Here is a 41,305-nt window from a genome sequence, read left to right as displayed (position 1 = left end):
ACTATATAAATATTAATATATAAAACTAGTTAACTATGAAAATAGTTAACTAGTTCTTCTGTTCATGCGGGTTTCAGAGAATTTACTATTTAGAATATATAGTTATTACCCTCTTTAAAATAGGAAAATCCACATCTAAAATTAGTATAAACAGACTTATATCCCACCGTAAATTATTCCTAGTATTATTACCAATACTGTTATAAGGATAAACCCATATTTTGAAAACATAAAAAATTTATTTCCTAACTTTCTCTTAGCACCTCTATTTATTTCTTCTAACACCTGTTCTTTGTTGTACATAAAGTAAAATACTATAAATACTAACAGTGCAGCTAATGGTGATATTACTATAGTAATTACATCTGCAAAGTTGCTAAACAAATTCATATTTAAATTTAAAGGTATTGATAATACAAATGACACTACAGCTATTAAAATAGTAGCTGTTTTTCTGCTTAATTTTGTTTGTGCCATAAAAGATTCTACTGGCCCTTCTAGCATATTTATTGAAGAACTAATTGCTGCAAATAATACACTTAAAAAGAATAGTATCATAAGTATTTGTCCACCAGGGATAGCTTTAAATATAGTTGGTATTGTTATAAATAATAGAGGTGGACCTGCTGCTGGATCTAAGCCAAAGGCAAATACTGCTGGCATAATAACAAAGGATGCTAATAATGCCGCAATAGTATCAAGTACAGCAGTACTCACTGCAGACCTTGGAATGTCTAAATCCTTCTCTATGTAACTACCATATACCACCATTCCGCATCCATTTAAAGATACTGTGAAGAAGGCTTGACCAAGTGCCATTACCCATGTATTTATTTTAAATAGGTATGACCATTGTGGTGTTAATAGGTACTTCACCCCATCTATAGCTCCAGGTAAAGTTAATGATCTAATAGCTAACAATATAAAAATTCCAAAAAGCATAGGCATTATAATTTTATTTATTTTTTCAATTCCCTTAGATATACCCATACATACAATTATCAAGGCTAGTACTATTGCTAGTAAATTCCATGGTATAGTTTGGGTGCTTCCTGCAAAACTTTCAAAGTACTTAGGTATATCAATATTTTTTATATTTCCACTAAGGCTAAGTCCTAAATACTTAATTATCCAACCTACTACCACATTATAAAACATAAACACTCCTGCAAGTCCTATGGCTGGTATAAATCCAAAGAGAGTTCCTCCCTTTAAACCTTTATTCTTAAACCCTTTTTTAATTCCTGTTAAAGCTCCTCCCTCGGCACCTCTTCCAAAGGCAAACTCTGTGATTAACCCTGTTGATCCTAGTATAAGTACAAAAATAAAGTATGGTATTAGAAATACAGCTCCCCCATTTTGCCCTAACCTGTAAGGAAACATCCATATATTTCCAAGTCCTACTGCTGCGCCAATACAAGATATCACAAATCCTGCTCTACTTGTAAAGTTCTCTCTGTTTTTCATGTTCTAATCTCCTTCCTAAAATAAATAAAACCACATAGATTGATTCCATGTGGTTTAAATAAGAAGGCATCAAATATAAAAACCACATAGATATATCTATGTGGTCTAATCACTAAACATTTGAGTATAGCAAATCTTCCTAACCATCATAGACACAAACCAAATTTGTTAAACTGGCTTGCATCTATAATTGTTTATAAATACAAACCCTATCTATAATAGCTAAGATAATATGCCATATTAACTTTTGTTGATTTAAAGTTAATTTCTCTACTCATTTTAATTCTCCTAAGTGTTATATTTTATTAAATACTACCATCATTATATATGTATGTCAACAAATTTTCTTAATACTTTTATTATATAATAATAGTAAATCATAATTTTTATTTTATTAAAAACCTAATTAACTTCTGCATCATATGGCGTATTTCTCCACTTGCATACATTAGATACTAAACCTATAGCTAAAATATTAATTAAAAGTTGGCTTCCACCATAACTAATAAATGGCATGCTTACTGAAACTGTAGGTGCTAATGTCAAGCTAACAGAAATACTTAGTAAAAACTGCACTATAAATAATGCACAAAATCCACTTACTAGTAATTTACCATAGGTTTCTTTAGTACTTTTTCCTATTATACCCATTCTTATTATGAATGCTAAAATTAAAGAAATTAGTATTATTCCAGCAATCCATCCAAAAGAATAAACTATATAGGTAAATATAAAGTCTGTATGAATTTCTGGCAACATATTTGGTATAAAATTTGCTCCCTGTCCAAACAATCCCGCCGATTCCCTTAATTTAACTAGTTGATTATAAATCCATCCCATTCCATCTACATCTAATGAAGGATTAAAAAGCACATGAAATCTTTTTATTCTGTAAGGTTCACTAACCATACAAGATAAAAAGATAACCCCCATAGCTCCAAAGGAAGTTATAATATGTTTTAATTTCACACCTGATATAATCATCAAAGTAATAGCTGATATGGCATATATAATAATGCTAACTGAAGCATTTCCAATAATAAAAAATATTATTGGTACAAAAGCAATAAAAATCCCTTTTAATATACTTTTAATCTCATTCCAATTCCACTTATCAAGCATTCCAGCTAAAGCAATGATTAGAAAAAAAGGTGCTATATTAAAAGCATTAAAACTAATTGGCCCAATAACTATCCAGCCCATTTCTCCATTTATATAGCCTGTATTTATAAAGATTTGGGATATTAACAGAATTATTACTCCACTATAAACATATTTAGAGTACTTTTTTAATTTTCTATAATCAATTTTAAGTAAAACTGCTGTTAATATAATTCCTCCTGATGCATAAATTATAGTCTTACCTAAAAAATTAGCATATGAACTGTGTGTCAATGCATTATTCTTCTGAATGAAGCCTAAAGTAAATATGCTAACTAATATAAATATAGCGGTTATACCTAAAAGCATCCAATCAGGAGATGCTTTATGAACCATATTCAAATCCCTTCCTATAACTTCGTATGAACCCATTTGCATAATAGCTTTATCTATAGCTTCCTCCTCCGTTATTCCAACATCTCTGTACTCTTGTATAATCTCTTCTATGTGATCTATAAGTTCCTCTTTTATATTTTTATGAACTCTTTTATTTTTAACTAATCCACATACTTCTTCTATATACTTTTCTACCTTCGGATGGTTTACTGTAGACATAAATCTCCCTCCCCTAATACTTCATTAACTGTAGAACTAAACAATTTCCATTCTGCTTCTTTTTCTTTGAGAATTTTGTTACCATTTTCCGTTATCTTGTAATATTTTCTCTTACGCTTTCCTTCGCCTTCATCCCAGTAAGCTTCTATAAAATTTTCATTTTCTAAACTATGAAGAATAGGATATAGCGTTCCCTCTTTAAAAGAGAAAATACCCTTAGACCTTTCTTCTATCTCCTTAATCATTTCATATCCGTACATATTTTTTCGATTAAGTAGACTTAATATAAGTATTGTCGTGCTTCCTTTCAAAAGTTCTTTATTTATTTTCATAATTCCACCCCTTACCTCGGTTTACTATACATAGTATATCTATGTATAATTATATATGTATATATTTACATTGTAAAGTATTATCTATTCTAATATTTTATGAATTTTGCTTTTTCCTTAATATATGTTATCATGGTATAAGTATATTTAAGGAGGTTGATGCATATGTGGGCTTTGTATAAGCTCTGTGTGTAATTAATAGTGCTTAGATTCATTTATGAATTTTACTGTGACAATTTTATATACTGAGCTTAATAAATCAACAGAAAATTATTAAAAATAAGTGAGGGATTTATTATGAAAAGTACAACATTTAAAGTATATGAAAGAAGCTCAAAGGAGAATTTAAAGAAGCTTAGAAATTTGGGAGAAGTACCTTGCGTAATCTATGGTGAATTTTTAGAAGAACCCATCTCTGCTAAGATGAATAAAACTGAACTGTTAAAAATGTTAAAAGGCAGTTTTAGTGGTTCTATCATACCTATTGATTTAGAGGGAAAAACTCTAAACTGTGTAGTTAAAGATATTCAAAAAAACAACCTACACGAAATTATACATTTTGATTTACAATATGTAAAACCAAATGAAGTAATTAAACTAACTATTCCTATAAATTATATAGGTCAAGAAAATTTGGAATCTAAAAGACTAGTTTTAGAAACCTTTAGACCATATCTTGATTTTCAAGGAAATGTAGAAAAGATTCCAGAATATATTGAAGTGAATGTAGCTAATATGCAATTTAATGATAAACTACTAGCTAAAGATATTAATATTCCAAGTGAAGTAACACTTCTTACTCCTGAGGACACTATCTTAGCTGTAGTAAATGGCTAATGTAAAATGAAATTTAAATTTAAAAAAGTGCTGATCTTATAAAAGACTAGCACTTTTTTCTTATATTTATTTAAATTACGTCTTAAAAAGATAACTGTTTAAATCCCTTTCCATGAGCTTCATTCACGTTCATTATGGATATAACTGCATTACCATCAATATCTAGTATAGCTTTCTTAGCCTTTTCCACTTGTTTAGAACTCATTATAGAGTATATAACTTTCTTTTTCTCTCCTGTAAAAGCACCTTCTCCATGAAGAAAGGTAACACCTCTTCCTAAAAGTTCCAAGATAGAATTTTTTATTTCCTCTGGATTATTACTTATCACTATAATTAATTTTCTCTCATTAGTCATAGTAATAGCTTTATCTAGAATATAGGCTCTTATAAATAGAGATATTAACGTATAGATAGTTATAGTTAGATCATTTAAAATTAACCCTGTAAAAACAATGACTCCATTTAATATAAATGTCATAGAAGCTAAATTAACACCATACTTTTTCTTTAAAGCAATAGCTATTATATCCGTTCCACCTTCTGAAGCCTTATTTAAAAATATTATGGCCATACCAAAACCACATAAAACTCCTCCACTTATACATGATATTAATAAATCATCTACTTTAATAAATCTAGTTATATCTTCAGTTAATATTAAAAATATAGACATTGATATCATACCAATAAAACTTAAAAACCCAAATTCCTTATTAATTACCTTAATTCCAAAACAAAATATAGGTATATTGATAAACAATGTAAAATACCCTGAAGGAATATCTGTTACATATTGTAAAAGTAATGCTATCCCAGCTACTCCCCCACTTAAAAACTTATGTGGAACTATAAACATATTTACACTTAAAGAATAAATTAAACTTCCTAAAAGAATTAATGATACTTGACCTAGTTTTTCTTTGATATTACTATCAGAGATAAATTGTTTAGTTACATATATACTACTCATTGTAATCTCCTTGTCTTAGCTAATATTATTAATGACCTTAAGATTAATCACTCCCCTGCATTTCATGTATATAAACTTATGTTTTTATACATGAAAAAAGACATCCTATACGGGATGTCTAGTATAACAATTAAAAGATTTACAAAAGTAGTTTCTCTTATGAAAAGCACTAAATACATCTTTCATGTTAGACACCTCCCAGTTTCCCCGTGGGTTTTTTGGTCTATATCCTATGGCAGGTCTCCTGACTTCATATCAACATATATTCTAACCTTCCCATTAACTAAGTTAACAGTGGCTTATCTAGAATACACTCCTTGTTACAGTGACGGGTTCGTGTTGGATTTTCACCAACTTCCCTTTTAATTTAAAGAATAAACTTTAAAACCATAAAATATATTTAATTTTATAGACTCATTATATCATTGTTTATAGTAAATTTAAAGCCAAATCAACGATGTTATACATGAACCATATTTATTATTAAGCTTTATTTGCTTCACCTGCTTTAAATATAGCTATTTTAGTACATAGTGGGCCTATTAACTCATATATAACAGTTCCTGCTAATATTATAGTTCTAATCTGCGTACCATAAGCTGGTAATTCATTTTGAACTATAAGTGCTAGTCCAATAGCTACTCCTGCCTGTGGTACTAAAGTTAATCCTAAATATTTTTGAACTATAGGCTCTGACTTAGCTATCTTAGCTCCTAAATAAGCTCCTAAAACTTTACCAATAACTCTAGCTATTACATAGCCAGCTCCAATTATACCTACAGTCTTCAAAACTGACATATCTAGTTCTAATCCTGATATGGTAAAGAACGCTATAAATATTGGATTAGTAAACTCATCTAATACAGTAAGTAATTTAGTTTTACCATCGGTAATGTTACTGATGGTTCCACCCATAACCATACAAGTTAATAATCCAGACAAATGTAATTTGTTAGCTAGGCCTATAGCTAATAAAATTACACCTATAGCCATGCTCATAGTTTGCTCTCTACTGTTAGATAACCTATTAATAAATGCTAACACAAATCCTAGTATTATTCCTAAAACAGCAGATCCTATAATCTCTATAAAAGGATTCATTATTGACATCACTGTCAAAGCTCCTGTCCCATTTGTTAAAGCTTTTGCAATAGATAAAGCTATTCCAAAGGCTATAACTGCAATGGCATCATCTATAGCAACTACTGGTATAAGAGTATTTACTAAGGGTCCCTTAGCTCTATATTGCTTTAGAACCATAATTGTAGCTGCAGGTGCTGTTGCTGAAGCTATTGCGCCTAAAGATAAACTAAAAGCTAATGGTTGCTTAAATACTGTTATCATAACTAAAGTTACAACTACTACTGCCATAAGTGCTTCAAATAAAGCTATAATTATAATTCCAGAACCAATTTTCTTTAAATCCTTAAAATTAAGAGAACTACCTATACTATAAGCAATAAACCCTAAGGCAGCCTCTGAAATAACTGTTAATCCATGGATAGCTTCAGTAGGTACAATCTTTAAAACAAAAGGTCCTATTATTATCCCTGCTAATAAGTATCCTGTTACCTTTGGTAGTTTAATATAACTTACTAGTAATCCTAAAAATATACCTGCAAGTATTACTATCCCTAGTACATATAACCAATTCATCTTTAACTTCAGTCCCTCCTAATTTTGTTGAAAACTACCTCCAAATACCCTATTAACTGGAATTGTAAATGCTATTCCATTACCTGGGCCATTTAATCCTCCAGTTACTTTGTTAATAATCTCTAGTGCTTGTTCTATTCTTTCTTTCTTTAAAACGGTAAATACTGTTTTATTAGATGACCTTCCTTTGTTTAATAATAATTGAAGTGAAGAAAACATACTTGCATCTTCACAACTAGATAAAATGTTAGCCATCCCTACAGTATCAATAATTGTAGACCCACTTATACCTATGTTAGTGAATTCAACCATTATTTCCTCCAAATCTCTTGGGTCATTTAATACAAATATAAGAACTTCCATTTATATCCCTCCTCTTCCTTATATATCTATTATATATTTTTTGTTTATTAAAATCAAATTTACATAAATTTGATTTAATTAAACTAAATTTAATAAAATACATAAAATATTTATATTTCATGTTCACACACAAACTTACTACAACATATTATAAATTATATTGTATCAATAAAGTGGAGTGTATTAATATGAGAATGGCTAATGATAAATTTAGTATTAACGACATAATTATGAATCACGGTATGCCTGAACCAACAGCCTATGCAGTAATTGAAGGTGGACCTTTAGCTCCTGAAATGAGCGGTAAAGCAATGTTTTGTTCTTTAACTGATGGAATACTTCTTAAAGTATGTGTTACTGGTATTCCAAGATACAACTCTGAAGGAAAACCTTCACTTTTCCATGGATTTCATATCCATGAGTTTGAAAGTTGTAATATAGGTGATCCAAGTGATCCTTTTAAAACTACTGGTGGACATTGGAATCCAACAAATGAACCTCACCCTTATCACCATGGAGATCTCCCACCATTAATGTCATCAAATGGTATTGCTGCAATGAATGTATATTTAAGCAGATTTTCTATAAAAGATATTATTGGAAAAGCTATCATAATCCATGAAAATGCTGATGACTTTACTAGTCAACCTGCCGGTAATTCTGGAAAACGATTAGCTTGCGGAATAATAATGCCTACTTAGATACTGTTTATACTTATTAATTGTTAATACAAATTATATGTATCAAGCTTATAAATTTTATACTAAAGTAAAGAACTATATCAAAACATATCTTGATATAGTTCTTTACTGCTTTATTTTACTACTTTACAATATTTCTTTTTAAAAATTCTTTTTTACTATTTACTATGTCATCTAAGGTTATAAAATTTATACTATCTCTACTAAATTCTTCATCACATATTCTAATACTCTGAGTTCTTATAAGATTATCTAAATACTGTTTTATCATTAATCCATTTTTTATTACTAAATTTGGATTACCATATATATCTATTATAGTTTTATTAATTTCCTCTTCTGCATCCTTCGATAAAGAATATCCCTTTTTACTTAATATACTTAATGCTATATTACATAGTCCCATATAATCATAATCTTCAAAATCAAACCAAGTTGGAAATCTGTAGTTAAAGGCTGGATTAGATAATACTAGTTTTTTCATTCCTTCTTTTTCTCCTGAAAGGATTAATATAACCTTATTATTTTTATCTAAGAATTTAATGAAATCCGATACTATTTTATTATATTGCTGTTCCTCTAGGAGAAGGTCTACCCTATTTAGAAATAGCATTTTCCCTGAAAATTTACTAAATATATCTTCAATTTTTATTCCCTTATTAATCATTGCCATGAATTCATATTTATCCATTTCTACAATGTTTTTAGCTTTAACTATTCCCATACTATAATACATTTCTGAGAGAATATTAGCTACAGTTTTCTTCCCTGTTCCATTTTCCCCTGTAAATATTATATTCATATATCTATTGATATCTGATCCTAATCCTAATTTTTTTCTTCTTTCTCTAACCTTTAAAAGCTTATATTGATTTTTTAAAAATTCCTTTGCATCTTCATTACCAACTAATAGCTCTAATTTACTATCTAAATTAAAGATGTTATCATCGTCAATAACATTTATATTTTCTACATCCTTAGCAGTTATAAGATTCATCTCATAAACGCTGATATCCTCTTCTACAATTCTTATGCTTTGATTTCTAATTAGTTTTTCTACGTAATTTCTAACCATCCTGCCATTTCCTGATTGTGCATCTGAGTTATTGTAGATTTCAACAAAGCTTTTCTTTAAAGCTATATATCCATTCTTAGATAACTTAAATCCCTTTGCTTCAACAAGTTTTACAGCCATTTCAAAAAGTTCATTGGGATTATAATCTGCAAAATTAGTCCATAATGGAAATCTTGACCTTAAACCTATGTTTACATCAAAGAATTCTTCCATTTCTTCTTCATATCCAGCTAATATCACTATTACTTCCTTAGAATAATCTTCAATTAACTTTAACAGAGTTTCTATGGCTTCAATTCCTAATGAGTCATTGGCAAGGGTATATGCTTCATCAATAAATAATACTCCTCCTAAAGCTTCTTTAAACTTCTCTTCTGTTTTCTTTGGGGTTTCCCCTGGAACTTCTGATACAAAACTTGATCTATCAGTTTCTACTAGTTGACCTACCTTTAATAATCCCATACTATTTAGCATTTCAGCTACTAATCTTGCTATGCTTGTTTTACCTGTGCCTGGATTACCTGTAAATACCATATTTAAATTTTGCTCTATCTTAGTATTTACTCCAACAGATTTCCTTTTTTCCTGAGCAACTATAAGCTTATATTGACTTCTTAATAGTTTTTTAACGTCATCAAGTCCTATTATTTCATTTAATTTTTCTTCTAAATCAAACTTTGCATTTGCTCTAAAGTTAAAGTTATCTCTATCTAATAAATCAATTTCCTTATCACTATTAGTTAGATATTTTTTAGAAGCATCAATTATTGCATTTTCCACTATATTTCTTACAAACCTAGCATTACCTAAATCATTTTTGCCTATAATTTGGTTTCTTGTAAATAAATCTATTAACCCTGCTTTTACATTTTTGGCTATTCTATACCCCTTAGATTTAGCTATGTTAACTGCTATTTCATACATTTCTACTGGGTTGTAATCTTTAAAGTGTATAGTATTTGAAAATCTAGATTTTAGACCTTGATTTATAGTTAGAAATCTTTCCATATCCTTTTCATAACCAGCTAATATGACTATTAAATTATCTCTATTATCCTCAATGCCCTTAAGTAATGCATCTACTATTTCCTTACCAACCTTATCTTCTTCACTTTCACATAAGGAATATGCTTCATCTATAAATAGTACTCCTCCTAAGGCAGAATTAATTACATCATTTGTTCTCTTAGATGTATCATTAATGTTCTCTGTAACAAAATCTGCTTTACTCACCTCTACAAATACACCTTTAGTTAATATACCTAAGGCGTTTAAATATTCAAAGGTAACCCTAGCTGCATTAGTCTTTCCTGTGCCTGCATTTCCTGTGAATATCATATTCATAGATATCTTTGAAGTTTTTAGTCCAAGTCTTTTTCTTATTTTTTGTACTTTCCAATTATTTTCAACATTTATTATAAAATTCTTCAGTTCTTCTATACCTATTATAGAATCCAATTTATATTTTACTTCTTCAAGGGTAGGTACTAGATAGTTTTCTAACTTGTATATTTCATCATCTGATTTGCAATATATCTCATTCTTATCTACATATATTAAAATCTGACTTTCACTATAAAGTCCTTCCTTTTGTATTAGGTTCATAATTGGTTTATAAATTTTATAGGATATATATTCACTGATTCCAAAATTGCTATCTTCTATGAAGTTTTCTTGTAGAAAACTACAAATTCCAAAGTTATCTTCCTCTTCATCTTTATTTTCTATTCCAAGAACTATATTTCCTTGCATATGCTTTTGTATACCATCTATTGACCTTAACACTTCTCTTCTAATTACTTTATTTTGTTCCTCTTCTGTAAGGCTTTCAGTATATAACACCTCTTCCCTATTATCTAAAATTCCATCTTCTATTACATTATCATCACTATTATAAATAAATATGAAAAACTTATTATGACAGATGAATTCTCCTATATTGTCTTTATCCTTACTCTTTGCTTCAATAAGAAACTTATTTTTCATAATATAGTTATCTTTTAACTTTAAACAAGTATTAGGATATATTTCTGATAATACCTTTAAAATATTTTCTGAAGCTTTTTCAGTATTTTTAAACATTATAACCTGTGAACTACTATTTAGTTTTTCATATAAGTCACTTAAAAAAGCATTATATCCTAAATTAAAATTGTAAGAGGCTAAATCTATTTCATCTATATGATAATCTTCAGTTATTCCTTCCTCGTTAAGTTTTTCAAATAATAGCCTTACACTAGCTTTTTTAAAAGTTCCTCGTTTACCGGCTAAAAGTAATATGCCCTTCTTATCTTCTTCAAACTTTTCTTTAAAATAATTGCACAATTTATGAATGAATTCTCCTTGCCCTATTATTTCATTATTCATTTTTTTTACTATATTTAAAAAACCATTACTTAAACTTTTGTCTTTCATATATAACTTCACCCTTTCTTTTGTTTATGTAATTATCTTTGTATTATAATTTCCTTACTAATTATATAGTTCGTCTAAATCTTTTAGTAATTGAATTTTACCTCTTGATATTAATAAATATCCTTTTTTCTCTAGTTCCTTAAGCTTTCTGCTTATTACTTCTCTTGAAGAATCCAATTCAAAAGCAAGTTCTCCATGGGTTGTATAAATTATTTTAGTATTGTTACTAAGTAATAATTTAACCAATCTCCTTTCTAAGGATTCATGAATTCTAGCCTCTTTATTTTCTATAACTCCTCTAAATTTTGCATATAAATCTTTATAGATAACATGCATAAATCTATAATCTCTTAGTAAATATTTTTTTACTATATCTGATGGTAAGATAGCAATTAAAGAATCTTGCATGGCTATGCCTTCTATATTTAGTGATTGACAATTTACAAAACAACTTAACGCTTCATGACATAGCTCACCACGCTCTACATTATATAGATTAGTTTCATTTCCCTCTTCTGTTACTTTTTGAACCTTTATAATTCCACTTATAACAAATAACATACCTATGCAGTTTCCACTATCTGTTTTTAAATACTCCTCACTTAATAAACTTTTAAAAATTACATTTTTTCTTATAATTTCATGGCTGTCATCTATTTCTTTTAATACAGGATAAGCATCATACAAAGCTTCAAGTCTTTTATTAAATACATCTAAACTATTTAACATATTATCCTCCTAAAAAAATTGCTTGTGTGACTATATCACATATTTTCTTTTAATTATACAGTTATAATATGCTTACTACAACATTTATAAAACAGGAGGATGTAAATTTATGGAAAAGAAAATTGTTAAAAGAAAGGCTTATGTGGATACTAGCTACTGTGTAGCCTGTGGTGCTTGTGAAAAAGTCTGTCCCCTTGAAGCCATTGCTATTAACAAGGGTATTTTTTCAAAGGTTGATTATGATAAGTGTGTTGGATGTGGAAAATGTGTTAAAGCTTGCCCTGCATCTACTATAGAAATTAAACAACAAGGAGGTAACTAATGAAAAAGAGGAAAAAGCATCTTTATGAATATCTTTGGATATTATCATCCCTATATTTAATTTTAGGGTTATTTAATATACTCTTTGCTTGGCTAGGATTAATTTGTTTCATCGTACCTTTATTAATTTCAATAGTTAAAGGAAATAAAGGCTATTGCAATAAATACTGCGGTAGAGGACAACTATTAGATTTATTAGGTAATAAATTAAAATTATCAAGAAATAAGCCTATGCCTAAATTTTTAAAATCTAAATATTTTAGATACGGATTTTTAATTTTCTTTTTAACTATGTTCATTAATATGGTATTTAACACATATTTAGTTTTCCAAGGGACAAATACTCTAAAAGAAGTTCTTACTATACTTTGGACCTTTAAATTACCTTGGAACTTCACAGATTTATCCTATGTTTCTCCTTGGATAGCTCAATTTAGTTTTGGCTTCTATAGCTTAATGTTAACTTCAACTCTCCTAGGTATAGTTACCATGGCTCTCTATAAACCACGTTCTTGGTGTGTTTATTGTCCAATGGGTACCATGACTCAAGGAATTTGTATAATTAAAGATATGAAAAAATAGAGGGCTAGCCCTCTATTTTTATTATATTTAGAATCTAAAATCACGTTTTCCTTCATTAAGTTCTTTTAGGTGTTCCTCTACAATACCCTTAACTTTAGGATTAGGAATTTTCATAGCTTCATTTTTTATGACTTCTTCGCCTTTAGCTTTTGTATCTTCAGATGCATAATCCTCTAGATACTCTTTTAAAGTCATTAGGGCGTTAGGTAAACAACAGTTAGAAATTTGGCCTGATTTTACTAACTGCATAAATCTGTCTCCAGTTCTACCTTCACGATAACACGCAGTACAGAAACTAGGGATATATCCCATACCAAGTAACCAATTTACAATTTCATCTAGAGTTCTTGTATCACTGATATCAAATTGTGCTGAATTTTCTTCTTCTTTTTCCTTCTGAGCATATCCTCCAACACTTGTACATGAAGCTCCACTAATTTGAGAAACTCCAAGGTGAAGCACTCTTTCTCTAGATTTTTGAGATTCCCTTGTAGATACAATAATTCCTGTATAAGGTACTGAAATACGTAAGATTGCAACAATCTTTGCAAATATATCATCAGAAATTCCATTAGTAAAATCTTCTGGATTTACTTCATCAGCAGGACAAATTCTAGGTACACTGATAGTATGTGGTCCTACTCCCATGGCTGCTTCTAAATGCTCTGCATGCATAAGTAATCCAACAAAATCATACTTATACATGTTTAATCCAAATAAAACTCCTATACCAACGTCATCTATACCACCCTCCATAGCTCTATCCATAGCTTCAGTGTGATAATTATAATCATGCTTTGGTCCTGTTGGATGTAATTCTTCATATAATTTTTTATTATAGGTTTCTTGGAATAATATATATGTTCCTATTCCAGCCTCTTTTAATTTTCTATAATTCTCAACAGTGGTAGCAGCAATATTTACATTTACTCTTCTTATAGCACCATTTTTATGTTTTATGCTATATATAGTCTTTATACTTTCTAATACATATTCTATAGGAGAATTTATAGGATCTTCACCTGTTTCTAGTGCAAGTCTTTTATGTCCAAGATCCTGTAATGCAATTACTTCCTTTTTAATCTCTTCTTGAGTAAGTTTCTTTCTAGCTATATGTTTGTTTCCATGGTGATACGGACAGTATATACATCCATTAACACAGTAATTAGAAAGGTATAATGGAGCAAACATAACTATACGATTACCATAAAATTTATTCTTTATCTCCATAGCTAGCTCTTCTATCTTTTTATTTTCTTCTTCTAAATCACATTCTAATAGTACTGCTGCTTCTTGGTGGTTTAAACCTTTACATTCTCTAGCCTTCTCTATAATACTATTTATTAACTCTTTATTATTTTTATTTTTCTTAGCATATTCAAGGGTTGATAATATTTCTCCATCTTCAATAAATTCAGTTGCTACCTTAGATTTTACATTATACATACATCTACTCTTCTTTCTTAATAAGATTTTAAGTGCTTTATTCTAATATATACCTAATCGTTCTGATTTTATATATTTACTCTACTTCTTTGAATAGATCGTTTTTACAGTAATACCATCAAGCATACCCAACTTACCAGATAATGAACTAATAATATCATTAGTTGCATCTATAATTACGCTGATAACACACACCTCCTTGTCGCGATATGGTACCCCCATTCTCCCAACAATATATTGTCCATAGTCATGTAAAGTATTATTTAATTTTTCTGTAGCTGTAGTATCCTCTACTATAATTCCAATCAATGCGATTCTTGTTTCCAAAGCTTAAGCTCCTCTCAAAAAAATACTCTCTGCGTCCCAATAGAGAGCAGAGATAGTATATCGCTATCCTATGACACCGCCTTATCATTTGGGCTAACCCTCATGTAATTCAGAACGATTTAAATCTATTACTCTTCCTCCTTGGATACTTCCTTAGAGTAAGACTACATTTTTATTTTAACACCTATTACAAATATTATCAATTATTACTTATACATTGAAAAACACTTTAACTTTGTATACAATTAATTGGGACAACCATATAAAATATGAGAAATAGATTAACAAAAGACTAGAAAGGATATTAATTATGGAAAATTTGATTTTATCAATTAATGTAGTTTTACCACTGTTTCTTACCATGGCTTTAGGATATGTATTAAAGCGATTGAAAATGTTTGATGACAATACTCTAAAGGTTATGAATAGTATCACCTTTAAGGCTTTTTTGCCTCTATTGTTATTTTATAATATATATAAAACAGATTTAAAAGGAGCTATAAATCCCAAACTTATTTGCTTTGCACTTATAAGTGTTACCCTTACCTTTATAGTACTATGCATTCTCATTCCCCTTATTGAAAAGGATAATAAAAAACGTGGTGTTTTAATACAAGGTATATTTCGTAGCAACTTTATAATATTTGGTCTACCTGTAGCATGTTCCCTATTTAGTGAGGACAAAGTTGGTGTTGTAGCTATACTAATAGCCACTGTTGTTCCTTTTTTTAATATGTTAGCAGTGATATCCTTAGAAATTTTTAGATGCGGAAAGCTAGATATTAAAAATACTCTAAAAGGAATTATTACTAATCCTTTAATTATAACATCAGCAATTGGACTATTCTTTCTTATCTTTGGAATAAAACTTCCAACAGCTATTGAAAAATCCATAAGTGATATATCACGAATTGCTACACCTCTTTCCCTTATTTTACTTGGTGGTTCCTTTTCTTTCACCGATGTAAAAGCTCACTTGAAACAAACTATTATAGGTGTAACTGGTAGACTTATTGTAGTTCCTAGTATTCTTATGCCTATAAGTATATGGTTAGGTTTTAGAGATATAGAACTTATAGCGTTAATGCTTATCTTTGCATCCCCTACTGCTATTTCTTCCTTCACTATGGCTCAAAAAATGGATGGTGATAGTGAATTAGCTGCCCAAATAGTAGTATTTACTTCAGCCTTTTGTATACTTACAGTATTCCTGTGGATATTCACATTAAAACAGTTTAGCTTAATTTAGAGGATAGAAGTAAATACTTCTATCCTCATACAGTTCTTTCAATTCTTAATTATATTTTAATGATGGTCACATCCATCATGATTACAAGTATGATTCATAGTGAATTCTGACAACTCACCATTTTTAAGCTTCTCTAAGTTTGTATTTATAGTTCCTTCTGCTGCTCTATATACCTTTATTCCTTGGGAGTTTAACTTAACTATAGCCCCTTGACCAATACCACCTACAACCACAGCATCTACTACTTCTCCTGATAATGCTTTCATTGGTTGACACATACCATGCTGATGACCTAAATCACCATTTCCTATAGTCTTAACCTCATTAGTTTCTAAATTACATACTACAAACATTGGAGCTGTTCCAAAGTGTCCATATGGTACACTCTCCATACCTTCATTAGATTTAACTGGAAAACAAACCTTCATTACTCTTCCTCCTTTAATCTCTCTTTACAGCATTTCTTTACCACCTTACAATTTTTTTCACATTGTAAAGCATGAAAGCTCTCTAAACTTACATTAAACTTATCATCTATTGAGCATATGTCATCAGTAATTAATACATTAATAAATTCTATAGCTTTTTCTAAAACTTTCTTATTTAAGTCATAGATTACATGATATCCTCTTTTGTAACCTACAATTAAATCTACTTCCTTAAGAATTTTAATGTGTTGTGATACTGCAGCTTCAGAAATTTGTAAATGCTTAGCTATTGCCTTTGCACAAATATTCTTCTTAGATAATAATATTAGTATTTTTATCCTTGTCTCATCACCAATAGCTTTAAAAACTTTTACACTTTCTATCATATATACTCCTTTTATAATATAATTTAATTAAGTATTAACTTAATTAAATTATATTACTCTTAAGTGATTATATCAACTACAAATTAAAATATTCTATACAATAATTAAAGTTATTTTCTTTTAGCCCCTTTATATGCTCCAATACCATCTCTAACATTAATCACATTAAACCCTTCTTTAGTTAATCTCCTACAAGCAAGTGAGCTTCTCGAACCTGTTTGACACATAAGGTAATATTCATTTTCTTTTTTAAAATATCTATCTGGATTGTTTAAAAGATTTCCCATTGGAATATTTCTAGCTGTTTTTAAACTTCCATTTCTATATTCATATATTTCTCTAACATCAATTAAATTAATCTTACCTAACAAACTATCTATATCATTAATACTTATTACTTTTCCATTATCCCTTTTTAAAAAGTTAAACATTGTAACGCCTCCCTATATATGATAACTCAAAATCTGCTTTTTATTATATATATATTTTACCCTTTTTAATATTTTATTTATGTGAGTTAATCACTTATTGTTTATTATTAATAGTCAGATGGGTTTTGCAGTCACTAAATTTAGATTTAACTAATTTTCATATAAAATGCAATAAAAAAATAAGAACTATAAAACTGAAAGTTTATAGCTCTTATTTTTTAACAGCCTAATGTTATATAATGTCCTCTTTCTATTTTAGCGCTTCACATATAATTGATTCATGAAAATCAGTATTCAATATATCCATGAAGACTTCATCAAACTCATTATTTCCATATATAATAGAGTTTCTTCTTCTTCCTATCTCTTTAAAGCCAATCTTCTTGCATAAGTTAATAGCCCTTTCATTAAAAGAAAAAGTCTCTATCATTATGTTTCTAAGATTTATCACATTAAAAGCAAAATCCAATATTAGCTTTGTTGCTTCTGTTCCTATACCTTTATTTCTATGATTCGAATCCCCAATAAACATTCCAAGAACAGCATTTTTGTGTATGTGGCTTATTCTCATAAGCCTTATGATCCCTATAGCCTCGTCGTTTTCAGAGTCAACTATATAGAATGCATATCCTCTCTCATTCATACCATTTAAATACTCTCTTTGAGCATCAACTGTTATCATATCTGATATATCTCCAGTTCTTATGGAAACTCTCAAGTCATTACTCCATTGAGCTACCTTATCTGCTAGTATATCATCCACTGGAGAAAGATAACATTTATCTCCAACTAATTTCTTTAAAAATTTCATCATATCTCACTTTCTTTTATGCATGCTAAATCTATTGTATTTTACGGAAACTCCTTCTCATATATATTCGAATGAGTAAGTTCGACTAACTAAATAATAGATTTAGAGTGATGTTGCTAAAGCAACCTTTCGCTTTGCTCTCGAAGAAACTCCTTCTCACATGCACTGTTTTAAAGGAAACTCCTTCTCATATATATTCGAATGAGTAAGTTCCACTTACCAAATATAAAATTTGGAGTGATGTTGCTAAAGCAACCTTTCGCTTCGCTCTCGAAGAAACTCCTTCTCACATGCACTGTTTTAAAGGAAACTCCTTCTCACATGCGTTCGAATGAGTAAGTTCCACTGACCAAATATAAAATTTGGAGTGTCACTTATATTTCGTAGATTTCTCCGTATTTTTTATTTAGGTACTCTAAGAAATATTTAGGATTTAACTCTTCTCCTGTTACTTTTACAATAAGCTCTGATGGAGTATAAAGAGATCCAAACTGATGTATGTTTTCTCTTAACCAATCTTTTATCACTGCAAAATTACCATTTTTAACCTCTTCATCATAGGTAGGTATATCTTGTCTCATTTTATTTAAGAATTGAGCTCCATATACATTACCAAGAGCATAGCTTGGGAAATATCCAATTAAACCTGCACCCCAATGAGTATCTTGAAGAATTCCTTCTGAATCATTTTTAGGTTCTACTCCTAAATAATCCTTGTATTTTTCATTCCAAGCAGCTGGTAACTCTTCTACTGTGATTTCATTATTCATGAAAGCTCTTTCTAACTCATATCTAATTATAATATGAATACTGTAAGTTAATTCATCTGCTTCTGTTCTAATTAAAGAAGGTTCTACCTTATTTATTGCTTTATAGAAATCCTCTAAATTAACTCCTTCAAATTGAGGGAATCTCTTTTGAGCCTCTGGATAAAAATAAGACCAAAATTCCTTACTTCTTCCTAAAATATTTTCATAGTATCTAGATTGTGATTCATGTACACCCATAGAAGTTCCACCTGAAACACCTGTATATTCTAAATCATCTGCTGAGTTTTGCTCATAAATACCATGTCCACCTTCATGAATATTGCTAAAGAAAGCACTTCTAAAATCATGTTCATCATAATTAGTTGTTATTCTAACATCTTTATTTCCGAAGTTAGTTGTAAATGGGTGAACAGTAGTATCTAGTCTTCCTGCCTCAAAATCATATCCTAATTTTTCTAAAACAAATTTACCAAATTCATCTTGATCTTTAGTAGGAAATTGCTTTTTAAAGAAGGACTCGTCTATACTTACCTTAGAGGCTTTAATCTTCTCTAAAAGCTCTACTATACCATCCCTAAGCTCTTTAAATACTTTATCTACCCTATCTACAGTCAATCCTCTTTCATAATCATCTAAGCATTTATTATATATGTTTCCTTCATATCCTATATATTCAGCAAATTCCTTATTAAACTCTATTATCTTTGCTAGATATGGCTTAAAGCCTTCATAATCATTGTTTGCCTTAGCTTGTTTCCAAAATGCTTCTGATGTTGAGCATAACATTTGATACTCTTTATTTCTTTCAGGTGGTATCTTTATAAGTTCATCATAGTTTCTTTTTAAATTTTCTATAATCTTTTTATCCTTGAAAGATAATTTGTCCATTTTATCTGAGAAGTACTCTATCCATTCCCCTATTTTTGAAGAAGTCATAAGTTTTATACACTCTGAATATAGATATCCCACTACTTCAATTCTTCCATCTATAGCTTTAGATGGTATTCCTGTTTGCATATCCCAATGTATTAAGCTTTCTGCATGAATTAAATAAGTTACGTTTTTAATATGCTCCTTTACTTCATTTAATTTTTCATTAATGTTCTCCATTCTCCCCACTCCTTATAACTTGTATTACATAATTTTCGTTGTACTAATTATATCTTTATTTTCAATATAATTCCATAGTTATTTATTAAATTTATATATATTATTGCTTTATGCTACTTATTTAATTAAATAACTTTATTCAATTTATACACCTAATTTTTAATCACATTAATTTCCTTCTAAAATTATTTATAATCTAATAATAATTTTGTCACACAGATGTCACAATATACCCTTATTATAAATATCAACAGGAGATAATAAATATTTCGTAAGTAATTCCCCCAAGATTATATAAGAGATAATTAATTTCCTAATATTTAAAGCAAATAAGTTAACCCCTGGAATAAGTATCTCCACTTTTAATATTACTTTTTAGTAATATTAAAAGTGGAACCCCTAAGTATTAAGTAAAAAGTACTTCATAAATAATCCCCCGATTATAAGTGAAGCTAAAAATTAACCCCTCAAATAAGAAAACCCTGTGTAAATCACAGGATTTTCTTATTTACATTGATTTTGTAAATTTTCTTGATTATAATGAATATAATGTAAAGCAATGGTTTTAATTTATCACTCATTACTTTATGTTTCTAATTAATCTTGTTAATAATAAGATTAATTCATATATAATATGTGAAATTAAAACATATACTAATTTAAAGATTGAAAGGAGAATAAATTATGAAAAAAGGTATGAAGGTTTTCCTTCCTATAATAATTATTATGATTATTATTGCTGTATTTTTAGTTGGAAATTACAATAATCTTGTATCTCTTAAACAAGGAGTTAGTGCAGCGGAATCAAATATTGATACTCAGCTTCAAAGAAGATCAGATTTAATCCCTAACCTAGTTAATACAGTAAAAGGATATGCAACTCAAGAAAAGGAAATATTTACGGAAATAGCTGATGCTAGAGCTAAACTTGCAGGAGCTACAAATATCTCTGACCAAGCAGCTGCAGATACTGAACTATCTAATGCTCTTTCTAGATTGTTAGTAGTAGTTGAAAATTATCCTGACTTAAAATCAAATCAAAATTTCTTAGATTTATCAGTGCAATTAGAAGGAACAGAAAATAGAATTGCAATAGCTAGACAAGATTATAACAATGTAGTAACAAATTATAATACTAAAATCTTAAGATTTCCTACCAACATAATTGCTTCATTATTTGGATTTGACGAGAAACCATTTTATAAAGCAAGTGCAGGTGCTGCAGAAGTCCCTTCTGTAGACTTTTCTAAATAAAGATGAAGAGTACAATTAAATTTTTAAAGCACTGTCTTTCTTTGCTTGTTGTTATTCTGTTATCTTTTTCTTTTAGTGCATTAGCAGAAGATACTTATCCTAGCCCAACTATATATAAATATTTAAATGATTATGTTGGTATTATAGATAGTGAGGATGCCAATAAAATTGTTTCTCTAGGTAAGGAGCTTGAGGATAAAACAGGTGCTCAAGCTGTAGTTGTTGTAATGAACACCCTAAACAATACTCCAATTGAAGATTATAGCAATAGTCTCTTTAGAACCTGGGGAATAGGTGAGAAAGGCAAAGACAATGGTCTTTTAATTCTTGTAGCCATAGATGACAGGCAATGGAGAGTAGAGGTAGGAAGAGGTCTTGAAGGTGCTATACCTGATGCACTTTCAAGTAGAGTTATGACTTCCATTGCAAAACCAAGTTTTAAAAATGGAAACTATAGTGAAGGAATTCTAAATAGTTATAGTGTTTTATGTGATTATGCTAGTGAAGAATACGGTGTCACCTTAGATAAGTCTTTGAATGTTACAATGCCTAGTGAAGAAGATTATGAGGATAATGATGGTTTTAATATATTTATATTTATAGCTATCATCGTCATTGTATTTATAGATTCCATCTTCAATAGGGGTAGATTACTACGAATGTTGTTTTGGACTAGTAGAGGTGGAAGAGGTCCTAGAGGTGGCGGTGGCTTTGGTGGCTTCGGCGGTGGCGGTGGTTCTTCCGGTGGAGGCGGCTTTGGTGGCTTCGGTGGAGGTTCCTCCGGTGGTGGTGGGTCATCTGGTAGCTGGTAGTTATAAAAAAAGAGAACAAATTCATTTTTGCAATGAATTTGTTCTCTTTTTTATTAAAGTTATCATTTAATTTAAGCTACTAAAGTAATAACCTTTGTAAATACTAGCACAGCAAGTAGTACTCCTACTGCTACTCTGTATATAGCAAATACCCTCATAGGCTTTTTCTTTAAGAAAGTAACAAATTTGTCCATAACTATTATTGATACAACAAAGGCAACAATAAACCCAACTATTAATGCAACCCATAAGGTTGGAGTCATAATAGAATAGTTAAATTCAAATAAATCTTTAGCTGATGATCCTACCATTGCAGGTACTGCTAAGAAAAATGAGAATTCTGCTGCTACTGGAGTTGAGAGACCTGCAACCCAACCTCCCATTATGGTAGATGCACTTCTTGACATTCCTGGCCATACAGCAAGAACTTGGAATACTCCTACCTTTAATGCTTGCATAGGTGTTATATCATCTATGTTTTTAACAGCTTTGTTTTTTCTCTTTCTAAAGAAGTTTTCCACTATAAGCAATAAGAATCCTCCCACTAATAATCCAACAATTACTGATTGAAGATTAAATAAGCTTTTAATTTGCTTATAAAAAACAACTCCCACTATTCCCATTGGAATGCATCCAATTAATACATTAATTCCAAATTTAAATCCAGTTTGACCCTTCTTACCCAATGTGAATATGCATTTAAAAAATTCTATTACACTATCACTAATCTTCTTCCAATATAATACCACTACTGCAAGTATAGCCCCTAGTTGAATAACTACCTGAAACATATCAGCAAACTCACCACGGAAGTTAATAGCATTACCAACTAATATCATATGTCCTGTAGATGATACTGGAATAAACTCAGTTAATCCTTCTACTATTGCAATAATTATTGCTTTTATTATAATTATCAAATCTAAACCCACTAATTTTCACTCCTTGCTACTTGTACCAATTTTGACATACATATAGTTTACCTTACATGTATAAATAGAACAAGAGGATAACCTTACATATATCTTTCAATGATGTAAGGTTATCCTCTCTAATACCTATAAACCTTGTATTTACATAGGTCTTGTAATTTTAAATTTTATGTTAATTAAATATAATGTATACTAAATTTCAACTTCTTTATCATATTCTTTAAACCTTATCCATCCTCTTTTAGATATGTATTTTAAATAAGTTACTAATCTATATAGCTCTCCATCTACATTTTCTTTATAAGTTTCTGCCATGAGTTTTGCAATATCATAGACAGTTCTTTTTCCATCTATGTATTTCCATACTGTAGAACATCTTTCATCTAGTTCTAATTTAGTCTCAGGAGTTCTTTTAACCATCCAAGCTAGAAACTTTTTAACTGGATCAGTAACTTTTATATGTATAATTACTTTGCCATCTTTTTCTTCCCAATTTTCTTGTTTAATTTCAGGTACATAAAGGGCAAAATTATGCTTTGTATCTTGAGCTTGTTTTTCTATTTCTTCTTGTTTTTTATTATTTTTCATGCAAAATTCCTCCTAGCTTATTTACAACTAATAAATATAAGATATTCTATGATTCCAATGATTATCCTTTATTATGTACAATTAAGTTATTATAGCATATTAAAATCGCTTGTCCACAGATAGACTTTACCTGTGGCAAAGCGATTTCAAAATTATTATAAATATCTTATTTGAAAATAAGTATCTTCTTTAAAAGTTATAACTATTTAACAGCCTTATCCTTTTTACAAGAGAACATATAAATCCATAATCCTAGTAATAAGAACATTACACAAGCAAAAAGGTTGCTTTGAGTTATTCCAGTTAAGAAATTCTTACCAAATGCTATATCCACATTAGCAGCTACTAGTCCAGCTACTACTATACCCATTAATGCATCTCCAGCAACTAAACCTGATGCAAGAAGAGTTCCTTTTTCAACAACTTCCCCTCTTCTATCCTTATCCTTAGCGAATTTTCTTTCAACAATTTCTCTAATTATTCCACCAACTAAGATAGCAGCATTTAAAGTTATTGGAAGGTATATACCAAGAGCAACTGGTAATATTGCTATTCCAGCTAATTCACAGAATAATGCAATTGCAGCTCCTACTATTATTAATGTCCATGGTAATTGGGCTGTCATAATACCTTCAACAATCATTTTCATAAGTGAAGCTTGTGGTGCAGATACAGCTTCACTACCTATTCCATAAGCAGTGTTTAACATATTAATTACAAGTGCAGAGAATACACCAGCAATTGCAAGTGCTATAAACATTCCTAATTGAACTTTTTTAGGTGTACCACCAATGATAAATGTAGTTTTTAAACTTTGTGCTGCTCCTCCAGCTACTGCTATAGCAACACAAACAACTCCACCTATTAATATACATCTTGACATTTGATCTTGACCTACTCCACCAGTCAACTTAACTATAGTAGTTACAAATAACATTGTAGCTATAGTCATTCCTGAAACCGGATTGTTAGATGCTCCTATTATACCAACCATTCTAGCAGAAACAACAGCAAAGAAGAAGCTGAATAAAACTGCCATGATTCCACCTACGAATCCACCATTAATCATTGGTAATAACCAAGTTAATGCAAATCCAAAGGCTGCTGCCATAATAACCCAAGTAAGTGGTGCTTCCATGTCAATTCTACTAACCTTATCATTTTTACCAACACCGATTCCACCCATAGCTTGTTTGAAGCTTGTTATTATTGTTGGCATAGATTTAGCAAGTGAAACAAAACCACCCATTGCAACTGCACCAGCACCAATATATTTAATGTAATTAGACCATATTTCATTAGCACTCATCTCAGCTATAATTTTTGTAGCAGGATATAGTGGTTCTACAAGTCCAGTTCCTAAGAATTTAATTAACGGTATAAGTGCAAACCAAGCTATAACAGAACCACCAAACATAAGTAAAGATGCTCTAGTACCAACTATAAATCCAACACCAAGAAGTGATGCTAAGGTGTCAAATCCCATCATTGTACCTTGATAGCTTTTAATAACATAAGTAGCTTGTTCTCCCCAAAGTGCAAATCCACCTGAGAAAAGTTTGTATCCAGCCCCTACTCCAAGACCAGTCATAACTGTTTTGAATCCTTGTCCACCTTCACTACCAGTTACAAGAACTTCAGCTGCAGCCATACTTTCTGGATAAACTAAGTTTCCGTGTTCTTCTACGATTAAGTATCTTCTAAGTGGTGTAATAAAGAATACTCCCATAACTCCACCAATTATTGTAACAATAACAACAGTTAAAATACTTAAATTTAACCCCCATAATATTAATGCTGGTAAGATAAATATAACTCCACCGGCGATAGACTCTCCCATAGCAGCTAAAGATGCTACTACATTAGCTTCTAGGATGTTATTTCTCCTAAACATTCCCTTTAATACTCCAGTTGCAATAATAGCACCAGGAATACCAGCTGATATTGTCATACCAACCTTCAGACCAAGATACGTATTAGCTGCGGCAAAAACACATGCCAAAATAATACCTAAAATAATTGAGTAACCTGTTGTTTCAGGCATTGCCATTGATGTTGGGACAAAAGGAACATACTCTTCACCTTTGCAACCACCATAAGCATTTTGAGATAATTTTCTTTTTTCTTGGCTCATTAACTTTTCCTCCTTTTTGTTCTTAAACAAGGCACCCTAAAGAAGTCTCTAATTTATATGTTTTAAAGTTAAATTTATCATGAAACTATATCTTCATCTTGTATCAATAATCTTAATAAAGATATAAACACATCAATTAGTACTTCTTAGGATGCCCAATTTTTTATCTTAAATATCTAAAGTAAAATTAACTCTAGGTATTTATTTAGCATTTATTTAATATTTTCTAATAGTGCTTTTATGAAGTTCCATACTCTTTCAACAGATGATATACTCATATGTTCATTTGGAGTGTGTACATCAAATAGATTTGGTCCAAAGCTTATCATATCCACATCTGGCATTTTTTCTTTTAAAAGCCCACATTCAAGTCCTGCATGTATAGCATCTATTTTTGGTTCTTCACCAGCAACATTTTTATATGTCTCTATACATAAATCTCTTATTGGTGAGTTTGGTTCATATTGCCATTCAGGATAATCTGAATCATTAATAACTTCAGCACCAACTAATTTTGCTACTACATCTATTCTATCTGTAATTGCATTTTTCAATGTTTTTACAGAACTTCTTACAGCAGAAATGAACGTAACTTTTTCTTCACTAAACTCTATTACTCCTAAGTTAAGACTACTTTCAACTAAGCCTTTAATATCCTCACTCATAGTTTGAATTCCATTTGGAGCTACTACTAAATAAGAAACTATTTTTTCAGTTACTTCCTTAGTTAATTGTTTGCTAGTTTCTGATTTTTCAACTATTACAGTTACATCTGGATCTTGTATTCTTAACTCAGTTTTAAATATTTCTAATGATTTTGTAGCTATCTGTTTAACTTTTTCTACATCCTTAGCTGCTACTGTAATTGTAGCTTCTGCTTCACGAGGAATTGCATTGTTTTTAGCTCCTCCACTTATATGAGAAATATTAAAATCTACCTCTTTTGATATGGCATTTAATAATCTTCCCATAAGTTTATTAGCATTTCCTCTTTGTTTTATTATTTCCATACCAGAGTGTCCGCCTTTTAAGCCTTTAACTTCTAGTTTTAAAGCCTCATTAGAAACATCTTCCCATTGATTATTTATATTTACATAGTTAGTAACTCCACCAGCACAGCTTACAAGGAATATTCCTTCTTCTTCCGAGTCAATGTTCAATAATATTTTTCCATCAAGTTTTTTAGGATCTACTGCTATAGCCCCATACATACCTGTCTCTTCACCTGTAGTAACAAATAATTCTATAGCAGGATGTTTTAACTCTTTTGAATCTAAAATAGCTAATCCATAAGCTACAGCTATTCCATTATCTGCTCCTAGTGTTGTTCCATTAGCATAAAGATAATCTCCATCGATTCTAAGCTCTAATGGATCCTTTTCAAAATCATGTACCTTATCCTTATTCTTTTCACAAACCATGTCCATATGACCTTGGATTGTTACTACTGGTGCATTTTCATATCCTTGTGTAGCAGGTTTTTTAATGATTACATTTAACTCATCATCTTGTATTACTACAAATCCTCTTTCCTTACCAAAGTTAGCCAAATAATCACTGATAACCTTTTCATTACCTGAACCATGAGGTATCTTAGTTAATTCTTCAAAATAACCAAGAACTTTTTCTGGATTTATTCCATTTAATATAGACATAAAAATCCCTCCACTATTTGTATTTGTTATGTAATATGAATCCAATAATATATCTCATTATTCGACATATTGTATTGTTTAAATTATTATTTTAAAGTAATTTTATACTTATAAATCTACAAAGTCAACATATATAAACATAAATATCTATAAAAAATTTATATAAATTCTATTTGAATTTTCTATTTTTATATAACTTAAAAAGTTCCTATAAAAATTATCACCTTATACTAATATAACATATTAGTATAAGGCATCATATTTAATTCTATTGCAATAAAATTGTGTAATTACAACATTTAATTTTATAATAGTTTTAGAAATATTATGGTAGTGCTACATAATATGCAGCATTCATTATTTATTAAAATACTCCCCTTTGTTATTTATTAAAATATAATCCTATATAATACTTATGCTTTTTATAACAATTTATGAATAATTGTATGCAAATGTGATTTAAATAATTTTTAATAAAATCAGCATGTAAAAGTTTTACATGAATCTTATCTCCCATGTTAAATTTAAAATAATATATCATTTTAATTAAAATTCCCCTAAATTTTATTCGACTTTTTATGACAACTTTTTCTAATCTCATAATTATTATATCTTTTATGAATTAATTTCATACATTTTAACCTAAGAAAAGCAACATACTATTTACATTTTAATAGTATATTGCTTTTTCTTTTATATTCTAATATTTTAATGTGTCGTTGTTCTATGATTACTTAGATCAATGGCTAATGAATTATATTTATAAATAGTGTAATAATTGCAGAGTTTACGAAATCTATAAATAAGCATCCTACAATTGGTACTACAAAATATGGGGTAGGTGCAAATCCAAATTTATTTGAAAGTGCATCCATATTAGCTACAGCATTAGGTGTAGCTCCCATTCCAAATCCGCAGTTTGCAGATGCAAAAACTGCTGCTTCATAATCTCTACCCATAATTCTAAAGGTTATAAAATATGTAAATACACTTATAAGAATTGTTTGTGCTATTAACATAACAACCATAGGAATTGCTAAATCTAGAAGTTCCCATAACTTTAATCCCATAAGAGCCATAGATAAAAAGAAGGATAAGCTGATACCTCCAAGATTTTCAATTTCTTTTTCCACTAACTCAATATTTGTGGCATCACAAATATTTCTTATAATTGCAGCTACAAGCATAGCCCCAATATAAGATGGAAAAGTTAAACCAATTCCCTGAATAAAATTAGATATTATAGATCCTATTCCCATTGCTATAAAGATCCAAGATGCACCTGACATTAATCTTTTATGACATAGTATATCTTGATTGTCTTCATTAAAATCTCCTAGTGGCATACAGGTATTATCATCATCCTCCTTCATAGGAGTGTTAAGCTTATGACGTATAATTAATGTTCTAGCAACCAATCCTCCAATTATACTTCCCATAACCAGTCCAAAAGTCGCAGAAGCAAAGGACACAGTTGTGGCACCTGCAATTCCCATTTCTTCTAGAATAGGTCCAAATGACCCCGCTGTACCATGTCCCCCTATCATAGGAATAGAGCCTGTACAAATCCCTAATAAGGGTTCTAAATTAAACAAAGTTGCTAAAGCAACTCCAACTGTATTTTGTAGAATTACTAAAAGTACTGATATAATTAAGAATGTTACTACTTTTATACCACCTTTTTTTAATATTCTAATACTAGCCGTAAACCCAACACTAGTGAAAAATGCAGTCATAAAAATATTTTGTAGAGTTGTATCTAAATTAATAGTTATAAATCCTGTCAGTCTAAATATAAGCATAAGTATTGCAAAAATAAGACCTCCTACAACTGGTGCTGGTATGCAATACTTTTCTAATATAGATATTTTTTCTTTTAAATATCTTCCAAAATAAAAAACCATAGAAGCTAATGCCATTGTTTGAAATATGTCTAATGTCAATTCCATAAATTTATCTTTCCTCTCATCATATGTGTATCTTAGTGCGTAAGTATTAAATTTTTAAATCATTGAGTTATCTCCATATTATGAAACACCTTCTTCATATCGTAATGTCCATAATACCAAAAATACTCGTTTATACTTGCACTATCATCCAAATGTAAAATGTTATTAATAATAACTTGTTCCTTCCCCTCCCTATTTCCCTTAATTAAAGAAAATTTATTTTCTTTATCCTTTCTTATAAATACAAATTCACTATCATCATTAATATAATTAGGATAAAAATCCCATCCTACAGATGAGTTAGTCAATTTAGTAATTTCATTATTTTCTAAGTTTACTTCATATATATGTTGATTGTTGGAATTTTCCCATTGCTGAAGATTTTCACTATAAGTTGAGGCTGAATATACTATCTTTCTACCATCACTAGAATAACTTGGAGTCATAGCTACTTCTCCATCCTTAGTGATTTTTTTAAAACTTTCATCTTCTAAATTTAAGATTCCTAAAGTTTTATCTACATTCATAAACCTATATGCACCATTTATAATAGCCACTAAGTTATCATCTATTGGTGATGCAGACATCATATCCTCATAAGTTAAAACTATAATCTCTTCATTAAGTACTTCTCTACACTTGTTACTTTCATCATTATAAACTCCTATAGGCACTCCATCTGCTGTCATTGATGCAGAATTAGGTCTACACCATACAATTAAATTAACTCCATTAATAGAGATGGTAGCCATCTTTGGATCCAACCCTAAATCATGATTTTGGGAACTTATAGGTATATATGGTATCACTACTTTTTCTTTTTTAGTTGCTAAATCTAACTTAACTATTCCTAGAGGAAAAGGATAATTATCCGAATTACCTTTTTTCATAATATTCTTTGTTGCAAATAAAGAGTTATCTTTTCCTAATAAAATTTGTGTATAAAACTCTTTTCCTCCAGTGAAAATTTCTTTAGTTTTATCTTTAACTCCAAATATATATACTCCACCTGTGGACTTAGAATAAATTAAATTTCCATCTTTATCCCATTGATATGCAGTAATACTATCATCTACATTAGTAGTATTTTCTACTTTTTTATAAAAATCTATTTTTGTTACATACAAGTTATTCTTAATATCCCTATAGGCTACATAACCATTTCCACTTATAATTGGCTCTCTATAAGCTCCTTCGTTAAGCATTATTTTCTCTGAAGGGTTATTTATATTCACTGCCCAAATACCATCATCTTTTATAACTACTGCTACCTCAATTTTATTATCTTCTTTTCCATGTGCTAAAGCATAACTTCTATCCTTAGCAAAAGCTATATCATATAATATAAAATTGAAAATAAGTAATACAAAAATAACTCTAAGTAAGTTTTTCATGGATGAACTCCCCTTTTAAATTTCGTACTCTTATTATTATTTTTATTATAAAAATATATACATGTTTTAAAAGTAAAGTCATAGTCCTAAAGAGAGTCTTTAAAAGTTCACTGAGCTATATAGGATTATTGCCCAGTTATATTTTCATTTCACCTACAGCAATTTTAGAGTTTTTATATTTCTTTTTATTAATTGTATATTTTCCATATTGGATGGCTTCCTTAGGGCAATAACTTATACATGCTAAACATTGACAGCAGTTATCTCCCCATTTAGGAACTTTATCAACTTTAATGCATTTAGTATTGCATACCTGTTCACAAAGCTTACATCCTATACAATCATCTGTAACATGAAACTTTTTAGTATTTATAGCTAACTTATTGAATATAGGATTAGCTATAGCTGTCATAACCTTAGGCATTGGTCCTGTTTCAACTTTAAATACATCCCTAACTTTATCACCTATAAGATTATTTACTTCTCCAATGGTCTCCAAAGCCTTAGACATCTTACTATTCACAATATCATCTTCATCTGCTCTTCCAAGGATAATATAATTATTAGGCATAACAATTGAAAATCCACTATTTAACTTTAAACCCTTAGCACCTAGCTTTTTCTCTAGTATTTTCATGTTATTTCCTATGTTCTCACCACAGGTTACTACTGCTGTTAAATAATTGTTCTTATAGTTATTTAATTTTATCTTACTAATGAATTTAACTACTGGTGCTGGCGGTGCCCAAGCATAGATAGGATAAACAAATATTATCTTTTCTCCTGGTTTTAAGTCATATTCATAAAAATCTTTATCTTGTTTCATTTCCTTTGAAATTGCAATTAATTCTTCTCCTTGGTTACTGGATAAATTTTTTGCTACGTATAAAGAATTTCCTGTGCCTGAAAAATAAAATATCATGAATAAACCCTCCATATATATTTTTTTGCTATTGTTTTAATATACCATATAGATATATATTTATGAAATAGTCTTTTTAAAAATATTAAACTAGCATCTTTATATTTTTAATGCTAGTTTAATATTAGTTTAGAATTTAGTTTTTATCAGGTCTAGAGACATTTAAATTCCTATCTATCCACATATTCAAAACTACAGTTATCACTTTCTATATCAAAGACTAAATTATCCTCTATATAAAACTTATAGTTAGCTGAGCAAGCTGCATTTTCATGAATAGTTCTGCACATATTACCACTTGAGGGTGCTAATAACTTTTGTGGATTTCCATCAGTAACTTTTATCTGTAGTTCATACTTACCTCTTTTTAACATTAGTGACTTGCAATTATATTTAAGAATCTTAACTCCATTATAGGTGGATAATCTATATTCTCTTCCTTTATAATATACAACGCATATACATCCTTTAAAATTTATTCCCATAAAAGGTATATCTGCTATAGCTGCCATTATAGATATTTTTTCATTTTCAAAATCATTACACTGGGTCCATAAATAAGTTTTTGGGAAAGAGTTGCCTCTATCTGTTTCAATATATCCAACTCCATCATTAAAACTTACGTCTTCACCATTAATAATTAAATTTCCCCTTAATTTATGATATAAACTAATAATGCCATGGCTACATTCCATGAAAGGTATAAAGCTAAAAGGTCCCATGATGTCATATTTTACAGGAGTCAATAAGTCATATTCTATTTTTCCATCTATAGTTAATCCCTCATCTTTAATGTGGATTTCAATGCCTTTAGATGAAAAAATACTATCTCCAATTTTTATTCTTAACTTATCTTTATAAACTATAAATTTAGAAAAACTATAATTTATATTATATGAATTTCTATTAGTTATCACTTGTATAAAGGCTGATCTATTTCCTTTACTATCTATATTTATGCCAGGTATAAAGGATATAGTATCCTCACCCTTTTGATGTTTAAAATACCAGCCCTCAAAAAAATTCTTTTTCCTTGTATAACATTTAATTTTATTCATGGGATAATCCCCCAATAGCTGGACTTTCTATCCAATTACCCTTGTAATCAAATCTAGAGCCATGACATGGACAATCCCATGATAACTCATCAGGATTCCATTGAAGCTCACAGCCTAAATGAGGACATTTTGTAGTTACAGTAAATATATTACCATTATTATCTTTGTATACCCCAACTTTCTCTCCATTATATTCTACAATTCCACCATGACCAGTTTCTACCTTCTCTACCTGCTCACTTGGAATGTGAATTTTTTGTGCTATAAAATTCTTTGTAGTTTCTATTACATCCTGGGTTAGGTTTTTACTGGATGCTGACATATCAAATCTTGTAGGAGAAAATATCTCTGCAAAATCATTTTTATTTCCGGATATCATATCAGATAAAATCATAGCTGCCACCATAGAAGATGTCATTCCCCACTTTTTATAACCCGTTGCCACATATACATTAGGAGTTTCAGTGGAATATTGACCAATGTAAGGTATTTCATCTATAGGAATACAATCTTGAGCAGACCAATGATATTTTTCCTTAGCATTAGGATATAACTCCTTTGCTACCTGTCTTAATTCTTCATATTTACCACCAGCTTCATTCTTACCAGTTCTATGAGAACCTCCACCAAGCAATAATAAGTCCTTATAATTTCTAAAAGAATATCCCCATTTATCAATACCAATGTACATTCCATTGACATCTTGAGCATTCTCTAAAGCTATAACATAGGATCTTTCTTGATGCATTCTAATGAAATAATATCCAGGTGTATTCATAATTGGATAGTGAGTAGCTACTACTATTACATTAGCAGCAACCATCCCTTTATCTGTAACAACTAGCTCCTCTTTAATTTCTAAAGCTTTAGTATTTTCGTAAATGGTTAAGTCTTCAGTAATAACTTCTAAAAACTTAAGAGGATTAAATTGACCTTGGTTATAAAATTTCAAAGCTGCCTTAACCTTAAAAGGAAGCTCTGTATTTTCTAAAAGTTTAGCTTTTATTCTTAACTTAGTTGCCGCTTCTAATTCTTTTTTTAAAGCTTCAACATTGTCCATGGTATATAGATAAGCATCCTTCTCTTCAAAATCACACTTAATTCTCTCATTCTCTATTATCTCTTTATATTTTTTTATAGCTAACTCATTGGCACTTGCATATTGTCTTGCCTTCTCTTCTCCAAATTCCTTAATTAACTTATCATAAATTAAGGAGTGCTGAGAAGTTATCTTGGCAGTAGTATTTTTTGTATTTCCACTACAAATCTTTTCAGCCTCAATTATAACTACATCTATTCCTTTTTTCTTTAGCATATAGGCAGTTAATATTCCTGTTATACCGGCTCCTATAACTACTACATCTGCCTCTATATTTCCATTTAAGGATTCCCTCTTTTTAAAATTACAGCTTTCACTCCATACAGATTTCATAAAATCACCTCATAAATAGTATTCCATTTTAGTGATTTTATACACAATTAATTATTAATAAAGGTGATATATCCACACAATAATAACATTTTGTTGATATATCGCCTTATATTATCTTTTTCCTAATATATATTCTAATGAATCTATATTAAAATTTAAAACAAGTTTCTCTGGGAAATCTATCTCCTTAAGTAACTCATAGCAGGATGAAAATTCTCCTACATCATAATAAATATGAGCGTCACTGCCCATTATTATTTTAACTCCATGTTTTCTACATAAGTTTAGAAGAGTTATTTGATTTTCTCTAGCATTTCTTCTAAAGCTCTTTGGAGATATGGATGTATTATTCATTTCAAAAACCATATTTTTTTTCTTTAGCCGCTAATACTACTTTTTCATAATCTAAAGGAAATCTACTATCATCAGGATGACCAATGATTTTAACATAAGGATTATCCATAACCTTTATTAAAGCATTAGTATTTTCTTCAATGGTTCCTGGTGCTACACAAGGTGGATGCATACTAGCTATGACATAGTCAAGTTCCAGTTCCAGCTCCTCTTGTACATCTATTCTACCTTCATAATCCATTATGTTAGCCTCTATTCCTTTTAGAATTCTAACTCCCATAATTTCATCCTTAATCACCTTTAAATTATTAAAATAATATTCATGAGCTGTACCTGGCATAGATATAGCATGATCTGAAACTCCAAGGACCTTTAGCCCCTTATCTCTAGCTTCCTCAATATTTTCCTTTAAAGTACTATAAGCATGCCCACTAGAAATAGTATGGGTATGTAAATCCATTAAAGCCTTCATTATATCCCTCCATTACTTTATTTTTCTTTAGTCCTATCACTATCCTCTATATTACCCCAAAACTGCATAATAAAAAAGGGATAGTATGAACTTCCCTTTCATAATCAATATGTAGATATTTTACAATATAAATTTAACTACACCTTCATCAACTATAACCTTAACAATTGGTACCCCAGTAGAAATAACACTATATTCAGTTCCATCATCTGATACAACATTATAGTGTAGATAAATCTGCATACTTTCAGTGTTGTTTGGAACTATAGAATATTCTATTTTTTCAACATTAATACCTTTTATACTTTTACCTTGGAATTGCTCAAAAAAGTAATCTCTTGATGATATGAACTTTTCCTTTTTCTCATCACTTAAAGAACCTAATAAGGGTTCGCTACCAAAATTTAATTGATAGAATTCCCTAGACTCAAAAGCTTTATCCCCATTTTTCCAAAAATCATTTAAAAACTCATATGTTTGTTTTATAAGCTCATTTTTCCCATGTGTATTTTCATCATATAAAACTGCATTTTCCACTTGTGAATCCTTAAGTTGATTGAATGCTTTAACATCACTAGAATTTGTATCATTTTCATCCTTAGTTTTATTAGTTTCAGTGGCAACTTCCTCCTTAGAAGCTTGGCTACTCTCAGGAGATTTATCATTATCTGCTACTACACTTTCTTCTGCCTTATCCTTAGAATTTGTCTCTTTTTCTTTTCCTCCGCACCCTACTAATGTAACTAAACTACATATTATAAGAGTGGATACTAAAAATTTTTTCATTTTTTCACTACTTTCTTATTAATTAATAATTTATTTAAATATCGTATGCATATAAAACTTATGATATCTATTTTTCATGTTCTATTCTAAGAGAATATAATACTATTATTTTACTTCATTAATCTGAATATCTGAAAAATTTTTAACGTCATTAATAAACTGGTATGTAACTACTTCTGTCATATATAGATCATTAGTATATTGTTTGTTTAACTCTTTAAAATTGTATTGTTCTTTTTTACCATCATTATAATTTATCTCAATTAATGGTTGTCCTATTATAGATAAGCACTCTTTATTTCTATCTATCTCAATTAATTGTATATCACTATATGGTATGATGTACTTTTCTTCTCTTCCCCCTTTTTCATCTTCTCTATCAATACTCTCATACAATATTATAAGCTTATCTTCATAAACTTTAATTTTACCAGGTAAAAGCTTAAATTTCCCCTTTGAGGTATGTAAAGCTGGTATAAGTGCCCCTAAAAAAAGTGCACACTGCCCACCTGCCCTCAACAAAGACTTCCCCTCTATAAGCATACTAATAGATAATATAATAGTAACTACTATCCCAAACTTTAAGAAAAATCTTTTTAACTTTCCTTTTTTAAAAGTAACATATATTTTCCTTCTAAAGTTATACATTTTTTCAACTGTTTCTTCCATAAATATACCTTAATTATCCTTTCTTTATTTCAAAATAATATATCCTATTATCTTAAATACTTATTAAACAAAATTCTAATTTACTATACTATAAATAATTATCTGCCTTGTCCCTGATAATTATATGTTTTTATATTTTACTCTTCCTGTTTATTTATAACTTGTACCTTAATCCCAGTCTTTTCTTCTAATGTTCTTATTAAATCCTCACTGTTTTCATAATAAAGATAAAATCTTCTTTTATCATCTTTATGATTTTCAATATATAGAATCTGATTCTCTTCATAGTTTGAATATACTGTAAGCTTCATATCCCCATATATCTCCAACCGCTCATGGTAAGTATTCACTACAAGCCTTTTAATGCCCCTATACTGAATTCTATCTAGTGTATATTGATTTGTTGATGAATTATTAGGTACAAATCCATATTCTAAACCACCATCACTAAGTATTAATGTTTCATTTAAATAATAGTTAATACTATCAGCACAAGTATTTTTTAATGATCTAAAATATATAAAAACTGGCATACCTATGAACATAATTACAATACCAACTGATGCACTACAAATATTATATAATGTATTAGCTTTAATTTCCTCTATATTCTTTCCATCGAAAATAAAATCTGTTGCAGTCCATGGAAGAGACGGTAGTATGATTAATGCTGCAATTACAATAACTATTAATATATATCTTACCCATTTTCTTTTATCCCACTTTGGATGATTTCTTATTTGCTTTCTTTTAATCCTTTTTTTTTCTGAATAATTTACTTTATACTCCTTTGTCATTTAAATTCCCCTCAATATTTTAAATATTTATGAGCTATATTATATTTCATAATTTAATAATAACTACTTATCAATCTGCTCTATTATAACTTTCATCTACCTCATCTATAACTTGTACCTTAATTCCACTCTTTTCTTCCAACGTCTTTATGAAGTCTTCACTATTTTCATAATAAAAATCTATTACTGTAGTATTATTAGGATATTTTTTTGTATGATCTACTACATCATTTTCATAATCAGAATATACTATCAATCCCATATCTCCATATATCTTTAGCTTTTGAGAATATTTATTTAATACTATCTTTTTTATATTCTCATATTTTATTATCTCTATATAGTACTCTTTTATAGATGCTCTATCGCTCCCTCTATATCCACTATTAATTTCCTTATAAGTAAGTATTAGTATTTCATCAGTAATCCATCCTATATTATCGCTACAAGAATTCTTTAATGAACGGAAATATAGAAAAACTGGCATAAATATGAAAACAACAGCAAACATTAAAAACAGACATAAATTATTAAATAAAGTATCAGTTCCTATTTCTTCAATATTCCTTCCATCGAAAATAAAATCTGTTGCAATCCATGGAAGCAATGGCATTATAATTAATGATGCAATTACAATAACTATTAATATATACCTTACCCATTTTCTTTTTTTCCATTTTGGATGCTTCTTTATACGATCTTGTATTAGCTTTTTTCTCTTTCTATTATCTACTCTATATTCTTTTACCATTTTTAACCTACCTCTATAATCTAAATATTATAGCCTAGAATTACTAAATCCTAAATCACTTATCTTTTGAGTTACTTTTTTATCTAAAGAATCTGCATAGTTTTCTATATTCCTACATGCACTCTTTGATGTTGATATAGTACTTTTTAAATCTGAGTAATCAACTATCAATACTCCCACTTATGTTTCCCCCATTATTATAATAACTACTTATCAATCTACTCTAGTATATCTTTCATCTACCTCATCTATAACTTGTACCTTAATTCCAGTCTTTTCTTCTAGTGTTTTTATGAAATCTTCACTATTTTCATAATAAAGATTAATCGTTGTTTTTTTATTTTGATACTTTTTTATATAATCTATTACATCATTTTCATAATCAGAATAAACTATCAATCTCATATCTCCATATATATCTAGTGTTTCATAATATTTATTTAATACTAGTTTTCTTATATGCTTATATTTTATTATATCTATATAATACTCTTTACTAGATGATATATCTTGCCCTCTATACCCCTTATTTAATTCTTCATTATTAAGTATCAATATTTCATCTGTAAGATATCCTATATGCCCTCTGCATTGATTTTTTAATGAACGGAAATATAGAAAAACTGGCATCCCTATGAAGAAAGCAATTGATGAAAATGACATCTCACTTCCCATTAATAAAGTTTTGATCCCAACCTCATCTATACTTTTTCCATCATAAACATGTTCTGTCATGATCCAACCACGAGCGGGAATAATTATTAACTACAAAATTAAAGTAACTACTAATCCATATCTTACCCATTTTCTTTTTTTCCACTTCGGATGCTTCTTTATACGGTCTTGTATTATTTTTTTCATTTTTATATTATCTACTCTATATTCTTTTACCATTTTTACCCCACCTCTATAAACTAAATATTATAATATAGTATCTACCATGTATAATTTCCTACAAGCTTGGTGGTCTTAAGTTTATTACTCTCATAGTTCTTCCAAGTATCAATATTTTTCTTCTAATCTGCCTTTTTATATAAATTCATTAATTTTCCTACTTCACTAACTGTTTAACAATACTATCACTTACAACTAATGTACTGCCTAAAACATAAAGTTTAGTTATATTAGACTTATCTAAGAAAGCCTTCTGAGTTGTAACATCTCCATTTACTAGTAATATCGGAGAAGCTGTTTTACTTGCTAATGCACCACCTACCAAAGCATCTGGGAAGTTTAGTCCATATGAAACTAAAGCTGTAGTTTGAGTATCTTCTGTAGAGTAATTAGCAATTTTTAAAGATGTTTCAAATCTATTTTTTCACCTAGTCTTACAAAATTTCCATAAGATTTTAACTGTTTTTCTATAGCTTTTTAACGTCAATATCAAAATCTATAATGATGAATTTTTTATTTTTAGTTTCTATACCCAATTGTTGCCCCTCTTGCACCAACAAATTTTATGGTATAAGTTCCATTTCCTTCTCTATATACATTTATTTTAACTACATTACATGCCGCAATCTCACTTCCACCAGCCTTTTCAAAATAAGGAAATAGTCCTTCATAACTATTAAATGCTTTCTCTGGCACACCTGTTATGGTACCTACTGTAGGCCTCATAAGAATTTCTTTAATACCATTCCAACTAAATTTATTAAGAGCATTGATAGTATTAGCCTTATTTACATTTCCATTTATATAGTTATCTGCTACAACAAAAAAATCATTGATATATGGAAAATTTCCAATATAATTAGCTGCTTTTGGGTATATTATTGATCTTGCTTTATTGGTAATAGCTTCATCATATTTTGATGACTCTACTAATTTTGATAAGATACTATCAGATATAGCGCTAGTCCCTCCCATTACATACACTTTATTTATTTTAGTGCTATCTAAATATCCTCTCTGTTTACTTACATCTCTACCAACAAGTACAACCGGCGAATTATTTTTAGCAGCTAGTACACTTCCTGTAAGCGCATCTGGAAAATTTAATCCATTAGCAATTACAGCTGTAGTTGTATCCTGGTTAAAGTATTTAGCTATTTTTAAAGAAGTTTCGTATCTATCTTTCCCACCTAGTCTTACTACCTTACCCACTCCTTTTAAAGAATTTTCAATAGATGACGATACTGCTACTGTACCTCCTGCAATATAAATATTCTTTGGTGATATAGATTTTATCTTGGCTAATATATCACTTCTTAAAGTTCCATCCACTAAGAATATTGGCATTCCTTTAGTTCCTGCTATTCCTGAAGACGATAAACTATCTGCAAAAGATTTCGAATTTGCAACTATAATATCAGTACCCTTTGGTATATTTAAATCACTTACTATTTTTAAATTAGTTTCAAATCTATTTGCTCCTCCAAGCCTTTTAAAATTGGTATATCCTTGGGCTTTTAATGAAGTTATAATGCTATCAGGTATTACGCTAGTACCCCCTAATAAGTAAATTGTTCCTGATTTATTTAACTTATTTTTTATATAACTTATTACCTGAGTATTATCTGCATTTTTCATGCTAGCTAAAAGTATTGGAGCATTCTTCTGTACGGCCAGTGTAGACCCACTTAAAGCATCTGGAAAATTAAAAGCATTTGCTAAAACTACAGCATCAACTTTTCCAGTTGAAATAGTATCAGCTATTTTAAACGCAGTTTGAAATCTATTATCTCCCCCTAGTCTTGAACTAGTATAAGTCTTAGAAATTCCCGTTGCTGCAAATACCTCTGTTGGATTTCCAACTATTTTATTTACTCCTACCCCATACACACCACTAACTAAGCAAGTTGTTATAATTGCCATTGTAGCCATTTTAAAATACTTTTTCTTTACCATAAACTTTTCCCCCTTTATTTACATATTTTAGTCGCTTGCATAACCCTCAAACCCGTTAGGGTTCAAGGATTTACAAGCTATATCAAAAAGGATTTCCCCCACCTCACGGCGAATATATTATTATCTAACCCAAAATATACCCAAGGAGGAGTCCTTTATGATTCAATTAAAAAATCAACTTTTACTCTCTGACATTTATGAAGAGGTCGCAGACTATTTTCAGGAAGATAAACCTAAATTTATAAAAATATTTGAGAAGCACATTAATATGAAATTACTGATACCTCAAACTTTTTATAATGCCTACTATTCTTCAACTGGCCATCCTAGAGAGTATTCTTTATCCTCAATGCTAACCGCATTAATAGTTCAAA

General features: G+C 29.5%; 39 protein-coding genes, 3 pseudogenes and 1 riboswitch. Of the genes and pseudogenes, 8 read left to right on the top strand and 34 right to left on the bottom strand.

Translation table 11 applies throughout. The features are described 5' to 3' along the window. Nucleotides 1-156: 156 nt before the first annotated feature. From IO99_RS12545 to IO99_RS12535, 3 genes are all read right to left on the bottom strand, one after another. A complete protein-coding gene (locus tag IO99_RS12545; RefSeq protein ID WP_035133942.1) occupies nucleotides 157-1,467 on the bottom strand; it encodes a sodium-dependent transporter in 1,311 nt (436 codons plus the stop codon). Between the two features lie 402 nt (nucleotides 1,468-1,869). After that, the gene (locus tag IO99_RS12540) at nucleotides 1,870-3,183 is read right to left on the bottom strand and encodes an FtsW/RodA/SpoVE family cell cycle protein (RefSeq protein WP_035133939.1); all 1,314 of its coding nucleotides are present in this window, start codon (nucleotides 3,181-3,183) and stop codon (nucleotides 1,870-1,872) included. Next, on the bottom strand, nucleotides 3,171-3,515 hold the full coding sequence (locus IO99_RS12535; protein ID WP_035133937.1) for a PadR family transcriptional regulator: 345 nt from the start codon (nucleotides 3,513-3,515) through the stop codon (nucleotides 3,171-3,173). The genes IO99_RS12540 and IO99_RS12535 overlap by 13 nt, the downstream gene beginning before the upstream one ends. 297 nt (nucleotides 3,516-3,812) lie before the next feature. On the opposite strand from IO99_RS12535, the gene IO99_RS12530 reads away from it, so the two are divergent. Next, entirely contained in the window at nucleotides 3,813-4,352 is a 540-nt protein-coding gene (locus IO99_RS12530; RefSeq protein ID WP_035133935.1) for a 50S ribosomal protein L25, read from the top strand. Nucleotides 4,353-4,434: 82 nt separating this feature from the next. Here the strand turns inward: IO99_RS12530 and IO99_RS12525 are convergent, their stop codons facing one another. The 3 genes from IO99_RS12525 to IO99_RS12515 all read right to left on the bottom strand — a co-directional run bounded on the left by IO99_RS12525 (nucleotide 4,435) and on the right by IO99_RS12515 (nucleotide 7,341). Further along, nucleotides 4,435-5,322, bottom strand: coding sequence for a YitT family protein (locus IO99_RS12525; RefSeq protein WP_198028586.1), 888 nt, complete (start codon nucleotides 5,320-5,322; stop codon nucleotides 4,435-4,437). Nucleotides 5,323-5,539: 217 nt separating this feature from the next. Continuing rightward, a riboswitch (cobalamin riboswitch) is annotated at nucleotides 5,540-5,729 on the bottom strand. 76 nt (nucleotides 5,730-5,805) lie between these two features. Further along, entirely contained in the window at nucleotides 5,806-6,978 is a 1,173-nt protein-coding gene (locus tag IO99_RS12520) for a cation:proton antiporter (RefSeq protein ID WP_035133933.1), read from the bottom strand. An 18-nt stretch (nucleotides 6,979-6,996) separates the two neighbouring features. Then, nucleotides 6,997-7,341 (bottom strand): hypothetical protein, encoded by a 345-nt coding sequence (locus tag IO99_RS12515; RefSeq protein ID WP_035133931.1) that lies wholly within the window; start codon nucleotides 7,339-7,341, stop codon nucleotides 6,997-6,999. Between the two features lie 188 nt (nucleotides 7,342-7,529). Here IO99_RS12515 and IO99_RS12510 point away from each other — a divergent pair, with 188 nt between their 5' ends. Beyond that, nucleotides 7,530-8,042: a superoxide dismutase family protein gene (locus IO99_RS12510; RefSeq protein WP_242844126.1), complete on the top strand. Its 513-nt coding sequence runs from the start codon at nucleotides 7,530-7,532 to the stop codon at nucleotides 8,040-8,042. Nucleotides 8,043-8,163: 121 nt separating this feature from the next. Here IO99_RS12510 and IO99_RS12505 read toward each other — a convergent pair whose 3' ends face one another. Both IO99_RS12505 and IO99_RS12500 read right to left on the bottom strand, forming a co-directional pair. After that, on the bottom strand, nucleotides 8,164-11,532 hold the full coding sequence (locus IO99_RS12505; protein WP_035133930.1) for an AAA family ATPase: 3,369 nt from the start codon (nucleotides 11,530-11,532) through the stop codon (nucleotides 8,164-8,166). Between the two features lie 57 nt (nucleotides 11,533-11,589). After that, complete coding sequence (locus IO99_RS12500; RefSeq protein ID WP_035133928.1) at nucleotides 11,590-12,261, bottom strand: Crp/Fnr family transcriptional regulator; 672 nt, start codon at nucleotides 12,259-12,261, stop codon at nucleotides 11,590-11,592. A gap of 109 nt (nucleotides 12,262-12,370) precedes the next feature. On the opposite strand from IO99_RS12500, the gene IO99_RS12495 reads away from it, so the two are divergent. After that, a complete protein-coding gene (locus IO99_RS12495) occupies nucleotides 12,371-12,583 on the top strand; it encodes a DUF362 domain-containing protein (RefSeq protein WP_035133926.1) in 213 nt (70 codons plus the stop codon). Next, nucleotides 12,583-13,164 carry a 4Fe-4S binding protein gene (locus IO99_RS12490; RefSeq protein WP_035133924.1) on the top strand — a complete coding sequence of 194 codons (582 nt, stop codon included), beginning with the start codon at nucleotides 12,583-12,585 and terminating at the stop codon, nucleotides 13,162-13,164. Before IO99_RS12495 ends, IO99_RS12490 begins: the two co-directional genes overlap by 1 nt. 27 nt (nucleotides 13,165-13,191) lie before the next feature. Here the strand turns inward: IO99_RS12490 and hydG are convergent, their stop codons facing one another. Continuing rightward, entirely contained in the window at nucleotides 13,192-14,610 is a 1,419-nt protein-coding gene (gene hydG, locus IO99_RS12485) for a [FeFe] hydrogenase H-cluster radical SAM maturase HydG (protein WP_035133923.1), read from the bottom strand. 81 nt (nucleotides 14,611-14,691) lie between these two features. Then, nucleotides 14,692-14,937 (bottom strand): TM1266 family iron-only hydrogenase system putative regulator, encoded by a 246-nt coding sequence (locus IO99_RS12480; RefSeq protein ID WP_035133921.1) that lies wholly within the window; start codon nucleotides 14,935-14,937, stop codon nucleotides 14,692-14,694. Nucleotides 14,938-15,247: 310 nt separating this feature from the next. On the opposite strand from IO99_RS12480, the gene IO99_RS12475 reads away from it, so the two are divergent. Then, nucleotides 15,248-16,186 (top strand): AEC family transporter, encoded by a 939-nt coding sequence (locus tag IO99_RS12475; protein WP_035133919.1) that lies wholly within the window; start codon nucleotides 15,248-15,250, stop codon nucleotides 16,184-16,186. Nucleotides 16,187-16,242: 56 nt separating this feature from the next. Here IO99_RS12475 and IO99_RS19845 read toward each other — a convergent pair. The 4 genes and pseudogenes from IO99_RS19845 to IO99_RS12450 form a co-directional block, all read right to left on the bottom strand. Next, nucleotides 16,243-17,000 (bottom strand): annotated as a pseudogene (locus tag IO99_RS19845) (metalloregulator ArsR/SmtB family transcription factor). A gap of 110 nt (nucleotides 17,001-17,110) precedes the next feature. Next, entirely contained in the window at nucleotides 17,111-17,431 is a 321-nt protein-coding gene (locus tag IO99_RS12460; RefSeq protein ID WP_035133913.1) for a rhodanese-like domain-containing protein, read from the bottom strand. Nucleotides 17,432-17,681: 250 nt separating this feature from the next. Then, the gene (locus IO99_RS12455; protein WP_084178171.1) at nucleotides 17,682-18,245 is read right to left on the bottom strand and encodes a GNAT family N-acetyltransferase; all 564 of its coding nucleotides are present in this window, start codon (nucleotides 18,243-18,245) and stop codon (nucleotides 17,682-17,684) included. Nucleotides 18,246-18,616: 371 nt separating this feature from the next. Further along, on the bottom strand, nucleotides 18,617-20,122 hold the full coding sequence (locus IO99_RS12450; protein ID WP_198028585.1) for a carboxypeptidase M32: 1,506 nt from the start codon (nucleotides 20,120-20,122) through the stop codon (nucleotides 18,617-18,619). Between the two features lie 684 nt (nucleotides 20,123-20,806). Between IO99_RS12450 and IO99_RS12445 the strand changes: the two genes are divergently transcribed. Together IO99_RS12445 and IO99_RS12440 are read left to right on the top strand one after the other, a co-directional pair. Beyond that, nucleotides 20,807-21,376 carry a LemA family protein gene (locus IO99_RS12445; RefSeq protein WP_035133910.1) on the top strand — a complete coding sequence of 190 codons (570 nt, stop codon included), beginning with the start codon at nucleotides 20,807-20,809 and terminating at the stop codon, nucleotides 21,374-21,376. A 2-nt stretch (nucleotides 21,377-21,378) separates the two neighbouring features. Next, the gene (locus IO99_RS12440; RefSeq protein ID WP_035133908.1) at nucleotides 21,379-22,188 is read left to right on the top strand and encodes a TPM domain-containing protein; all 810 of its coding nucleotides are present in this window, start codon (nucleotides 21,379-21,381) and stop codon (nucleotides 22,186-22,188) included. Between the two features lie 71 nt (nucleotides 22,189-22,259). Here IO99_RS12440 and IO99_RS12435 read toward each other — a convergent pair whose 3' ends face one another. From IO99_RS12435 to IO99_RS18465, 20 genes and pseudogenes are all read right to left on the bottom strand, one after another. Beyond that, on the bottom strand, nucleotides 22,260-23,120 hold the full coding sequence (locus tag IO99_RS12435) for an undecaprenyl-diphosphate phosphatase (protein ID WP_035133906.1): 861 nt from the start codon (nucleotides 23,118-23,120) through the stop codon (nucleotides 22,260-22,262). Between the two features lie 192 nt (nucleotides 23,121-23,312). Continuing rightward, nucleotides 23,313-23,708: a PqqD family peptide modification chaperone gene (locus IO99_RS12430; RefSeq protein ID WP_051824093.1), complete on the bottom strand. Its 396-nt coding sequence runs from the start codon at nucleotides 23,706-23,708 to the stop codon at nucleotides 23,313-23,315. A 202-nt stretch (nucleotides 23,709-23,910) separates the two neighbouring features. Beyond that, nucleotides 23,911-25,842, bottom strand: coding sequence for an OPT family oligopeptide transporter (locus tag IO99_RS12425; RefSeq protein WP_035133903.1), 1,932 nt, complete (start codon nucleotides 25,840-25,842; stop codon nucleotides 23,911-23,913). A 212-nt stretch (nucleotides 25,843-26,054) separates the two neighbouring features. Next, entirely contained in the window at nucleotides 26,055-27,497 is a 1,443-nt protein-coding gene (locus IO99_RS12420) for an aminoacyl-histidine dipeptidase (protein ID WP_035133901.1), read from the bottom strand. 746 nt (nucleotides 27,498-28,243) lie between these two features. Beyond that, the gene (gltS, locus tag IO99_RS12415) at nucleotides 28,244-29,446 is read right to left on the bottom strand and encodes a sodium/glutamate symporter (RefSeq protein ID WP_035133898.1); all 1,203 of its coding nucleotides are present in this window, start codon (nucleotides 29,444-29,446) and stop codon (nucleotides 28,244-28,246) included. 59 nt (nucleotides 29,447-29,505) lie between these two features. Then, entirely contained in the window at nucleotides 29,506-30,840 is a 1,335-nt protein-coding gene (locus IO99_RS12410) for a TolB family protein (RefSeq protein WP_035133896.1), read from the bottom strand. A 136-nt stretch (nucleotides 30,841-30,976) separates the two neighbouring features. Beyond that, nucleotides 30,977-31,762: an EFR1 family ferrodoxin gene (locus IO99_RS12405; protein ID WP_035133894.1), complete on the bottom strand. Its 786-nt coding sequence runs from the start codon at nucleotides 31,760-31,762 to the stop codon at nucleotides 30,977-30,979. 170 nt (nucleotides 31,763-31,932) lie between these two features. Further along, nucleotides 31,933-32,820 (bottom strand): tocopherol cyclase family protein, encoded by an 888-nt coding sequence (locus tag IO99_RS12400; protein WP_035133892.1) that lies wholly within the window; start codon nucleotides 32,818-32,820, stop codon nucleotides 31,933-31,935. After that, entirely contained in the window at nucleotides 32,813-34,252 is a 1,440-nt protein-coding gene (locus tag IO99_RS12395) for an FAD-dependent oxidoreductase (protein ID WP_035133890.1), read from the bottom strand. Before IO99_RS12395 ends, IO99_RS12400 begins: the two co-directional genes overlap by 8 nt. 111 nt (nucleotides 34,253-34,363) lie before the next feature. After that, nucleotides 34,364-34,618 carry a PHP domain-containing protein gene (locus tag IO99_RS19750; protein WP_341349092.1) on the bottom strand — a complete coding sequence of 85 codons (255 nt, stop codon included), beginning with the start codon at nucleotides 34,616-34,618 and terminating at the stop codon, nucleotides 34,364-34,366. Next, entirely contained in the window at nucleotides 34,608-35,078 is a 471-nt protein-coding gene (locus IO99_RS12390) for a PHP domain-containing protein (protein ID WP_341349090.1), read from the bottom strand. Before IO99_RS12390 ends, IO99_RS19750 begins: the two co-directional genes overlap by 11 nt. Nucleotides 35,079-35,198: 120 nt before the next feature. Further along, nucleotides 35,199-35,864 (bottom strand): hypothetical protein, encoded by a 666-nt coding sequence (locus tag IO99_RS12385; protein WP_035133888.1) that lies wholly within the window; start codon nucleotides 35,862-35,864, stop codon nucleotides 35,199-35,201. A 105-nt stretch (nucleotides 35,865-35,969) separates the two neighbouring features. Further along, nucleotides 35,970-36,533: a hypothetical protein gene (locus IO99_RS12380; protein ID WP_035133886.1), complete on the bottom strand. Its 564-nt coding sequence runs from the start codon at nucleotides 36,531-36,533 to the stop codon at nucleotides 35,970-35,972. A 137-nt stretch (nucleotides 36,534-36,670) separates the two neighbouring features. Beyond that, on the bottom strand, nucleotides 36,671-37,330 hold the full coding sequence (locus tag IO99_RS12375) for a hypothetical protein (RefSeq protein WP_035133885.1): 660 nt from the start codon (nucleotides 37,328-37,330) through the stop codon (nucleotides 36,671-36,673). Between the two features lie 70 nt (nucleotides 37,331-37,400). Beyond that, on the bottom strand, nucleotides 37,401-38,081 hold the full coding sequence (locus tag IO99_RS12370; RefSeq protein WP_035133883.1) for a hypothetical protein: 681 nt from the start codon (nucleotides 38,079-38,081) through the stop codon (nucleotides 37,401-37,403). Nucleotides 38,082-38,108: 27 nt separating this feature from the next. Beyond that, the gene (locus IO99_RS19100) at nucleotides 38,109-38,261 is read right to left on the bottom strand and encodes a hypothetical protein (RefSeq protein WP_156964357.1); all 153 of its coding nucleotides are present in this window, start codon (nucleotides 38,259-38,261) and stop codon (nucleotides 38,109-38,111) included. Between the two features lie 33 nt (nucleotides 38,262-38,294). Next, complete coding sequence (locus tag IO99_RS12365) at nucleotides 38,295-38,816, bottom strand: hypothetical protein (protein ID WP_035133880.1); 522 nt, start codon at nucleotides 38,814-38,816, stop codon at nucleotides 38,295-38,297. A gap of 30 nt (nucleotides 38,817-38,846) precedes the next feature. After that, the gene (locus IO99_RS19675) at nucleotides 38,847-38,975 is read right to left on the bottom strand and encodes a hypothetical protein (RefSeq protein ID WP_278245245.1); all 129 of its coding nucleotides are present in this window, start codon (nucleotides 38,973-38,975) and stop codon (nucleotides 38,847-38,849) included. A 157-nt stretch (nucleotides 38,976-39,132) separates the two neighbouring features. Continuing rightward, a pseudogene (locus IO99_RS18750) lies at nucleotides 39,133-39,387 on the bottom strand (cell wall-binding repeat-containing protein); the annotation flags it as partial. A gap of 107 nt (nucleotides 39,388-39,494) precedes the next feature. Continuing rightward, nucleotides 39,495-40,931 (bottom strand): cell wall-binding repeat-containing protein, encoded by a 1,437-nt coding sequence (locus IO99_RS18465; RefSeq protein ID WP_051824092.1) that lies wholly within the window; start codon nucleotides 40,929-40,931, stop codon nucleotides 39,495-39,497. Nucleotides 40,932-41,088: 157 nt separating this feature from the next. Here IO99_RS18465 and IO99_RS12355 point away from each other — a divergent pair. Further along, a pseudogene (locus tag IO99_RS12355) lies at nucleotides 41,089-41,305 on the top strand (transposase); the annotation flags it as partial.

This window comes from Clostridium sulfidigenes, from assembly GCF_000732635.1.
Taxonomy (GTDB): domain Bacteria; phylum Bacillota; class Clostridia; order Clostridiales; family Clostridiaceae; genus Clostridium_J; species Clostridium_J sulfidigenes.
The sequence above is the reverse complement of the archived record's forward strand: the minus strand, read 5'-3'. Positions and strand labels throughout refer to the sequence as shown.

Bases quoted from the DNA above. Each gene is read 5' to 3' on its own strand.
- IO99_RS12430 (WP_051824093.1), bottom strand. From the start codon at position 23,708: ATGAAAAATAATAAAAAACAAGAAGAAATAGAAAAACAAGCTCAAGAT.
- IO99_RS12545 (WP_035133942.1), bottom strand. From the start codon at position 1,467: ATGAAAAACAGAGAGAACTTTACAAGTAGAGCAGGATTTGTGATATCT.
- IO99_RS19675 (WP_278245245.1), bottom strand. From the start codon at position 38,975: ATGGTAAAAGAATATAGAGTAGATAATATAAAAATGAAAAAAATAATA.
- IO99_RS12495 (WP_035133926.1), top strand. From the start codon at position 12,371: ATGGAAAAGAAAATTGTTAAAAGAAAGGCTTATGTGGATACTAGCTAC.
- IO99_RS12515 (WP_035133931.1), bottom strand. From the start codon at position 7,341: ATGGAAGTTCTTATATTTGTATTAAATGACCCAAGAGATTTGGAGGAA.
- IO99_RS12380 (WP_035133886.1), bottom strand. From the start codon at position 36,533: ATGGAAGAAACAGTTGAAAAAATGTATAACTTTAGAAGGAAAATATAT.
- IO99_RS12420 (WP_035133901.1), bottom strand. From the start codon at position 27,497: ATGTCTATATTAAATGGAATAAATCCAGAAAAAGTTCTTGGTTATTTT.
- IO99_RS18465 (WP_051824092.1), bottom strand. From the start codon at position 40,931: ATGGTAAAGAAAAAGTATTTTAAAATGGCTACAATGGCAATTATAACA.
- IO99_RS12520 (WP_035133933.1), bottom strand. From the start codon at position 6,978: ATGAATTGGTTATATGTACTAGGGATAGTAATACTTGCAGGTATATTT.
- IO99_RS12405 (WP_035133894.1), bottom strand. From the start codon at position 31,762: ATGATATTTTATTTTTCAGGCACAGGAAATTCTTTATACGTAGCAAAA.
- IO99_RS12390 (WP_341349090.1), bottom strand. From the start codon at position 35,078: ATGAAGGCTTTAATGGATTTACATACCCATACTATTTCTAGTGGGCAT.
- IO99_RS12455 (WP_084178171.1), bottom strand. From the start codon at position 18,245: ATGATGAAATTTTTAAAGAAATTAGTTGGAGATAAATGTTATCTTTCT.
- gltS (WP_035133898.1), bottom strand. From the start codon at position 29,446: ATGGAATTGACATTAGACATATTTCAAACAATGGCATTAGCTTCTATG.
- IO99_RS12410 (WP_035133896.1), bottom strand. From the start codon at position 30,840: ATGAAAAACTTACTTAGAGTTATTTTTGTATTACTTATTTTCAATTTT.
- IO99_RS12400 (WP_035133892.1), bottom strand. From the start codon at position 32,820: ATGAATAAAATTAAATGTTATACAAGGAAAAAGAATTTTTTTGAGGGC.
- IO99_RS12450 (WP_198028585.1), bottom strand. From the start codon at position 20,122: ATGGAGAACATTAATGAAAAATTAAATGAAGTAAAGGAGCATATTAAA.
- IO99_RS12375 (WP_035133885.1), bottom strand. From the start codon at position 37,330: ATGACAAAGGAGTATAAAGTAAATTATTCAGAAAAAAAAAGGATTAAA.
- IO99_RS12500 (WP_035133928.1), bottom strand. From the start codon at position 12,261: ATGTTAAATAGTTTAGATGTATTTAATAAAAGACTTGAAGCTTTGTAT.
- IO99_RS12490 (WP_035133924.1), top strand. From the start codon at position 12,583: ATGAAAAAGAGGAAAAAGCATCTTTATGAATATCTTTGGATATTATCA.
- IO99_RS12505 (WP_035133930.1), bottom strand. From the start codon at position 11,532: ATGAAAGACAAAAGTTTAAGTAATGGTTTTTTAAATATAGTAAAAAAA.
- IO99_RS12395 (WP_035133890.1), bottom strand. From the start codon at position 34,252: ATGAAATCTGTATGGAGTGAAAGCTGTAATTTTAAAAAGAGGGAATCC.
- IO99_RS12535 (WP_035133937.1), bottom strand. From the start codon at position 3,515: ATGAAAATAAATAAAGAACTTTTGAAAGGAAGCACGACAATACTTATA.
- IO99_RS12540 (WP_035133939.1), bottom strand. From the start codon at position 3,183: ATGTCTACAGTAAACCATCCGAAGGTAGAAAAGTATATAGAAGAAGTA.
- IO99_RS12440 (WP_035133908.1), top strand. From the start codon at position 21,379: ATGAAGAGTACAATTAAATTTTTAAAGCACTGTCTTTCTTTGCTTGTT.
- IO99_RS12530 (WP_035133935.1), top strand. From the start codon at position 3,813: ATGAAAAGTACAACATTTAAAGTATATGAAAGAAGCTCAAAGGAGAAT.
- IO99_RS12510 (WP_242844126.1), top strand. From the start codon at position 7,530: ATGAGAATGGCTAATGATAAATTTAGTATTAACGACATAATTATGAAT.
- hydG (WP_035133923.1), bottom strand. From the start codon at position 14,610: ATGTATAATGTAAAATCTAAGGTAGCAACTGAATTTATTGAAGATGGA.
- IO99_RS12475 (WP_035133919.1), top strand. From the start codon at position 15,248: ATGGAAAATTTGATTTTATCAATTAATGTAGTTTTACCACTGTTTCTT.
- IO99_RS12370 (WP_035133883.1), bottom strand. From the start codon at position 38,081: ATGGTAAAAGAATATAGAGTAGATAATAGAAAGAGAAAAAAGCTAATA.
- IO99_RS12385 (WP_035133888.1), bottom strand. From the start codon at position 35,864: ATGAAAAAATTTTTAGTATCCACTCTTATAATATGTAGTTTAGTTACA.
- IO99_RS12365 (WP_035133880.1), bottom strand. From the start codon at position 38,816: ATGACAGAACATGTTTATGATGGAAAAAGTATAGATGAGGTTGGGATC.
- IO99_RS12460 (WP_035133913.1), bottom strand. From the start codon at position 17,431: ATGTTTAACTTTTTAAAAAGGGATAATGGAAAAGTAATAAGTATTAAT.
- IO99_RS12525 (WP_198028586.1), bottom strand. From the start codon at position 5,322: ATGAGTAGTATATATGTAACTAAACAATTTATCTCTGATAGTAATATC.
- IO99_RS12445 (WP_035133910.1), top strand. From the start codon at position 20,807: ATGAAAAAAGGTATGAAGGTTTTCCTTCCTATAATAATTATTATGATT.
- IO99_RS12425 (WP_035133903.1), bottom strand. From the start codon at position 25,842: ATGAGCCAAGAAAAAAGAAAATTATCTCAAAATGCTTATGGTGGTTGC.
- IO99_RS19750 (WP_341349092.1), bottom strand. From the start codon at position 34,618: ATGGTTTTTGAAATGAATAATACATCCATATCTCCAAAGAGCTTTAGA.